At 66.2% G+C, this 57671-nt stretch carries 35 protein-coding genes and 1 riboswitch (1 of these 36 running past the window's edge); of the genes, 19 read left to right on the top strand and 16 right to left on the bottom strand.

The window, feature by feature from the left end; all coding sequences use genetic code 11:
• The 5 genes from NV1_RS29890 to NV1_RS29870 all read right to left on the bottom strand — a co-directional run.
• Positions 1-305, bottom strand: the beginning of a protein-coding gene (locus NV1_RS29890) for a LysR substrate-binding domain-containing protein (RefSeq protein WP_067898861.1). It extends 556 nt beyond the left edge of the window; 305 of the gene's 861 nt are visible here — the first part of the coding sequence; it begins with the start codon at positions 303-305; the stop codon falls past the left edge of the window.
• A gap of 1053 nt (positions 306-1358) precedes the next feature.
• Positions 1359-1916 (bottom strand): hypoxanthine phosphoribosyltransferase, encoded by a 558-nt coding sequence (gene hpt / locus NV1_RS29885; RefSeq protein WP_067898858.1) that lies wholly within the window; start codon positions 1914-1916, stop codon positions 1359-1361.
• 50 nt (positions 1917-1966) lie between these two features.
• Positions 1967-2941 carry a tRNA lysidine(34) synthetase TilS gene (gene tilS / locus NV1_RS29880; protein ID WP_067898886.1) on the bottom strand — a complete coding sequence of 325 codons (975 nt, stop codon included), beginning with the start codon at positions 2939-2941 and terminating at the stop codon, positions 1967-1969.
• 8 nt (positions 2942-2949) lie between these two features.
• On the bottom strand, positions 2950-4053 hold the full coding sequence (locus NV1_RS29875; RefSeq protein WP_084525923.1) for an Rv3626c family coenzyme F420 biosynthesis-associated protein: 1104 nt from the start codon (positions 4051-4053) through the stop codon (positions 2950-2952).
• Positions 4054-4068: 15 nt separating this feature from the next.
• Positions 4069-5568, bottom strand: a complete 1500-nt coding sequence (locus tag NV1_RS29870) for a D-alanyl-D-alanine carboxypeptidase/D-alanyl-D-alanine-endopeptidase (RefSeq protein WP_067898855.1) — start codon at positions 5566-5568, stop codon at positions 4069-4071.
• A 201-nt stretch (positions 5569-5769) separates the two neighbouring features.
• On the opposite strand from NV1_RS29870, the gene ppa reads away from it, so the two are divergent.
• Complete coding sequence (ppa, locus tag NV1_RS29865; protein WP_067898848.1) at positions 5770-6261, top strand: inorganic diphosphatase; 492 nt, start codon at positions 5770-5772, stop codon at positions 6259-6261.
• A 301-nt stretch (positions 6262-6562) separates the two neighbouring features.
• On the opposite strand, the gene NV1_RS29860 is transcribed toward ppa, so the two are convergent.
• Both NV1_RS29860 and NV1_RS29855 read right to left on the bottom strand, forming a co-directional pair.
• Positions 6563-9511 carry an AfsR/SARP family transcriptional regulator gene (locus NV1_RS29860; protein ID WP_067898845.1) on the bottom strand — a complete coding sequence of 983 codons (2949 nt, stop codon included), beginning with the start codon at positions 9509-9511 and terminating at the stop codon, positions 6563-6565.
• Between the two features lie 36 nt (positions 9512-9547).
• Positions 9548-10369: a crotonase/enoyl-CoA hydratase family protein gene (locus tag NV1_RS29855; RefSeq protein WP_067898843.1), complete on the bottom strand. Its 822-nt coding sequence runs from the start codon at positions 10367-10369 to the stop codon at positions 9548-9550.
• A gap of 174 nt (positions 10370-10543) precedes the next feature.
• Here NV1_RS29855 and NV1_RS29850 point away from each other — a divergent pair, with 174 nt between their 5' ends.
• The 4 genes from NV1_RS29850 to NV1_RS29830 all read left to right on the top strand — a co-directional run bounded on the left by NV1_RS29850 (position 10544) and on the right by NV1_RS29830 (position 13855).
• Positions 10544-10876, top strand: a complete 333-nt coding sequence (locus NV1_RS29850; protein WP_245713990.1) for a 2-oxo-4-hydroxy-4-carboxy-5-ureidoimidazoline decarboxylase — start codon at positions 10544-10546, stop codon at positions 10874-10876.
• Between the two features lie 40 nt (positions 10877-10916).
• The gene (locus NV1_RS29845; RefSeq protein ID WP_067898838.1) at positions 10917-11390 is read left to right on the top strand and encodes a YbaK/EbsC family protein; all 474 of its coding nucleotides are present in this window, start codon (positions 10917-10919) and stop codon (positions 11388-11390) included.
• A gap of 128 nt (positions 11391-11518) precedes the next feature.
• The gene (locus NV1_RS29840; RefSeq protein WP_067898877.1) at positions 11519-12082 is read left to right on the top strand and encodes a flavin reductase family protein; all 564 of its coding nucleotides are present in this window, start codon (positions 11519-11521) and stop codon (positions 12080-12082) included.
• 300 nt (positions 12083-12382) lie between these two features.
• A riboswitch (SAM riboswitch) is annotated at positions 12383-12496 on the top strand.
• A 45-nt stretch (positions 12497-12541) separates the two neighbouring features.
• Positions 12542-13855, top strand: a complete 1314-nt coding sequence (locus tag NV1_RS29830) for an aminotransferase class V-fold PLP-dependent enzyme (protein WP_067898833.1) — start codon at positions 12542-12544, stop codon at positions 13853-13855.
• A gap of 8 nt (positions 13856-13863) precedes the next feature.
• Here the strand turns inward: NV1_RS29830 and NV1_RS29825 are convergent, their stop codons facing one another.
• The 3 genes from NV1_RS29825 to NV1_RS29815 all read right to left on the bottom strand — a co-directional run bounded on the left by NV1_RS29825 (position 13864) and on the right by NV1_RS29815 (position 15367).
• Positions 13864-14052 (bottom strand): hypothetical protein, encoded by a 189-nt coding sequence (locus NV1_RS29825; RefSeq protein ID WP_067898874.1) that lies wholly within the window; start codon positions 14050-14052, stop codon positions 13864-13866.
• Positions 14053-14091: 39 nt separating this feature from the next.
• Positions 14092-14535 (bottom strand): DUF2752 domain-containing protein, encoded by a 444-nt coding sequence (locus NV1_RS29820; RefSeq protein ID WP_067898871.1) that lies wholly within the window; start codon positions 14533-14535, stop codon positions 14092-14094.
• Positions 14536-14719: 184 nt separating this feature from the next.
• A complete protein-coding gene (locus tag NV1_RS29815; protein WP_169813442.1) occupies positions 14720-15367 on the bottom strand; it encodes a TetR/AcrR family transcriptional regulator in 648 nt (215 codons plus the stop codon).
• Positions 15368-15541: 174 nt separating this feature from the next.
• Here NV1_RS29815 and NV1_RS29810 point away from each other — a divergent pair, with 174 nt between their 5' ends.
• The 5 genes from NV1_RS29810 (at position 15542) to NV1_RS29795 (ending at position 46256) form a co-directional block, all read left to right on the top strand.
• Positions 15542-16330 carry an SDR family oxidoreductase gene (locus tag NV1_RS29810; RefSeq protein WP_067898868.1) on the top strand — a complete coding sequence of 263 codons (789 nt, stop codon included), beginning with the start codon at positions 15542-15544 and terminating at the stop codon, positions 16328-16330.
• 9 nt (positions 16331-16339) lie between these two features.
• Positions 16340-17404, top strand: coding sequence for an NAD(P)H-dependent amine dehydrogenase family protein (locus NV1_RS29805; RefSeq protein ID WP_067898826.1), 1065 nt, complete (start codon positions 16340-16342; stop codon positions 17402-17404).
• A gap of 908 nt (positions 17405-18312) precedes the next feature.
• The gene (locus NV1_RS29800) at positions 18313-41172 is read left to right on the top strand and encodes a WXG100-like domain-containing protein (RefSeq protein ID WP_067898823.1); all 22860 of its coding nucleotides are present in this window, start codon (positions 18313-18315) and stop codon (positions 41170-41172) included.
• 629 nt (positions 41173-41801) lie between these two features.
• Positions 41802-45659 carry a toxin glutamine deamidase domain-containing protein gene (locus NV1_RS46630; RefSeq protein WP_307630465.1) on the top strand — a complete coding sequence of 1286 codons (3858 nt, stop codon included), beginning with the start codon at positions 41802-41804 and terminating at the stop codon, positions 45657-45659.
• A gap of 66 nt (positions 45660-45725) precedes the next feature.
• Positions 45726-46256, top strand: coding sequence for an SUKH-4 family immunity protein (locus NV1_RS29795; protein ID WP_067898820.1), 531 nt, complete (start codon positions 45726-45728; stop codon positions 46254-46256).
• Positions 46257-46429: 173 nt separating this feature from the next.
• On the opposite strand, the gene NV1_RS29790 is transcribed toward NV1_RS29795, so the two are convergent.
• Positions 46430-47386, bottom strand: a complete 957-nt coding sequence (locus NV1_RS29790; RefSeq protein WP_067898816.1) for an MBL fold metallo-hydrolase — start codon at positions 47384-47386, stop codon at positions 46430-46432.
• Positions 47387-47433: 47 nt separating this feature from the next.
• Here NV1_RS29790 and NV1_RS29785 point away from each other — a divergent pair, with 47 nt between their 5' ends.
• Positions 47434-47874, top strand: coding sequence for a MerR family transcriptional regulator (locus NV1_RS29785; protein ID WP_067898813.1), 441 nt, complete (start codon positions 47434-47436; stop codon positions 47872-47874).
• A gap of 74 nt (positions 47875-47948) precedes the next feature.
• On the opposite strand, the gene NV1_RS43955 is transcribed toward NV1_RS29785, so the two are convergent.
• Entirely contained in the window at positions 47949-48086 is a 138-nt protein-coding gene (locus NV1_RS43955) for a hypothetical protein (RefSeq protein WP_157117450.1), read from the bottom strand.
• Positions 48087-48218: 132 nt separating this feature from the next.
• Positions 48219-48779, bottom strand: coding sequence for a TetR/AcrR family transcriptional regulator (locus NV1_RS29780; RefSeq protein WP_067898810.1), 561 nt, complete (start codon positions 48777-48779; stop codon positions 48219-48221).
• An 88-nt stretch (positions 48780-48867) separates the two neighbouring features.
• On the opposite strand from NV1_RS29780, the gene NV1_RS29775 reads away from it, so the two are divergent.
• Entirely contained in the window at positions 48868-49329 is a 462-nt protein-coding gene (locus NV1_RS29775; RefSeq protein WP_067898807.1) for a nuclear transport factor 2 family protein, read from the top strand.
• Positions 49330-49492: 163 nt separating this feature from the next.
• Positions 49493-49954, top strand: a complete 462-nt coding sequence (locus tag NV1_RS29770) for an SRPBCC family protein (protein WP_067898804.1) — start codon at positions 49493-49495, stop codon at positions 49952-49954.
• Between the two features lie 705 nt (positions 49955-50659).
• Here the strand turns inward: NV1_RS29770 and NV1_RS29765 are convergent.
• Together NV1_RS29765 and NV1_RS29760 are read right to left on the bottom strand one after the other, a co-directional pair.
• A complete protein-coding gene (locus NV1_RS29765; RefSeq protein WP_157117449.1) occupies positions 50660-50863 on the bottom strand; it encodes a hypothetical protein in 204 nt (67 codons plus the stop codon).
• Between the two features lie 684 nt (positions 50864-51547).
• Positions 51548-51754, bottom strand: coding sequence for a hypothetical protein (locus NV1_RS29760; RefSeq protein WP_067898798.1), 207 nt, complete (start codon positions 51752-51754; stop codon positions 51548-51550).
• A gap of 179 nt (positions 51755-51933) precedes the next feature.
• On the opposite strand from NV1_RS29760, the gene NV1_RS29755 reads away from it, so the two are divergent.
• From NV1_RS29755 to NV1_RS44715, 4 genes are read left to right on the top strand one after another with little or no spacing between them, the layout of a single operon-like run.
• The gene (locus NV1_RS29755) at positions 51934-52302 is read left to right on the top strand and encodes a hypothetical protein (protein WP_245713988.1); all 369 of its coding nucleotides are present in this window, start codon (positions 51934-51936) and stop codon (positions 52300-52302) included.
• Entirely contained in the window at positions 52283-52792 is a 510-nt protein-coding gene (locus NV1_RS42585; RefSeq protein ID WP_084525919.1) for a DUF6879 family protein, read from the top strand. Before NV1_RS29755 ends, NV1_RS42585 begins: the two co-directional genes overlap by 20 nt.
• Complete coding sequence (locus NV1_RS29750) at positions 52789-53634, top strand: helix-turn-helix domain-containing protein (RefSeq protein WP_067898795.1); 846 nt, start codon at positions 52789-52791, stop codon at positions 53632-53634. The genes NV1_RS42585 and NV1_RS29750 overlap by 4 nt, the downstream gene beginning before the upstream one ends.
• Positions 53529-54764, top strand: a complete 1236-nt coding sequence (locus NV1_RS44715) for an IS3 family transposase (protein ID WP_218027240.1) — start codon at positions 53529-53531, stop codon at positions 54762-54764. The genes NV1_RS29750 and NV1_RS44715 overlap by 106 nt, the downstream gene beginning before the upstream one ends.
• A gap of 38 nt (positions 54765-54802) precedes the next feature.
• Here the strand turns inward: NV1_RS44715 and NV1_RS29740 are convergent, their stop codons facing one another.
• Positions 54803-56053: a metal-dependent hydrolase family protein gene (locus NV1_RS29740; RefSeq protein WP_067898790.1), complete on the bottom strand. Its 1251-nt coding sequence runs from the start codon at positions 56051-56053 to the stop codon at positions 54803-54805.
• A 117-nt stretch (positions 56054-56170) separates the two neighbouring features.
• On the opposite strand from NV1_RS29740, the gene NV1_RS29735 reads away from it, so the two are divergent.
• On the top strand, positions 56171-57142 hold the full coding sequence (locus NV1_RS29735; protein ID WP_067898787.1) for an Lrp/AsnC family transcriptional regulator: 972 nt from the start codon (positions 56171-56173) through the stop codon (positions 57140-57142).
• A gap of 131 nt (positions 57143-57273) precedes the next feature.
• Positions 57274-57453, top strand: coding sequence for a hypothetical protein (locus NV1_RS29730; protein WP_067898784.1), 180 nt, complete (start codon positions 57274-57276; stop codon positions 57451-57453).
• The last annotated feature ends 218 nt before the right edge of the window (positions 57454-57671 follow it).

Genomic DNA, 57671 nt, shown 5'->3' with positions numbered 1-57671 from the left:
CCGCGGCCGATCGAACTCTCGATGCCGATGCGCAGCACCTCGCCCGCCTCCTGCAGCGCGACGTTGGTGACCTCCCACAGATCGAGGATCTTGCGCGCCCCCTCGAGCAGTTCCTTACCCGCGACGGTGAGCGCCACGCTGCGCTGATTGCGATCGAACAGCACCACGTCGAGCTGGCGTTCGAGCTGGCGGATCTGCCGCGACAAGGTGGGTTGAGCGATGTGCAGCCGCTGAGCGGCATTGGTGAAGTGCAGTTCCTCAGCGACGGCGACGAAATACCGCAGGTCGCGCAAATGCGGGTCCATAGCACCTTGCTATCAGAATCGGTGTTGAAAATCCAGCCGTATCGAGCCCTCGAGTCCGGTTAAAGGGACAGAAACAGCCGATAGGTTTGTTAAGAACAGCATATGGTGTGACGGAACCAAATGCGCACCCGCCTCAGCGAACAGCTGGACAACAGATAAGAGAGCAGATCGCGCCGTCGATGAAACTTGTCGAGCAGCAACGACTCTCACACGACTTGCCGAAAATCCCCGACCCCCGCGGCCGCCACGTCCCATTTCGAACCCCAGCAACCCCACCGGAAAACAGTCCGACAGGTACCGTTACCAAACGGTGATTTTAGTCACATATTCCCAGGTTCACGCCGTTGAACGTCCAACCGGAGACCCGCGACGCACCCGACGAAACGTCACGCGGTGATACCACCCCATTCGGCCGCAACCAACCCCGGAACCAATTGCAACCCCAGAACGGGACTCCCACAAAGCATTCGGGCGACGACTGCGCGCTACCGGACAACTCCTTCATCGCCGATACGAATCACGCACCGGCACAACGGAACAGCACGTGCGATGCGCCCCCCAGCCTGTCCGGAGCGAAACGCGGCCCCGGCGTTCGCAATATCCACCGGGCTCGGCGTCCGCCGTATCCCCGCCCGGCAGGGAGCCACCTCGGAGACCCACGCTCGCAGCGCAACAAGGCCCGAATGACGCACGCCCCCAACAGAAATGTGAGGTACCCGCGCTCACAGCCCAGCGCGAAGCGAACTTTCGAGCGAGGAGTTCACGTTATTCACCAGCACAACGGAATCGAACATGCGATGCGGCTCCCACCCAGTTCCACGAAGCAAACCTCCGAATGCGGAGTTCGCGCCGCATCCTGCTACGCACACCCCTGAACGGAGGAGTCGACGACAAGACGTGAGATGCGCACTCTCCCAGCCCCGACGGAACGAGCCTTCGAGCGAGGAGTTCGCGGCCGGGTCGCCGTTCACCGCTCGAAGCGCCTGGGCGAAGCCCGGGTCTCGAGCGGTGAACCGCAGTCCTCGGGGACCGCGAACACGCCGACGCGAGGCGTCAGACAGGGGTGTAGACCTTCGGAGCCAGAGTGCCGATGTAGGGCAGGTCGCGATAGCGCTCTGCGTAGTCGAGGCCGTAGCCGACGACGAATTCGTTCGGGATGTCGAAGCCGACGTGGGCCACCTCGACGTGGGTGCGCAACGCGTCGGGCTTGCGCAGGAGGGTGACGACCTCGAGCGAGGCCGGGTTGCGGCTGGACAGATTGCGCTTGAGCCAGGACAGGGTGAGGCCCGAGTCGATGATGTCCTCGACGATGAGCACATTGCGGCCCGCGATGTCCTTGTCCAGGTCCTTGAGGATCCGCACCACGCCCGAGGAGGAGGTGGACGAACCGTACGAGGACACGGCCATGAATTCCATCTGAGTGGGAATCTGCAGTGCCTGTGCCAGGTCGGTCATGAAGAAGATCGCACCCTTGAGCACCCCGACCAGGAGGAGATCGCCCTCCGGCGCGTCCGGGGGATACCTCTTGGCGATCAGTTCGGCGAGTTCGTCGACCTTCGCCTTGATCTGCTCCTCGGTGATCAATACCGACGCGATGTCGTCCCCATACACGTGCGCGGGTCTCCTTCGATGATGATCCCGGACGACCCCGGTCACCCGGATCAATATGGTGTAAACGCCATCGTCAGCTTCCCATGTTCGCGTCTGGCAACCAACCTCGTCCCCGGTTTCGACCCGCCGACCGCGACCCCGCCCTGACCGCGCCAGTTCGTGACCAAAGCATCGACCGCGCGTAAATGCTTCTCCGTCAACGCTTTTGCTCCACCGGCCAGCAACCACGCGCGGATGACACGTCGCCGAATCGCCGCCGGCGCAGTGGCAATTGTCTCGATCGACAGCGTCCCGCCATCACCGGCGGCAGTCAGCAACTCTTCAGCAATCGCATCGAGTGCGGCGCCGTCCTCACGCAGCTGGGCCGCCGTGCGGGCCAACGCGGGCGCGACCGCACCGCCGAGCACATCCTCCAGCAGCGGCAACACCTCGGTCCGCAGCCGGACCCGGGTGAACGCGGGCGAACTGTTGTGCGGATCCTCGTGTGGCCGCAGCCCGAGATCGGCACACAACTGCCTGGTCTGCGCGCGACGCACCTCCAGCAGCGGCCGACCCCACGGCTCGGCGAATTCGGCCATGCCCTGAATGGACCGCCCGCCGGATCCGCGCGCCAGGCCCAGCAGCACCGTCTCGGCCTGGTCGTCCAAGGTGTGCCCGAGCAGCACCGGCAACCCCGCCCGCGCCTCGTCCAGCGCCTGGTACCGGGCGCGCCGGGCCGCGGCCTCGAGTCCGCCCTCGCCTCGCACCCGAACCGTGAGCACGCGCGCCGACCGCACCCCCAATCCGACCGCCGCCCGCGCGGCCTCCGCGGCCACCGCGGCCGACCCCTCCTGCAGACCGTGATCCACGATCAACGCATCCACCACCGCGGCCTCGGCCACCGCCGCCGCGGTCAGCGCCAACGAATCCGCACCGCCGGACAGCCCTACCGCGACCACACCCGCCGGGGCATACCGACGCAGCCACTCGCGTACCGCGTGACGCAGCGCCAACGCCGCCGGGGTCTCCGGAAACCCTTGCGGCAGTGAGGTATTCAGCCCAGTACCCGATCGATCCAGCGCTGCGGCACCGCGATCTCGTCGGTGCGCGGCAACGTATCGCCGTCGGCCCACACCGTGTTGAACCGCGTCATGCCGACCTTGCCCACCACCTCGTCCACGAACGCCTTCCCGCGCACGTACTGGGCGACCTTCGCGTCCACGCCGAGCAGGGCGCGCATCAGCCGCTGCACCGGATTCGCCGGACGACGCCGGCGCTGATCGAAGGCCCGGCGAATCTGTTCCACCGTCGGCACCACCGCGGGACCGACCGCGTCCATCACATGGTCCGCATGCCCCTCGAGCAGGGTGCCGAGCATCAGCAGCCGATCCAGCGCCTCACGCTGCGGCGGGGCCTGGGTCGCGCGCAGCAGGCCCAGCACACCTCGATCGGCCGGATCGTCGGAATCCCTCGGCGCGCGACGACGCTCGCGCACCTCGTCCAGCAATCGCGTGAGCATCTCGTTGATCGGCTCGTCCCCGACATCGCCGAGCACTTCGACGTTGTGCTTCATATAGTCGGCCAGCCAGGGCGCGGAGGAGAACTGCACCCGGTGGGTCACCTCGTGCAGGCACACCCACAGCCGGAAATCGCGCGGCACCACGCCCAGGGCCCGCTCGACCATCACGATATTGGGCGCGACCAGCAACAAAGTGCCGTCCGCACCGCTGAACGGGTCGTACTGCCCGAGAATCGCGGTGGACAGGAATGCCAGCATGGCCCCCGCCTGCATTCCGGCCGGTTTACCGCTGAACCGGCCCGACTCGACGTCGCCGGTGAGCGAGGCCATCGACTCCGCCGCCGCGTGAATCCAGCCGGGGCGGTCCACGATTCGCGCCGTGGGCACCGCACCGTCGTCGAGGAGTTCGCTGACCTCGCGTACCGGCCCCTCCGCTCGCGCGGACGATTCGGCGAGTTCGGCGACGACCTGTTCGGCCGAATAGCGCGAGGTATGCGGCCCGGCCGGGACCACGGCCGCGCCGGTGCGCGCCGCCAGCCGCCAATCGACCGCACCGGCCAGCGCCGAATGCTTGGACGTGGCCGAGGGTTCGGATGTGCCGGGGGCTTCCCCGACCACGCCGTCACCGGGTCCGGTCATAGCTCACTCCGCCCGTCAGGAGCAACCGCAGTTGCGCAACGTGGCAACGACGGCATCCAGCGCGGGCCGACTCGCCTCCGGCGGCCGGTCGTTCGACATCAGTGCGAATGTCAGCACCCGGCCGTCATTGTCCAGGACATACCCTGCCAACGCACTCGAAACCGACAGAGTTCCGGTCTTGGCCCGCACCCAACCCGCGGCCACGTGGTCCTTGGGCGTGGTGAAGCGGTAGGCAAGCGAGCCGGTGCCCGCCCCGACCGGCAGATAGTCCAGCAGCGGAGCCAGCGGATCGGCGCTCGAATCCGCGGTGCCGGCGACCGAGGCGCTCTGCGTTCCGGTGGTCTGTGCGCCGGTGGTCTGGGTGCTGGTGGTCCGGGCGGCGCCCGGGGATCCGGCCGCCTCGGTGAGGAGCTTGTTCAGCAACCGAGCCGGGACGCGATCGTCGGTGGACAGGCCGCTGTTGTCGTGCAGTACCACCCCTGTGGTGTCGAATCCGGCGGCGTTCAGCGCCGTCAGCGTAGCCTTCGCCGCGCCCGAGAACGACGGCTCGCTACCCGCGGCGACGGCGATCTCGCGACCGATCGTCTCGGCCAGTACGTCGTCGGAGTGGGTCATCATCTGGGTCAGCCGATCGTGCAGCGGAGCCGACTGCACCTTCGCGACCGTGGCCGCACCGGCCGCGGCCCTGCCCGCGCGGACCGAGGCGGGGTCCATTCCCAGCGACAGCGCCAGCCGGCGTCCGGCGTCCAGCGCCGGGGTCGGCGTGCGCGGAGAGTATTCGACCAGCGGGTTCACCCGGCCGCCGTCGAGCATGACCGATTCGATCGGGGCCCAGGAACCGCCCGCGATATCGGCCGGATCCCAGCCGGGGGCCTGCGTCGGGCCCGTGAACGCGGAGTTGTCCACCAGGATGCTGGTGAAGGTGCGACCGGTCGCGCGGATCTGCGAGACCAGATCCGAGAGTTCCGGTCCGTCGGTGTAGTAGCCCTTGCCGTCGGCCTGCGCGGTCAGCGTCGGATCACCGCCGCCCACCAGGACCAGCGTGTTCGAACCGGGTGCGGCGACGATCTTCGTGGTCACCCGGTGATCGGACGGCAGCACCAGCAACGCGGCGGCGGCGGTGAGGATCTTCGCGGTCGAGGCCGGAATGATCGGCTTGTCCGCATCCTTGCTCCAAAGCACGTCCCCGGTCACCGCGTCGGTCACCGAACCACTGAACGAGCCCAGATCCGGACTGGCCGCGACCCCGGCGAGCGCGCTGCTCAAGCCCTGCTTCGACGGGGCGGGCGCGGTCGCCGACGCGGCGGACAACTGCGGCGCGGGGGCCTGCGGCGAGGGCGCGGCCTCGATCTTCAGCCCGCCGTGCCGGAACTCCTCGGTCCACGGCCGCACGGTGAGCACCACCGCCGTGGCCACGGCCACCACAACGACCACGGCCGCGCTCACCCAGATCCAGATGTTGCGTCGCCGCCGAGCGGCCAGACCACCGATGTTCTTGCTACTTCGACCTGCCACCTGACCGTAGTCTCCCTAATAACACTTGCAACACCGCCGTATCGCGCGGACTTTCCGTCCCTGCCGCACCAGTGCGCCCACCGACCACACTATCCTCACCTCGCCGGCGTTCCGCCGACCAAGCTGGCGAGTCGGAGCCCCACCCGGGGCCGCGATGCGAGTCGCGGCCAATCGAATACGAGCAGCAGACAAGGAGATGACGTGGAGTTCGACGTCACCATCGAGATCCCCAAGGGTCAGCGCAACAAGTACGAAGTCGACCACGAGACCGGCCGGGTGCGGCTGGATCGGTACCTGTACACCCCGATGGTCTACCCGGCCGACTACGGCTACGTCGAGAACAGCCTGGGCTCGGACGGCGATCCGCTGGACTGCCTGGTGTTGCTGCCCGAATCGGTGTTCCCGGGCGTGCTGGTCGAGTCCCGTCCGGTCGGTGTGCTGCTGATGAGCGACGAGGCGGGCGGCGACGAGAAGGTCGTCGCGGTTCCGGCGGGCGACAAGCGCTGGGAGCACATCCAGGACGTCGCGGACATCCCGGAGTTCGACCGCAAGGCCATCGAGCACTTCTTCGAGCACTACAAGGACCTCGAGCCCGGCAAGTGGGTCAAGGTCGACGGCTGGGGCGACAAGGCCAAGGCCGAGACGCTGGTCGAGGAGGCGTTCGCGCGGCTGAAGGAGCAGGGCGGGCACTGAGCCCGAACCTGAACCGCTCCAGCGGTTTGCGGCGCCCGACGATGAGCCTTGGAGCGCCGCAAACCTGCCGGAGCGGAGCGGAGGCCGAGGATTCGGCCGTCACCGCCGACCCCCCGTGCGACGATGTCGGCCTCGGTACACGGCCGCAACGGAATTCACGGGCTCTCGACCGAATTCCGCTGCCTGGAACGCTAACCCGCGGCACCCGGCGGCCGCATCTCGCGGGATACGGGATTTTCCCAGATCAGCGTGTTGATGAGACGGAAATGATCGAAAAATGATGTGACAACCGATCGTCCGGCTAACGTCCGGCCGGTGCGGTGTCCGCCAGACGTGCGCGCAGAATCGCCACGACGGGAGCCTCGAGTTCGGTGTCCACGCGCTCGTGGACCAGATGGGTGTCCTCGAGTTCCGACACGATCTCCGCGGTGGCGCGCAACACCCGCTGTTCGTCCTCGGCGCGGCCCAGCGCGCCCAGAACCATCGCGTGCAGCAGCATGATCCGGGCGCGATGCAGCGGTCCGGCCGCGCGGGTCACGGTGTCCACCGCCTCGGCCGCGATCGACTCGGCCCGATCCAGCGCGCCCGCGAGCAGAAATACCTGGGCATGGCGGGCCAGCGCGAACCCCACCCGCAGCTGTGATCCGCTGCGGCGGGCCGATGCCACTGCCCGCGTACACATTTCGGCGCCATGCTCGAATTCGCCCTGGAAGGCCAGCGCCGCGCCCCATTCGTGCAGGGCCATGCCGGCGACCGCGACGTTGCCGATCTGCTCGGCCAATTCCCATCCGGCCCTTGCCTGTTCGGCCGATTCGCGATAGCGCCCGGCATCGGACAACGTCTTGGCGGCGTGCACCAGCGCGGCGCATTCGATGGCCGGATCGCCGACCCGGCGCGCGATCCTCCGCGCGCGCTCGGCATGCGCGAGCGAGGCCGCGGATTCATGGCCCTGCCGGGTCGATCCGGCCAACAGCTGAGCGGCGAAGGCGGTGAGCCGGGCGTCGCCCGGATCGTCGTTCCCCAGGGACAGGGCGATGCGCTCGTGATCGCGGCCGATGCGCATCCGGGCCAGCGAATAGGTGAGCACCGAGCCCAGCGCGACCCGCACGCGACATTCCAGTCTGCGATCCCCCGCCCGCAACGCGGCGTCGAGTAGTTCCTCGAGGGCGCGGGCGAGCTCCTGCGCATTCGGGCCGCCGTCGATCAATTCCGCCATGGCCCAGGCCAGATCGGCGCACAACGCCAATTCCGCGCAGACACCGGGCGAGTCCGGCACCGCGCTGCGCCGCGCGACCTGCCCGAACAGCCGGACCAGATTCGGCCGCTCGGCGTTGACCCACGCCTGTGCGCCGATACCGTCACCGAACGAAAGCCCCCGCACCCGGGTAGGAGTCAGGTGCTCGGGCAGTCTGGTTCCCGGATTACACACGGCCACAACATTTTTCATCGTGGCCAGATAGAATTCCAGCAGCCTGCGCAATGCGGCGGGTTCATCGGCGGGATCCACCAGTTCCCTGGCGAACAGTCGCAGCAGATCATGATGGGTGTACCGGCCGGGCGCGGGCGCATCGAGCAGGCTCAGATCGACCAGCGTCTCACACAGCAGTTCGGCCTCGTCACGGCTCATATCCAGCACCGCGGCCGCACCGGGCAGCGACAGATCCTCCACCTCCGGCACCGACAACATCCGCACGGCCTCGGCCTGCGACGGCTCGAGCTGGTCGTAGTCGACCCGGAACACCGAACCGACCGCCAGATCGCCGGTCCGCAGCACCGCCAGCCGCTGCTGCTCGTCGGCGAGCCGCTCGGCGATCGAGGCGATACTCCAGCGCGGCCGGGTGGCCAGGCGCGCGCCGATGATCCGCACCGCCAACGGCAGCCGACCACACGCCCGCACCACCGCCTCGGCGGAATCCGGTTCCGCGGCAACACGTTCGGCCCCGACGACACCGCCGAGCAGGGCCAGCGCCTCGGGTTCGCTCATCTCGTCGAGCCGCACGCTCGACGCACCGGACAGTTCGGGCATCGCCGCGCGACTGGTGATCAGCACCGCCGACCCGGCGGTACCGGGAATCAGCGGGATCACCTGATCGGCGTCGCGGGCGTTGTCCAGCAGCACCAGCACCCGCCGGCCATCCAGCAGGCTGCGGAACTGCGCGGCGCGCTGATCCGGCGTCGCGGCGATCTTGCCCTCGGGCACGCCCAGCGCACGCAGGAAATCACCCAGGATGTCCCCGGGCTGCGCGGCGCCGTGCAGATCGGTGTGCAGCTGACCGTCCGGAAAGTGCTCGCGCACCCGATGCGCGACGTGCACCGCGAGGGTGCTCTTGCCGACCCCGCCCATCCCCGCGATCGCGCAGACGGCCACCGCGCCCGTCGCATCGGTGAGCCGCTCGGTCAGCCGCCGCACCTGCTCGTCGCGACCGGTGAAGTCGGCGATATCGGCGGGCAACTGCGCGACCCGGGACACCGGCTCGGCCACCGCGACGGGCGAGCGAACCGGCGCCAGATCCGCGCGCAGGATCCGCTCGTGCAGATCGGTCAGCAGCGGACCCGGCTCGATGCCCAGCGAATCGATCAGGGTGCGACGGGTGTCGGCGAACACCTCGAGCGCCTCCGCCTGCCTGCCCGCGTGGTACAGCGCGGCCATCAGGAGTTCCCGAATCTTCTCGCGCAGTGGATGTTCCGACGACAACGGGCGCAGCTCACCGATCGCCGCGGCGAAGCGGCCCAGCCGCAGATCGGTCTCCAGACGACGCTCGAGCAGACTCAGGCGGCGTTCGGACAACTGCGTGCGCAGCCGTTCGGCCAGCGGGCCGGGAATTCCCGCCAGCGGCGGTCCCGACCACAGCGCTAGCGCGGCCTGCAGGCGCTCGCGGGCCTGTTCGGCGTCGACGGCCCGTTCGGCCTCGGCGGCGTACCGATCGGCCAGTTCGGCGTCGACCGCGCCGGGCGGCAACCGCAGGGCATAACCGCCGTCGAAACCGACCAGCACCGTGGGCGGGCGCCCGGCCGCGCGGTCGGGTTCGAGCGCCTTGCGCAGATGCAGCACGTGATTGCGCAGGGCGCCGACCGCGCTGGCCGTGGCCTGCTCACCCCAGATGTCCGCGACCAGATCCCGCACCGTCGCCGAGCGCCCGCACCGTAGCAGCAGCGCGGCCAGTACGGCCCGGCGCTGCTTGGGACCGAGGTCCAGCGGATGATCGCCGCGCCACGCGCGGACCTCACCCAGCACGGCGAAGGTGAGCATCGTATGTTCTCCTCGCAGCGGCCTCGCCCGGCCGCCTTATCGGCCCTTGAACTCGGGCGGACGCTTCTCGAACACCGCCTGCATGGCCTCGGTGAGATCCTCCGAGGGCAGGAAGGCCGAATTCCACGCCGAAACGTAACGCAACCCGTCGGCGACGCGGCCGGCTCGCGGCTGATCGAGCACATCCTTGACGCCCTGTACGACCAGCGGCGGATTGGCGGCGATCTCGCGGGCCAGCGCGTGCGCCGCCTCCAGCACCGCCTCCTGATCCGGATAGACGTCGTTGACCAGGCCGATCTTCTCCGCACGGGCGGCGTCGATATCCTTGCCGGTCAGCGCGAGTTCGCGCAGATGCCCGTCCCCGATGACGCCGGGCAGGCGCTGCAGCGAGCCGACGTCCGCGACGATGGCGACCTTCGCCTCGCGCAGGCTGAACTTCGCCTCGGCGCTGGCCAGCCGGATGTCGACCGCGGCGATCAGATCCAGGCCGCCGCCGATGCACCAGCCGCTGACCGCCGCGATGACGGGCTTGCGGCAATCGGCGACCGCGGTGACCGCGGCCTGCATGCGCCGGACCTCGTTCAGGAAGTCGGTGCGCGGTGCGGCCAGGGCGCGGTCGGCCAGCAACGTACCGAATGTCGGGGCCATCGCGCGCAGGTCCAGCCCATAGGAGAAATGCTTGCCCGCGCCGGTCACCACCACCGCACGCACGTCGGGGTCGGTGTCGAGTTCGGCGAAGATCTGCGGTAGCTCACGCCAGAAGTCCGGGCCCATGGCATTACCCTTGCCGGGGCCGGTCAACGTAACCGTGGCGACGTTGTCCGCGCGCTCGACTGTGAAAGCCTTCCAATCGGTCATCCGCCCAGCGTAGCGGCCGTGTCAGCAACCCCGGCGAGGTGTGTGAAACCTGCGCTGAATATGGTGGGGCGCAGTGTCTCCCCAGCTCGGCACGGTGAAGTATGGGGCAGATCACAATCGACGACCGACTCCGGCTTCGTTCCGGCGAATCCGGGGGCCGGCTGAGGCGAACAGGTGAGGCCCCGCACAGTGATGCACACCGGCATCGGCTTGGACCGATTCAACGAACTCCCGCGTGCGCGAGCCGTGCACGCGCTCTTCGAATGTTGCTCGAACGTCACCTGGGCGGAGAAGCTCGCCGATCTACGCCCGTACGCGGATCATCCGGCGCTGTTCACCGCGGCCGAGGCCGAACTGTCGGCGCTGTCCGCAGCGGATCTGGAACGCGCCTTCGAACCGCTTGCGCCCGAGCCGTTCTCCGAGCGGACCCTCGCGGAGCTGCGCCGGATCACCAGGGAGCGGATCGACCGCATGCTCGGCCCCGCAGCGGGATTCCCCGAATACTGAACGCCCGGCGGCGCGCCGGTTTCGGTTCTACTCTGGTGCCATGTCCAGGTCGTTGCCCACCGTCGCTTCGCGGGTATCGGACACGCTCATCGCTCGTGGTCATCACGGCGTCATCGTCACCCAGGCCCAACCCACCCACACCGCCGCCGAGGCCGCGCAGGCGCTCGGCGTCGACGTGGGCGCCATCACCAAATCACTGCTTTTCATGCTCGACGACGAGCCGGTGCTACTGCTCGTTTCCGGTGCGCACCAAGTCGATCTCGCGCGTACCGGCGAGCGATTACAGGGCACGCTGACCCCGGCGCCCGCCCGAATGGTACGCAAATTCACAGGTCAGCCGATCGGCGGAGTCGCACCCGTCGGACATCCGGCGAATCTGTCCACATATGTGGACAACGCGCTGTCCCGACATCGCGAATTGTGGGCGGCGGGCGGGCATCCCAATACGGTGTTCCGGACGTCGTTCACCGAATTGGTGCGCATCACCGCGGGGCTGGCGATCGACGTGGACTGAGACGCCGAGTCGGACACACCGGACCACTCGCCGCCCCGCGCGACGTAGGTTGGAAGTGTGAGCGAGCCAGTGAGAAGCATCCGTCCCGGCTGCGAGGCGGTGTGATGAGCAATTCCCGGCAGTCGGAGATGTCCGAGGTCGATCGCGTGCAATCGACCGGATCGTCCGCACCGGTGCAGCCTCGGGACGAGATCGGCGGGATCACGGCGGCGCAATTCCGCGGCGCGATGCGACACTATCCGGCCGGAGTGACCATTGTCACACTCGATGACGGCGGTCGTCCGGTGGGCTTCACCGCGACCTCGTTCGCCTCGCTGTCCGCCGATCCGCCGCTGATCTCGTTCAACATCGCGGAGACCTCCTCGAGTATCGAGGCCGTGCTCGCGGCCGAATCCGTGGTCGTGCATTTCCTCGGGGATCATCAGCTCCATCTGGCCCAACGGTTTTCGCGCGCCGCCGAGGAGCGGTTCGCCGACAATTCGCTGTGGACGTCACTGGACACCGGCGAGCCGGTTCTGCACGACACCCCGATCTGGGTGCGCGCCACCGTCCATCAGCTCATTCCGATCGGCGATCACACGCTGGTCATCGGCCTGGTCACCCGGGTGCAGGACACCACCGACGACGAACCGATCGCAGCGCCGCTGCTGTATTACAACGGCTCCTATCACCGCCCGCGCGGATTGGGGTGAGTCTCAGCGGCGAGAAACACTGCGAGACAAGGTTTTTCGATCGACAACACTCGGGCCGCGGAGGCGATGGCCCCGATTCCCGGCGCGTGCGGCCACGGCGGGCCGTCGCCCGGCGATCGCGTAGCGCAGCACCAGGAACGTACCGGGGCCCGGCGTGAGGGCCGGCAGAACGCACAGGCCGAGGAAACCGAGCAGCAACGAAACACTCGCCGGATCACACGAGCGCAGTTCAGAACCGAAATCAAACGGATTGTGCGGCACGGTTGACAAGATCGGGCGGCTTCTGCCAACCTCGACTCAGGTCATGAGTACCAGCGTCAAGCCCCGGCTGGCTGGTCGGCAACCCTCCACCGCGGCGGGGTGCTCCGGGTGACGACCGGGCCGTAGCCCGAACGGGTGCGGCAAGCGCGGGCTCCCGTTCATCATTCTTGGGGTCCCCTGTTCCGAAGGGATCGTGTGATGACTGCCGTACTCGACCAGACCTACGCTCCGATCGCTCGTGTTTCCGGATGCGATCTGCGAGTTCCGTTGGTACAGGGCGGAACTCGTACGTACGCCAATTTCGACTACGCGGCCGGCGCCCCGGCCCTGGCACAGGTCTGCGACCGGGTGAACGAGCTGCTGCCCTACTACGCCAGCGTGCACCGCGGCGCGGGTTACGCCTCGCGCATCTCCACCGATTGTTACGAGAACGCCCGGACATCGGTTTCCCGCTTCCTGAATTGCGCCGAGGACCAGGTGGTCGTGTTCACCCGCAACACCACCGATTCGCTGAATCTACTGGCGAGCTGCGTTCCCGGGGAGACCGTCGTTCTCGATATCGAACATCATGCCAACTTCCTGCCCTGGACCCGGCACGGCCGCCGCGTGGTGACCGCCGCCGATACGATCGAGGAGACCATCCGCCGCCTGGTGGCTGAGTTGTGCACCAAACCGGCTGCGCTGCTTGCGATTACCGGGGCATCGAATGTGACCGGCGAGGTGCTGCCGCTGCGGCGGCTGGCCGAGATCGCCCATCAGTGCGGCGCCCGCATTCTCGTGGATGCCGCGCAGCTGGCCCCGCATCGGCGAATCGACCTGTGCGACATCGGAATCGATTATCTGGCGCTGTCCGGCCACAAGCTCTACGCGCCGTTCGGCGCGGGCGTGCTGGCCGGCCGCCGCGACTGGCTGGACGCGGCCGAACCGTACCTGGCCGGGGGCGGGGCGGTCCGCCAGGTCAGCAAGACGGCCGCCGAATGGGCTCCCGCCCCGCAACGTCACGAGGCCGGATCCCCGAATGTTCTGGGTGCGGCCGCGGTGGCCGCCGCCTGCGACACCCTCGGATCGATCGATGCTCGGGCCGCGGCCGAACATGAGCGCGCACTCACCGAACGACTGCGCGACGGCCTGAAAGCCATTGCGGGAGTGAACTTCCTGCGCATCTGGCCGGACAGCGCGGACAGCGTGGGCATCCTCGCCTTCACGCTCGACGGCTTTCCCTCGGGCCGGGTCGCGGCGTATCTGTCCGCCGAGCACGGCATCGGCGTCCGCGACGGCCGATTCTGCGCCCATCCCCTGCTCGCCCGCCTCGGTGTCGACGGCGCGATCCGCGCGAGCATCGGCCTGGGCACGCGTGTCGCGGACGTGGACCGCCTGATCGAGGCCGTCGCCACCCTCACCGCCCACGGTCCGACCTGGAACTACACCTGCACCGACGGCCAGTGGAATCCGAGCCCCGAAACCCGGCCCGGCCTGTCCGGAACGTCGGGCGCCGCACCCTGCACCGGGTGAACGCCCGTTCAGGGCACGAGATAGCGAGCGGCCAGCACTTCAAGTAGCGGATCGTCCTCGGCAACCGCGTCGAGCGCCTCGAGGTCGGCCTCCACCGCGATCTGCCGGGGATCGTCGTGCTCGCTGTCGGGCACGCCGTCCTCGTTCAGCTGACGCATGAGCTTGTCCCGGATGCGTGCCTTCAGAGAATCAGCCATGCCACCCAGCATGCCGAACGCACCACGACGCCGCCACGACTACACCGGCGCGAGCCAGCTACCCCAGGGCGTATTGCGCACGACGGTGAACACCGTGAGCAGGATCAGAAGTATGCACAGGGTGGTCCGGCTCATCGCCCACGACCGGCCCGGCACCCCGCGCCAACGCCGCACAGCCCACTCACACCACCACACCGAAAAGCCGACGATCAGCGGCGACAAGAACAGATTGCTGTGCACGGCGTCCAGCACATGCCCCTCGGTCAGGTCGTGCATTCCCCGCAATCCCCCGCAACCCGGACACCACCACCCGGTCAGGGCATAGAACGGGCAAATCCCGTACGAACCGGCCACGTGCGGATCGTAGAAATGCACCAGCGCGGCCGCGGCCACCGCCGCACCCCCGATCATCGCCGGAGTACCCAGCCCCCGCCACCCGGAGGGAACCGCGATCGGCAGCACACGCGCGTTATCCACAACCATGCACGGTAATCGCCCTCCATCCACATCCGCCAGATTCTCCGATCCGGCCGATCCCCACCCCCGCACGCGATCCGAGGCCGCCCCGATCTGTCCTCCGGCGGGCCGGGCGGGCGTAGCGTCGAGGGACTGCGCCGCGGTCATTCACCGCGCCGGCGAAGCTGATCGGGTCGGCCATGCGCCGATCCTAGGGTCGCCGACCGTGCTGCGCGGTGATTCGTTCGCTGACCGGCGCGGTCAGCACACCTGCCAGCATATCGATGATTTCGGCCCAGGCCGCGGTGTCGTCGGCGGCGACGACACCATCCTGGACGGCGCGTTCATGATCGGCCAGCAGGGCGAACAGGACCGTGGGCAGGGCCCGCAGCCGACGCCTACGCAGGGGGGCGGGTAGTTCCGGTAGACCGCGGTCGAGGCGGTGCATGATCACCCGGACCGAGGTGCGGCGCGTGCCGTGCAGATTGGCCTCGTCGGTTACCGCGGGGTGGGTGCGGATCTGTTCGAGAAACCTTGCGTAATAACCGATTCCGTGTCGCGAACCCAATTCGAACATGGGCACGACCAGCACCTCGAGCAGTTCGTGCACCCCGTCCTGCTCGTCCGCGGCGGCGCGTTCGGCGAGCAGCTCCAGGCGGCGCACCTCCAGGGTGGCCATCCGCTGCGCGACGACGGCCTCGATCAGCCCGTCCCGGGAACCGAAGTGGTACTGCACCGCGGAGTTGTTCCGCTGTCCGGCCGCCGCCGCGATATCGCGCAGCGGCACCAGCTGTCCACGTTCGGCAATCAGCCTCTCTGCCGCGAGCAGGATTCGCTCGCGCGCTGTTATCTCTACCACAGGCAGCAGAATAACGACTCACCAGGCCGAACGGAACGATCGCTTGACAATTAAGCAACTTATCTTAAAGACTTTGTGACCGGAGCCACACTATCCATATCGCGCCGCGTAGCCGGCGCGGCATCCCACCACGCCGGATACGCCGCACGGCGATCCACAAAGGAGGAGAACTCGATGATTCTGGACACCTTCCGCCTCGACGGCCGCGTCGCGGTCGTCACCGGCGCCGGCCGCGGCATCGGCGCGGCGACCGCGCTCGCCCTCGCCGAGGCCGGCGCCGATGTCGCGATCGCGGCACGCACCGCCAGCCAACTCGACGACGTGGCGGGCAAGATCCGCGCGCTGGGCCGCAAGGCGATCACCGTCCCCTGCGATCTGTCCGACCTCACGGCGGTCGCCGCTCTGGCCGAAACCGCCGCGGCGGAGCTGGGCCGGATCGATATCGTGGTCAACAATGTCGGCGGCACCATGCCGAACACCTTCATGACCACCACGCCGGAATTCCTCGAGGAGGCGTTCCGCTTCAACGTCAGCACCGCACACGTGCTCACCCAGGCCGCGGTGCCGCACATGCTGCGCGGCGACGGCGGTTCGGTGGTCAACATCAGCTCGATGATGGGCCGTTCCCCGGGCCGCGGCTTCCTCGCCTACGGAACCGCGAAAGCCGCACTGGCACACTGGACTCGGCTGGCCGCGACCGACCTGTCGCCCCGGATCCGGGTCAACGCCATCGCGGTCGGTTCGGTGCTCACCTCCGCGCTGGAGGTCGTCGCCCAGCAGCCGGAAGTCAAGAAGACCATGGAGGACGCCACGCCGCTGGGCCGGTTGGGCGAGCCGTGGGAGATCGCCGCGGCGATCGTCTATCTGAGTTCTCGCGCGGGCGGTTACGTCACCGGCAAGGTGCTCGAGGTCGACGGCGGTATCGAGGCCCCGAATCTCGCACTGGGCCTTCCGGATCTGTGAGGAGTTGCGATGACCTATCGCGTAGTGCAGTGGAGCACGGGCAATGTCGGACATTGGGCGCTGCGGTCCATCATCGCCCGGCCCGAGCTGGAACTGGTCGGCGTCTGGGTGTCGAGCGAGGCCAAAAATGGTAAAGACGCCGCCGAACTCGCCGGACTCGACACCCCGACCGGCATCACGGCCAGCACCGACGCCGCGGCGCTGCTCGCGCTGAAACCCGATTGCATCGTGCATACCGCCATGGCCGACGACCGGCTGATGGAGGCGGTCGAGGATCTGAAGACCTTCCTGCGGGCCGGGATCAACGTCGTGTCGAGCAGTCCGGTATTCCTGCAATTCCCCTACGGCACACTGCCTCCGGAGGTGATCGATCCGATCGTCGCGGCGGCCGAGGAAGGCGGGGTGTCGCTGTGGGTCAACGGGATCGATCCGGGCTGGGCCAACGACTGGCTGCCGCTACTGCTGACCAGCGGCAGTGAACGCATCGACCGCGTCGTGTGCTCGGAACTCATGGACTACTCCACCTACGACAATCCCAAAGTGCTGTTCGAGATCATGGGTTTCGGCAGCGCGCTGGACGATCTGCCGCTGCTGTTACAGCCCGGGGTGCTGACCCTGGCCTGGGGCAGTGTAATGCGTCAGCTCGCCGACGCGCTGGATGTGGAATTGGACGAGGTGACACAGGATTTCGAGCGGATCGCCACACCGGATCCGATCGAGGTGGCCGGGCGCACCGTCGCGGCCGGGACCGCCGCGGCCCTGCGCTTCCGGGTCAGCGGAATCCGCTCGGGACGTGAGGTTTTCGCCCTCGAGCACATCACCAGGCTGCATCCCGATCTCGCACCGCAGTGGCCGCAGCCCGCCGGAAAGGGTTGTTACCGAGTCGAGGTCGAGGGCGAGCCCGACTACCGACTGGACCTGCAGCTCTACAGCGACGGTGACCATGCCCGCGCTGGGCTGGTCGGCACGGCCGCCCGCTTGGTGAGTGCGGTCCCCGCGGTCGTCGCGGCCCGTCCGGGCCTGCTCACCGCCATCGACATCCCGTTGACCACCGGTCGCGGGTTGGTTTCCTGACCCGTCTCGACGGGCCCGAATCCGGACGCCGGTGGTTGTCAGCGGCTCATTGCGTTCATCCACCGGCGCCGGGTGTATCCGAGACAGTGCGCGCTGGCCTCGAACTGCGCGGCGTTGCGTGCACCATCCCTTATTCGGAGCCGCCGGCGTTGTGTATGGGGCTTTACACCAGATGTGAGCGGCAACACATTCCGCGTGCGCATCGCGGAGCAGCTCCGCCGTGAATCGCTCCCCCGCCGAACCATCGGCTCGAGTCATCGATCAGCTATCGATGCAGTCGGTATAGACCAAACCCCCAGCTAGGCCGCGATGGCGCCGAGAACCCCCGCCGCGGACAGTGATTCACAGCCCCGCCGAGGGGTGCCGTGACGCCTGTCGGCGCAACTCCGAGTTCATACCCGCGTAACCTCACAAGCGGCATCCGGCGAATCACAGCCATCACACAGACATCCCGCACTGTAGGCCGGATCACACCGACCACGGCCTCGGAGCCGACCCGTCCGTCCGATCGACCTGCCCTGTTCACCGGCCTCACCCCGCGAATTACCACCACCCACGGGCAAATCGGACGTTTCGACCAGCTTCGTTGAGCCGCAATGTTTTTCGGCTCTCATCACAGCATCCGTCCGGCTCACGCACTCGGATGCCCCGCATTCCCACCGAATTGCGGTACCGTTTACCGAGAGTCCATGTACGGATTCGGGCCGGTCAGGAGTACGCATCGTGGATGAGGGAGCAGGGTTCGACCCCACCGACTTACCCAGTTCGACGCGTGCGCGGCGGTGCTCGACCACCGAAGCGCGTCGAACCGAGTTTGCTGTTGCATCGCCCGCCGGGCTGCGCTCAGCACGGTGTTCGGCGCCTTTCGGGCGCTGAGACCATGTGGCGCGCACGAGGTCTGCTGAGCGATGAGTCTGGAAATCCCGCCCGGGTTGCAGTGGTTGTCGTACCTCGCCGGTTCGTCGTGGCCGAAGGGGGATGAGGACGCTCTCTTCGCGTTGAGCCACGACTGGACCGACGCGGCCGAGGCGTTGCACGGGATTTTGGCGCCTTTGCAGGCGGCGTGTGATACGGCGTCGGCGAATTACAGTGGTAGCGGCGCGGATCAGATGAAGTCGCAGTTCGATCAGTTCTTCTCCGGGGACAATTCGGTGGAGAAGATCGTCGAGGGGCTCGAGCAGCTGGCGGATTCGGTGTTCGACTGTGGGCAGCAGACCGAGTACGCGAAGCTCCAGATCATCATCACCCTGGCCGTGATGGCCGCCGAAATCGCTTATGCCCTGGCGACTTTGTGGGGAGCATGGGCGGTCTCGCTGATCGAGGCCGAAGGCGCGGGCATCATGCGGTTGATCGCCTCGCGACTGGCCACCGCACTGGCCGCGCGCGCCTCGCGACTGGCCGCGACGCCGTTGTGGAAGCTGACCGCGATCCAGGTGCTCAAACAGGGCGCGATCGGACTCGGCACCGACGCCCTCGCCCAGGGCATCGAACTGAGCCAGGGACACAGCAAGGGCTTCAACGTCAAACAGATGTTCATCACCGGCGCGGTGGGGGCGATCTCCGGTGGCGTGGCCACGCCGATCGGTCATTTCGGCGGTAAGTACCTGGGGAACATTGTTGCGAAGAACGGCGGAATGACCTGGTGGAAAGCAGGTTTGGTCGCCGTCGGCTCCGGCATCCCGGCAGGTGTGGTCGGCGCGGGTGCGGGCATCGTGGCCTACGGCGCGATGACCGGCAACTGGGAGTTCGACCCCGCCGCGCTGCTCGGCGGTGTCGGTGGTGGTCTCGTCGGTGGCGTCCACGGCGTGATGGGACACTTCCAAGGCAAATTCACCGCGGGCATGGGCGGATTCGAAGAGCTGCCGCCCTACACCTCGGAAGACAAACCACCTTCGTACAGCGACGGCAGCTCATCGTTGTCCGATACGAAATCCTGGGGATCGGACGTCAAGTCCGACAACCCCACCGCCTTCGATTCGACACCGGTCAACGGCAATTCGCAACGTCCAGCGGGCGGCAGCAACAACCCGCCGATAGTGAGCGAGACCTCGCGCAACGGCGGCAGCATTCCGGCGAACGGCGCCAACCGCAACGGCGGCAGTGTCGACGAAGGCACTCGAAACAGCAGCAATATCAACGGCAACCGTGGCAACGTCAACGCGAATTCGACGAACGGCAATTCCCACGAGACCGTCACATCCAACGGCGGCGACCGCAACGGTCCGGCCGCCGGATTCGACCAGACAAGCCGAAACATCAACGGCGACAGCAATACTCATTTGGCCGCGAACAGCAGAGCCGACCGGACGCCGCAGCGCGAGACGTCGATCGGAAACGGAACTTCCAACGGGCGGTCTTTCGAGGATGCGCCGGCTTCGCGGTGGTCCCCCATCCGAGAGTCCACCGGTTCGGAGGTCAACGGGAATTCCGACGCCATCACCACCAACGGCAGTCGGAACGGCTCCTCGCAGACCAACCCCTTCACACAGAGCTCCGACCGGTCCGCGAACCCGGCATCCACACAAAGTTCCCCGATTCGTTCGTCGGGGATCTCCCGCGACACCAGCTCGCCTGTGCGACAGGCGATGTCGTCCAACCTCGAAGGCGCATCGACAAGACCGGCCCAGCCGCCCCGCAGCTACTCCACGGCCACGAAGGTCGCGGACGGTTCCACCCAGACCAATCCGTTCCGCACCGGCACCCAGGACCAGCCACGCCCCACCGCCACGCTGGGCAACGGCAAGAATCCCTTCCGCACCACCGGCACCAAGCTCACCGCCAACGGCACCGACCAGCTCCGCGCCACCCCCAGCACCGAGCCCTCCCGCAACCCATTCGGCACCACTGTCGAGGACAACCCGGACCGCAACCGGTACCGCGCCACCGTCGAAGACGTTCCGGACGAGTCGGAGACGCCGCGCCCAGCACCCACGGATCCCCAGCGCCGCAACCCGTTCCGGACCACGGTGGAAGAAGTCCCCAACGAATCCGATACGCGGTTCAGCACTACCCAGGACACCCGCAACGGCAGCAGCTCATTGCGTCCCGCCGACCAGACGCAGAGCACCCCGCTCAGCAGAACCGGACCCGACAACCGGACTGGCAACACGAATCCGTTCCGGCCCGCTCAGCAGAGCAACGAGCGGAATCCCGGCGGCAGCAGCCCATTGCGTCGCGACGAGACCGAAACGCGCTCTCAGGCAATCAAATCCGGCGACGATCCGCTCTCGCGCATCAGCACTGAACGGCGCGATCCGACCGAGACCTCGACCGAGGACAGGGCCGAACGCCCGACCGTCACGGACCGATCCGGCGACCTCCCCGGTCCCACCCACGAGCACAGCCTCACCGACTACCTCACCGGTGCGCGTGTCGTCAACGACTGCAGCCGACAAGTGTTGCAGCGCTTGGCTTCCGACTTCCCGGGCAACCGCAGAATCCTGGCGCCCAAGGAGCCGGTGGGCCTGCGGGGCATGGACGCGCTCGAGTTCGAGATGCGCTCCACCGGAACACTGCAGAGTTTCCCCAACCACGAAGCGGTCGGCGAGGCGCTGCGCGAATTCGGTCCCGGGGCGAAGGCGGCGGTCATCGAAACCTACCGCGGCCCCGCCGATCAGCACGGCATCGGCGCGCACGCCGTGGTGATGACCGTCCGGAACAAGAACGACTGGGTCTGGGACCCGGCCACCAACCGCGAAACCCCGCTGATATTCCACGATCGCGGCGATGTCGCCGGCGTCACCGCGGTGCTCTACAGCGCCGACGGCAGTCCGACCCACGCTCCCGGCCGTGCTCTCGATGGCGCCCGCGCCACCGGCAACGTCCGCATCGGCTCGTCCACCGCGACCGAACCACACCTCACCGAGACTTCGTCACGTGATGAGCCCGCGCCGCCGGACGACATCCCCGCCGCCGCAACCGATCACGAGTTCGACGGCCCGCCCGGCAGGGGCTGGGACGAGGTCACCGAACTGGGATCCCAACCGCAGCAGCTGACCAAGGCCGCATTCGGCAAGAGCGCCTCGGGCACACACGACCTCGTGGCGTTCGGCGACGAGTCCGGCGCACGGTACATCTGGTCCCGCTCCGGCGGATTGACCGATGCCGAGGGGCGTGCGGTGCCGAGATCGACGACCCTGGATACGGTTCTGTCGGATTCGAGAATCACCGATATCCGCGTTCCCGGCAATTCCGACCACCCGGCGACGAGGCAGACCGGGCCGGAAGATCCCCAGTCACACAACGACTTTCCCGCCGAATCGACGACACCGAAGCACGACGCCGAGGTGTACCAGCGCCTCGTCGCCGCGCAGGAGCGTGCAGAGCAGCACCAGCAGCAGGTGAAGGAGGCCATCCAACGCTCCGGCAGCAGTGTCGAGGAGGCCCGGCGCGCACTCGCGGCGGCCGAGGCATCCCACGACGACGCACGCATTTCCGAGGCGCGGGCGGTCTACGAGCAGGCGGCCGAAGATCACCGGCAGACCGTCGAGACGGCCGTGGACAAACTCATGGCCGATGCCGATAAGGCGGGCACGGATGCCTGGAAAGCGTTCCAGGACGGGCATATCGGCCAGGACGACGCCTTCCCGCTGGTGCGCAGGCAACGGGTGTCGGCCGCGAAGGCGGCGGCCGAAGCGCTGCTGGAACATTACGACATCCAGGCCGGAAAGGACCGGTCGGGACCGCTGGGCAGGCTCAGCACCGAGGAGTTGGAGCAGCGAATTCTCACCGGTTCGGAAAAGGACTCCCGTGCGGCGCAGATCGAACTGTTCCGCCGCGGTACCGGTGGCGAGATCGGCGGTCCGGGCGGCAAGGTGCTGCGGTGGACGCAGCTCACCTCCGAAATTCTGATGCGTCACGGCCCGGTCGAAATGGACACCGGCGAGGGCAAGGAATTGACCGCCATTTCGCGGGCCACTCGCACCGTCCTGGACAAGGGCATCGCCCATGTGATGACGAGTAGCGATCCGCTCGTGGTGCATATGCAGCACGAATTCGAGAGTCTCGTCGCGGGCGACCACGGCCTGGGAATCGATGTGTACCACCTGGATTCGGATCAGCCGTTCCCGGAGCGGGTGGAGGGGCGCAAGCTTATCGTCCTGGGCACTGCCCAGGATTACGGCTTCCGCGCGGTCAAAGAGGCGCAGGCGGTGGTCGACAAACTGAAGGACAGCGGTATGTCGACCGAGGAACTGACGCAGCTGCGCGCGGACCTGGAGCAGGCGCCCTCGATGAAGGAGTACAAGCAAATTCTCGACGCCGCTGCCGAAAGCCGGGGCTTGCCCGACCGTTTCGAGCCGTTCCCCGGCGGCGATCTGATCATCGACGAGATCGACGCGCAGCTGATCGATGAGCAGACCCACTACGTGCTCTCGCCCGGAAAGTCCGGCCCCGCCGACGAGTCGTTCGCGAACCGCGTTCACGACATCTGGAACACGCTGCAGGAGGCCAAGGAACGTGGCGTACTCGGCCCGGCGGATTTCGGCAAGGATCCGGACAAGCGCGGAGTCTTCGATTCGAAGATGACCCGTTTCGGCCGGGCCAAGCTGGCGATCATGCTGCGCAATGGCCAGCGGGACATCAGCGACGCGGACGCCGAGGAGTTGGCGCATGCGGCACAGGCGGAATGGGGTCCCGAGCGGAATTCGGACTACCACGTCAGCGAGGACGGGAAGATCAAGATCATCTCCTCGCAGACCAACGACCAGGTCATGGACGATCCGGAGAAGCAGAGCTCGAGCCGGTGGAACGGGTTCGCCAAATATCTCGAGGCGAAGAACGGCCTGTCGATCACGGCGGATTCGGAGCATTCGCTGAGCATCACCGGAAAGCAGATCTTCAGCGGCGGTCATTTCGATCACATCACCGGAATGTCGGGCACCCTGCTCACGCCCACCGAGGGCAATCCGCGCGGCGTCGAGGACGTCATGCACGAGGAGTACGGCACCGGGCCGATCTCGAAGGTGGACAGATTCTTCAAATCGCAGCTGCAAACCCCGGACGCACGGCACTTCACCTCCGGTGCGGAGAAATTCCAGGCGATGGCGAACGATATCCTCGACACCGCGTTCGTGCGGAATACCGACACCGGGGAATGGGAGCAGAAGGGTTCGCCGCAGCTGGCCATCGCCATGGACAACGCGGATGTCGCTCGGCTGTCCGATGCGCTCGACCACGCCGCGTCCGAACGGGGACTCGAGGTGAAATACGACAAACTCGATGTCGCATGGGTCGATTCGCACGGGAGTAAGGACCGAGCGAACGACGAACTGCAGAAGGTCATCGCCAACGGCGGCGAGATGGGCCGAATCATCCTCGGCAACAAGATGATGGGCCGGGGCGTGGACATCACCCCGTCCAAGGATGCCATCGCGAACGGTGGCCTGAAGGTCAAAATCAGTGGCGGCCCGGCATATTCGGAACGCGTGAACCATCAGGCCGAGACCCGTGCCGCGCGCAGCGGTAACCCGAACGGAGACTGGGCGACCGGCGGAACTCCCGGTGAAGCCGTGCACTACATCTCGCCCGAGGATTACCGCAGCGCCGCGCCCAACGCCCGTGTCAAGACCTTCATCACGCGTTATCAGGAGGCGGCGAACGAATATCGAGAGGCCACGGCGGCACACCAGAACGGTGGGAACGAGCACACCGAGGCGAACCTGGAACAGACCAGGACCGCACTGGATTCGGCCGAGAAAGATCTGCGCGATCTCGCCACGCCCATGCAGAAGGCCGCCGTCGAACAGCAGCTGCTGAATTCGCGTCGCACGGATTCGGACCCCTCGCGCGCACCTCCGCTCGCGGACGGCACCGACTCGCAGAGCCCCGTCACTCCGCCACCCAGATCGACCGAAGGCACCAGCACATCTACCCGTCCGGCCCCGAATACCGACGGCAGCAACAATATGCACGCGGTACTCCCCCCGGATCGACTGCCGCACGGATCATCCGAACAACCGGGCGCATACCGCGCTCCCGGCTCACGTCCCTTCGCATTCCAGCCGCGGCAAGACTTCCCGACGATCGAAACCCTGCTGGGCGACCCGGAATTCGGGTCGACCACCTCCGATTCGGAACAGCCCGGCACCCCGCACTCGAACACCTCGCACAACCTCGGCGACGACGGTAACCGCACCAGCACGGCCACCCCGCCCCCCGGCTTCCGCCCGGAGGACCTGCCCGGACCGACCGTTTCCCGACCCGCCTCCTCGACTTACTTTCCATCGAATTCGCCTGCGGCCCAGCATAATGCCGGGTTCCCGCAGACCACACAGACCCAAGCGGGCCCCTCGGCGCCGGCGAGATACCAGTTCGGCACCCCGACGTTCGACGGTTCGGCCGCACCGGCGAAACTGCCGCCGCCGGACACACAGGAACAGCCGCGGACCGAACCGCCGCGCGAATTCCCCGCCTCCCTCGCCCCCTACGAACGTCAGCAACCCGCTCGGTCGAGATTCGGGCTCGGTCGGCTGTTCCAGGGATTCTCTCGCCGGATTCCGACCGCACTGGTCGACGGCCGCCGGACGAACGTGCAGGAAGAGCCCTGGCATCCGCCCGCCACCATGCGCAATCCGTATCTGCATCTGAGCGGCGATTCGAACGACCGGAGACTGGCGGTCCTTCCCGAACTCCGGACCCGGGCCCTGCCCGGCCATACGGTCGGCCGGTTCGGCGGCTGGCTGGCGATGCACTGGCTGCAGCACGATTCCAGCGGCGCCAACCAATTCGATTACACGACACTCACATCCACGCAGCGCCAGGACGCGATCAACGTGATCGCCGGTCTGCGCGCGAACAGCGACGAACGCACCCTCGCGCAGTGGCTCCGTTGGGCGGAGCTGAGTCTGGGCGACGACGCCCGGCACGAACTCCGCGATTCGGTCCAACTGCGGGATCTGCCGGCCGATACCCGCGTGTGGATGCTGAACCCGTACGAGTCCCGCGCGCTGGCCGTGCAACGCATCGGCGACAGCGACGAGTTCCGCGTGTACGACCCGCAAACCGGTCGGCAAGGGCAATCGCATGTCTCGGTGCTGGAAAATCTGATGCGGCAGCACGGCATCAGCGATCTGGTGATCGCCGGACCCGCCGACCGATCCGTGGCTCCCACCGAAGTTTCCGCGACTCAGGCCGTGACTTCCGCCCATGAGGTATTGCCGACCTATGGGAACGTGGGTGAAGGTCCGCCCGCCTACCCGGCACTGCCGGACTACACGGCTCCGGAGGACCTAGCGGCGGTATGGGGCGGGGCCAACTGCGCCGTCGTTGCGCTGGAACAGCTTTCCGCGTTCACCGGACGCCCGCGCCCCCAGGTGCCCGAATCACTCGCCGGTATCACCGGTATGCCCGCGAATGTTTTGTCGGACCGCGCCGGTGCGCCGCTGACCCGGTTCGACAACCACGACCACATCGCCACGCAGCTGACCCGAATCGGCCCGGGTGCGGTGGCCCTGGTGGTGGACGAGTACCGGGGGTACACCGACGCCAACGGCGTTGGCGCGCATGCGTATCTGTTGCGCGTCAACGATGACGGCAGTGTCGCGGTCCACGACGCGTCCGATCCCGATACCCGGTCGTTCCCGCCGCACGTGCCGCGGGAGCTGGCGGGTACGCACGCGGTGCTCTACTCCGCCGACGGCGTCCCGATGACCGTGGATCCCGCGATGTCGGATCAGCTGCCCGCGACGACCATGATCGGCGCACGGTCCACGGATGACTCGGAATCGAGTGACCCCCCGTCCGGCTCGAATCTGAGTAGAACGGTCTGGAATTTCGGCAAGCATTTCAAAGGCGCCGAGGATTTCGTTTACGTCGCGCCGATTCCGGAGAACACGATCAAGTGGCTTCGCCAACAGGCCATCCACATGGTGGAGACCGAAGCTGCCAAACAACCGGTCGCCACCGTGAGCAGCACCAAGCCAGCGGACACCGAAGGTACCGAACAACCGGCCGCCGCCGACAACAGCAAGAAGGCGGCGACCCCGACAGACGACAAGAAGACAGACGACAAGAAGCCGACGGACAGTGCGAAGCCGGCCTATACCGGTCCCGACGCCAAGCGAAAGACCGCACTGACCAAAGCGCTGGACGGCCCCGAGACCCCGAAGGACCCGTTCCACGCCGCCGTCAAACAGAAGCTGACCCCACGCCTGACCACGGCGGAGATGTACCGCCTGCTCAGCAAATCCGGTATGCCGCTGGCCGCGGAATACAAGGGCAACCCGTTCCCGGTATTCCTGCGCCTGAAATTGACGCCGCGCGAGAACTCGCGACCGAACAACGGGCCGCCGGTGAGCCTCCAGCGCTGGACCTACGGAAACGTCGACCTCGGTAGTTCCGCGAGCGAGCACAGCCAACGATCGTTCAGTTTCCCGTACACGCACCTGTTCGACGTGGAAAAAGGCAAGCTGGTCAACTGGGGTCTGACCCCGCAGATCAATTTCACGCACAATCAGCTGTCCTCCGCCATGGCCGTGATCGGATCGGTGCAGTCGGTCATCAAGAAGCGCAGCACGGACTCCGACGCGATACCACACGACTTCGATATGCACTGGGAGATGCGGTACAACCCCGAGGGGCTTGCCGGCGTGCTGTCACCGGATATCCGCGATCATGAAGACGACTGGGTGAAAATCGATCACGAAGCCGCCCCCGACCTCCTGACCGCCTGGTTCCCCAACCATCTGCACGACAACAAGATAAAAATTCCGGAGGCAGGTAAGGACGACAAGCACACCCCGCCTCCGTTCCATCGCGCCGCCGATTATTCGGAATCCGACGGCAAGACGAAGCCGTACATCTCCATCGAGCAGATGCCTTTCTACGGTGCGCTCGATTTTCCGGCTCACGACGAACTGTTCGCCGACGTGATGAAGGGGTTCCCCGACCAGATCAAGAATATTTCGAAGGCATCGGCGGTCCAGCTGCGGACATTCTTCGGCGACAACTTGCGCGGCAATATCCCCATGATGCACGGCGGATCTGTGCAATCACCGACGATGTACACCTCATCCGGTAAACCACTCGGATTCTTCGATGTGGAGATCGTCGATTTCCACGGCGGGGACACACTCACCGGCCCCGTCACCGCGGAAGGCAACTCACGGCTCGAATACAACGTGGTGCGCGGCCTGCGCACCCAGGCTCGATCCGCGATCTCCAACCGGCTCGGCGCGGCGATAGCGTTTTCCCTGGGTCTGGCGCAGGGAAAATCGGACAAGGCGACCGGCTATGCGACACGCGGCGGCAATATCACCCCCTTCAAGGGCGGGATCACGCATCAGAACAGCCATGCGCTGACCTACGGTGGCCGCGGCTACATATCCCGCGCGCTGCGCCTGGTCGCGCGCCTGCTGCACACCACACCCGAGATGGAAATCCGGGTCAAATTCGTCCGCCCCGACGGAGCGGCCATTCCGCCGAAGTCGGGCACGCCCCTGAACAACCCCGGAAAAACGACGTCCACGAAGGACGTCGTCTCGGCGGCAGACGCCACGAGTCCGGCAAAAGACGGCACGAACCCGGTCAAGGACACGACCGACACCACGCCGACCGCCGCCACCGGGAAGCGGTATCCGATCAACATGCTGGTGCCGTCGAAGGCTTCCCTCGGCCGCAAACCCCAGGCAGGTGAACAACGATTCCTCCCGCCGCACCTGCTGCATCTGCAAAATCTCGACCTGCTGACCACCCCGCTCCAGGTCGACATACCGGACAATATCCTCGACGGTGTCGAGAAATTCGTCTCCGATATGGATTTCCTCCCCTCGGCGAGCAAGGCGAACGACCTCCTCGACCTGAGTTCCACCGCGGAGGAACGCCTGGAGAACTCTCGCAAACTCTCGCAGATGAAAGCCCGGCTGACCAAGCTCGCGACGTTCGATGAAATGCTCCAGAACGGTTTCCGCACCGAATTCAACGGGACCACCGCCGCCGGTCTGGATCCCGCGCGCATCACCGTCACCATCAAGGCCGTCCGGGAGTACGACACCCCGGACGGCAAGTACGACCCGAAGGCCGATCCGAACCAGGGTGTCACCCACGACTGGCGGACACCCATCCTCCAGACGATGAACTACAGCGGCATCATCCTGTCCTCCGGTGAGGAATCCGAAAGTACCCCGCTCGCCGTGGATGCCGGCGCCAGCGCATCGTTCACCAATCCACTCAACATATTCGGCACCCAGCGGCTGTCGAGCCTCACCGCCTCCTACGACTTCTCCTACGGCAAGCCCAAGGGCAGCGGCGCCGCCCAGTACCACGCCGAGGAGAACTACACCTTCAGCCCGAAGAATTCCGGGGAGCAGGACTACGAAGGCAATGCCGGCCTCGAGATCTTCGGCGTGCGCACTCGCTATATCGCGGAGATCTCCTACAGCCACGGCCACGGGCCGGCTCCGATCGAAGGCAAGGGCAAGGTCAGCCTGGCCGTCCCGCACTACCTGACCACCGGAACACCGAACACCGACCCGGTGGCCCTACCGAGGATCCGCGCGGATCACGGCGCGAAGGACGCGCTCCCCGCCGATATCACCAAGGGACTCGGCCTGGCCTCGAAGAAATCCATCGAGGACGGCGTCGGCAGGATCCCGCTGTCCGCCGTCGTGGCCAACCACCCGGTCGGCGAGATACTCCACGAGGCAACCCGTGGTCTCATCGACGACATCGAACTCGAGGCGGCGGCCGAGGCCCGCGACTTCGACCCCAGCACACTGGATATACCTGGCAAATTCCCCGAGGACCGCGGCCCGATACTCCCGATCGCCGAACCACGCTCGCGGCGGACCGAAGATCCGTCCTCCTGGTGGAGCAACCATCGCGCGGGCTTCCACTCCTGGGTTCCGGACCTGAGCGGATGGCGGCCGAGCCTGGGTCCGTGGTTCCGCAAGCAGGATCACGAGCCGGAATCGATCGATCTCCCCGAGCACGGCACCACCTCGACCTCCCGCGCGGATGTTCCCGAGACGACCATCACCATCCCGAAGAAGGCCGTCACCACCGGTACCGAAGCCGAGGAGGCCCCGAAGCCCCTGAAGGAACTCGAGCCGCTCCCGAATCCACTCGAGCCGGGCGAGAAGAAGCCGAAGATCCCCGGCGACTGGCCCGACGAGAACGAGAAGGGCGACGACACCGGGACGACCACACCCGAGGACGGCGAGAGCTGGGGCCACTGGGCGTGGAGCAAGGCCACGGGCGTCGGAAAGTGGATTTGGCGCACCGCATTCGGCGATCCCGCCACCGACCCGGCGTCCCAGGCCAGCTCGGTCCTGCACGCCTCGATGTCCCCGCAGCACATGATCATGTACGCGCCGCTGATCTTCCGCGACTCGTACAAGTTCGAGACCGAGATCCCCGGCAAGGTGACGGGCACCGATTACAGCGTCGACATCCGCGGCTTCTTCGACAACATCAGGGCGCTGGAACCGACCGCGGTCGACACCGAGCACTGGTTGGAGGCCAACAACGCGACGACCCGGACCACAGGCGTGAACAGCGGCCACAAGGGAGCGTTCATCGTCGGCGGAACCTACGGCGAGGAATCCGATCACAGCTTGCGGCCCAGCGGCGGGTGGCAGGGCAGCAACTCCACCAACACCCATGTCACCAAGGGTGATGCCACCGACACCATGCGCGTGACCTCCGACTACGGCGGCAAGGTGTACCGGTTCGTCGCGGACGGCCACTATGCCGTCACTGTCAAGGCGGGCTGGCGCAACTTCCTGTCCGGCCTCGCGCACGGCAAGCCATACGGCACCCGCACCCGTATCGTCGACGCCCCCAACCGGCTCGAGTTCTTCCTGACCGACAACGACCTGCACGACTATCCCGAATACAAGGCTCTGCTCGTGAAGACGGCCGGAGAGCAGGGTTGGAAGCTCGACATCATCCCGGAGGGGCAGGAGAAGCAGTCCGTCACCGTGCCCCAGGACGACGGCACCGAGAAAAAGGTCGACAAATACGTACCGGTCGAGCCCCGCCTGTTGTCGGACGCCTACGTCGGAAAGCGCCCCGACGCTCCCGACACGGCCAAGGCCCTGCCCGCCTTCGGCGGCGCGACCGAGGTCATCTTCGACGATGGTCGCGGAGCGCTCGAGAACGCCGCCACGACTCTGCTGGAGAAGATCTCCCCCGGTGCGACCGTCGTCGGCCACAACAACTACCACCCCGGCGTCGCACCGCTGATCAACGCGCACACCACCAGCTACGGCGTGCGCAACCTCGCCAATGCCGGATCCGAGGGCAAACACTCGTTCCATTTCGTCGACCGGTCCGGCGGCATCCCGCGCATGGTCGGCGTCACGTTCACCCAACGCCCCCAATCGGACAAGGACATGCCGGACGGCCGAACCCTGGCCACCATCGAGGGCAAGATGGTCCCCCGGACCGCCGCCCTGGACAACGTCCACCGGCACATCCGCGCCGACGGCAACGCCCTGGTGGAGCCCGGCGCGACCAACGTCGGCAGCAGCCACAGTCAGAGCAACCAGCTCAGTGTCGGCATCGGCGGGCAGAGCAATCAGCAGCGTCCCGGGGCGACGCTCGCGATCCAGCGCACGGGCACGCACAGCGAGGTACAGAACTCGACCCGCGACCTGAGCGCATGGCAGCGCAGCGCCGCGCGGCAGTACGAGTTCAAGATCCCCACCGAATGGACCGTCACGGTCGACTGGCGGACGATGGACGAGACGTTGTCGGGGTACCTGTACGACAAGCTCGGCGACTTCCTCGTCACGGGCGGCACCGCGATCGCCGAGGGACAGGCGCTCATCACGACCGGCGAGTGGCGGGGCGTCGCGGAGGGCCTGGATCCCGACGAGATTCCGACACCGAGTCAGTCCGAATCCGACTCCGTCAAGGCCACCACCTTCATGCGCGTGCACGAGGGTGACACGAAGCCGAAGCCGAAGCCGATAGCGAAGGACGGCGAGACACCCGCGGCCGAGGTCGCGCGCACCGAGCCGCAGGTGTTCGGATTCGATCCGACCAAGAGCAAGCTCGAACCGGCCAAGGCCATCGGGACTCCCGAGACCGTCGACCTCGAGGCGGCCACCGCCGTCAAGCCGGCCGAGAAGGTGCCCGACAACGTGCGCGAGCTGCTGTCCGTGCCCTCTTGGAAGCCCGAGCTGGCATTCGACATCCGTGAGTTCGACGCGTCACAGCAGTTCGCCGAGGCGCTGTTGCGCGTCGACCCGTCGCTGCGCACCAACGACAACACCCGGGTCGCCGAGGGCATGTACAACCGCCTGGTCACGCTGGTCGCGAAGGGTGACTTCGTCCAGCTGGGACCGCAGTCCACCGCGCCGTTCCTGAATGTCGAGCAGACCGGCACCGTGCCGACCCCGCAGCAGCATGCGACGGGTGTCAAGATCGGCGACACCGTCGTCAAGATGAGCCTGTACTCGCCGCGCGAGGAGGACGGCAACGACCAGATCGCGTTCGACGTCTTCGAATTCTCCGTCGACAATATGGGGTCCTCGTCGAGCAGAAACACCAGCACCGCACTGAGTTTCGGCTACAGCGGGGCCAAGCAGACCAACGACCGCGGCGGACCCAGCAGCATCCCGCTCGGCGGCGACGTCTCGGGTAAGGGCGGCACCGTCGCGATCGGCAGCGTGTTGCGAAACCTGTTCCGTACCAACGTGAAAGGCGGAAAGCCGGAAGGCAAGCGACTGCGTTCGGTGGCCGTGGTCGAGGTCATCGGACCCAAGGGGACGCTCTGGGTCACCGGTGATCTCATCCTGCGTTCCAACGAGAAGCCGCCGGACAGCGCGAACCTTCCGAAATTCATTGCGCCCAAGGATGATTCGGCTCCATTCGTCCCGCCGAAGGAGAGCAAGCCGAAGGCCGACGAGACGGACGAGACCGATCCCGCGAAGAAGGCGGCAGACGACAAAGCCGCCGCGGACAAGGCAGCCGCGGAAAAGAAGGCGGCAGAGGACAAGGCCGCGGCGGAAAAGAAAACCGCAGAAGACAAAGCCGCAGCGGAAAAGAAAGCCGCGGCAGACAAGGCCGCAGCAGACAAGGCCGCAGCAGACAAGGCCGCAGCAGACAAGGCCGCAGCAGAGAAGGCCGAGGCAGAAAAGAAGGCCGAGGAAGAAGCCGAGGCGAAGGCCAACAAGGACGCCGAAGCGAAGAAGGCCGCGACCGAGAAGAAGTCCGAGCCCAAGAAGAAGCAGTCGGACAGCGACACCGAGGGCGAGGGCAGCACGACCAAGGACCCCGACAAGACGGAAGACGACGCCGCTACCGAGAAGGCCGAGGCCGAGGCGGCAGCGAAGAAACTCGCAGCCGAAAAAGCCGAGGCCGAGGCCGAGGAACTCGCAGCCGAGAAACTCGCAGCTGAGAAGGCCGAGGCCGAGAAGGCCGCGAACGGACCGGATACGAAGTCTTCGAACGCGACCACCCCGAAAACCGAGAAGTTCGATCCGACCGGTGCCGAGAAACTCGATCCTGACGAGATCAAGGCGCAGGCCGCGGCGGCCGACAAGCTCGCTGCCGAACTGAAGGCGGCCAAGGCCGGGACCGAGGCGGAGGCGAGTGCCGAGTCGTCCAAGCCGAAGACCAAGTCCAAAGGATTCATCTCGACCCTGTTCGGCGGCAGCAGTGTGTCGCCGACGGTCGGACGCAAGACGGGCCCCCGATCGCACGTCGTGGACGGGATCGCGGCACCGCGGGGATATGTGTGGGAATCGATGCCGCCGGACGGCGACTGCTTCTTCCACGCCCTCGAACGCATCATGTACAGCACTCCGTACACCTCGGCGGCCGAACTCGACCGCCGGATCCGCGAGCTGCGCCTCATGACCGCCGCCGAACTGGTCGGGCCCAGGATGAACGAGTACCTGCTGGCCTTCACGACCATCAGGAACGCGGACCGGAACCTCGGCAGACAACTCACCGCCGCCGAGGAGCAGAACCCGATCTCGGCCGCGGACCAGATCGCCCACTTCGCGGAATACATCCGTCAGGTCAGACAGCTGACACAGCGCGGCGTCTGGCGAACCGACGTCTTCCATGTGGTCCCCCAGGCCGCCGCAGCCGCACTCGCCCGCCTCAGCAACAACAGCCGCAACGTGCGCGTATACGGCCAGGACATGCGGAGGGGACAGACCTTCGGCCCGAATGCCACGGCACCGGCCGATGCCGCGACCCTGGTCGCCTTCAACCACTACCACCTCGCCGTGCCGACCGGCGATCACGCCCCCACGCTCGCCCTGCCGACCAGGCCCTGGGACGATTTCGCGAGCCTGCTCACCTTCGAATTCGACGAATACAACCCGCAGGACAACACCCAGACCGCACCCGGTCCGGGCCGGATCACGATATTCGGCGACGCCGAGGCCGCCCGCTACCTCTGGTTCCCGTCGGCCGGTTCCAAGCCCGGCGAAATGCTCGACGCCAACAGCCAACCCGTGGATCTCACCTTCGACGAGGCGATCGCCGACCCCGCCGTCACCGTCGTGCGCACACCCGCCGTGGCGGAGGAAGCCACCGGGCCGGACCTGAAGCAGACCGACCCGGAGCTCGCCGCCGCCATCGACGAATCGGTGGCCGAGTTCCACGCGGCCGCCGCCAAGGCCAAGGTCGAGGCCGAGGAGAAGGACCCCGACCTCGCCGCTGCCATCGCCCTGTCGCTGGAGGGGCTCGAAAAGCCCGGCACCATCAGCCAGAGCACCCAGTCCGTGGCCGAAGCAGCCACCGCCGCAACCGAATTCGAGGAAGGCAGCACCGAGCCGACGGCGACGGCCGTCTTCGACAGCGGGCTCGACAAGAGTTTCGACAAGGGGCTCTACGACGCGGAGGGCAAACTCATCCTTCCGCCCGCATCGCCCACGGGTACGATCATCCACGATCCCTCGGCCGAGGACAGCAAAGCGGCCCTGTCCGAGGGCGAATCGATGGGCGACACAACACCATCCGTCGCGAAGAAGCTCGACCCGGACATCCCCTTCGGCCCGCTTCCCTCGTCGCTCGAACCGGTTTCGACGCAGCAGAAGACGTCATCGATCAAACCCGTCGAACACTACGACGACTCCTCGGACGATGGGCATCTCTCGCCCAAGACCACGAACTTCGAACAGCTCGACTCGGACGAGGAGTTCGGTCCCCTCGACACCGAGCTGGGCGATCATTCCTTCACTCTGCACCCGCCCGAATCCCTCACGCAGACCGGCATCCGACCGATACCACAGCTCGACGAGTCGCACCCGGCGATCACCTCGGACGGCAAGCCGCTCGAGTCCGCCGAACTCGTCGAGGAGACGATCACTGACGCAGAGCCGATCGAAGTCGCCGAATCCACTCTGCCGCAGAAGAAGACAGACCTTGCCCACGACGACGCCTCGGAAGACGAACCTCTCCGGCCGAAGACGAGCACACCACCAGCATCGGAAAGCAGCGATTCCGCTCGGCCGCAGCGTGAGCTCGCCCAGCCGACGGAAGTAGAGCCCGACCTGACCGCCGACTCGTCGAAGCAACAGCACGACGAGAAAGCCACGACCCTCGAGACCCCGCCACTGGAGCAACAGCGCGACGACCAGCAAGTGGGAGCCCCGCTCTCCGCGGCCGGCATCGCGAAACTGTCTTCTGCGGCGGTCGAATTCGACGAGCACAGCGCGGTGGACCTCACGCTCGACGAGAGTTCCGAAGCAATCGGTCAGTACTTCCCCGCCGAATCCTTCGACCAGCGAATTGTTCCGCAGGGCAACACCGCGGCTCGCCCGACCGGACTCGACGAGTCCACCCGGGAAGAACCGATTCGCGAAGTGGTGGAAGAGGATTCGACGGACGACATGTCGAATCAGCAGCACGACGAAGAGCACAGCGGCACGATTCCCCCGAGGATCCGCATCATGCGGTCCACCGAGACGATGCGGTACGCACCCCTGGGCGAAGGGACGCAAGAGGATCCGGCCCTGGTCGGCGACGATCACGAGGGACATGAATCGGAGCCCGATCACGAGGGCGACGACGCCGAAATGCCCGCGGTCATCGGCTCGATGATCCGCCCGCCCAGACTGAGCGACATCCAATTCGAACTCCGCACGGACGACGAGGAATCGGACGACTTCTTCCAACCCGATGATCAGGAACCCCGAACCCCCGCGCACGAAACGGCATTCGAACCGACCACACCCCAGCTCCGTTCGAGCTCTCTGCCACGCGAGGGCGCCGCGGTCTCCGAGGCACGGGCCCGACAGCCGGTCGACCGGACGGGCCTGGAAAGACCGGACGAACCCGGGGAGCAGGAGTCCGAATACGAGGACGACGCGACACCGCAGGCATCCCTGCTGAACACGGACGGTGTGATCTCCGAAGCCGCGCCGCTCATGAGCCCGACCATCCACCCGACGGGCCGTCCGTTCAGACTGACCGATATCCGCGCCGCGATCCGCATCCACGACGACGAGGACGAATCGGTACACGGCACCGACAACACGAACCTGCCGCCGCACACCGAATCGATCACCGCCACGGACTCTTCGGAGACCTCGCCGCTCGAGATCCGGCCCGAGGACCGAACCAACGCCTCGGATCGACGCGATCAGCCATCGCAATCACGACCCTTCAGGCCGGACCGGACCGTACGCTGGTGGGACGACGATTCCGAAGATGCTGTCACGCAACGACCTTCCTTCCGTCCGGTCCAGCACGAAGCATTCCGGGACACCGGGCAAAGCCGATTCCCGCTGGTCCCCCCGCGCAGGACGTTCCGGGATCCCGACACGGGACAACGCGTCTTCCCGCTGGTCCCCCCAAGGGAGTTCGCGGATTCGGCAACGAGGCCCTTCCCCTCGCTGTCCGGCGAACAGCCGCAGGGCGTCGATCCACGCTTGAACATCACAACCACGAGGCGTGGGCCCGCGCGTTCTCTGGAAAATATTTCGCCGCAAGAGACTTCCGATCTCACCACTCCCCAGGACAGCACGTCTTCGAAGAAGGTGACCACCGCCGAGGAGATCACACCGCTCGAAGGCGTCACCTCCCCCGAGGACCTCACGCCGCCCGAGGACGTCACCAAGAAGGTCGATCCGGCCGAGGCGATCACCTCGGCCGAAGACCCCCCACTGCCCAAGTCGGTCGAGGAATCCACCGAAGACGCCCCGTCATCGCAGGGCCGCACGATCCCCCTGTCCGACGGTAGCGCCCCGACACGCATCGGCGACACGCCCACAACCGCCCGAGAGGGCCGTAACCCCTGGAACCGGCTGCGGCGCTGGGCTTCCCGAATCGGCACCCCATCGGATCGGACGACCAATGCCGCGACGCCCCTTCCGACCGCGGACACTCCGCGCCGCCACTTCCGCGACCTGTTCCGCCGTCCCCTGGACCGATTGCGCCGCGAGACGACCACGCCCACCCCGGTCCCGAGCTCGAGGACCGCCCGTGGCGACGGCGCCACCGCCCACACGATGGTGACGAACCGCCGAACCACGACATTGCGCGACTCGCTGACGAATACGGACTGCGTCGTGGGAACCCTCACTGCCCTCCGAAATACTCCGAGTGGCAACAGAATTCGCATACCGCAGGGCTCCACTCCGCTGCCCGGCCGGACGCGGCGGGACCTCGAATGGGGCGCACGCGGCAGACTGCGCGGATTCCCCGACCAGAGCGCGATCGTCCGGAACCTCCAGATCCACGGCCCCGGCGCACATGCCATCGTCGTCGCCGAGCACGCCACACCCATGACAAACGGCATCGGCGCACATGCCTACCTGATGTTCAACGACCGCGGCCTCGTCCGTGTCCACGACGTCGCCGACCCCACCCACACGCTGCCCGGGCAACACCACCCGGCCGCCGTGCACGCCATTCTGTACACCCCCGAGGGGAATACGGTCCGCCCGCTGCTCCCACGCGGCGCAACGGTCCCCCGATTCCCGTCCGACATCCGCATCGGCGCACCCGAGTACCGGTCGGGCGGCAACCGAACCTCGTCCACCGTCCCCGACCGGACCGGTAGCTCATCGGTAAATCCACACGGCGACACGGCATCCAGCCAGGCCGGTCACCGAAATACCGGTCCGGGGATCGACGGCACCGCTCGCACCAACGACACGGCACCGGGCTCCGTACGCAGACGCGGATTGCAACGACTCCAGGGCTTCGTATCCCGCCTGCGTGGCCGGAACGCGGCCGTCGCGTCGTCCTCGACACCGTCGACATCCTCTGCAGCACGGGATAACAGAACCCGGCCTGCTGCGGAATCACCCTTCCGCAGCATCCGCACCTTGTTCGGACGCAACCGCGTATCGGGCGTCGGCACATCGGACATCACCGTCACCGGGACCGCACAGCGCTTCGGCGACACCACCGTTCCGGGCGACGGAGCCACCTCGCGCACAACACAACTCACCAGCCCTGCGCCGACCTCACTCGATCGACTGAACCCGGGACAGCGTTCGGCGATCCTCGCCCACACCGGCAAACCCGCTGTGGTGGACGAGTTCCTGGCCGATCCGGACGGTTTCGTACGCGACTGGGACGCCGCGGAGGGGGCGCCGACGGGCATCGAAATCCTCTGGCCGGGCCAGCGGCCGCCCGCGTTCGACGACCTACGCCCGCAACTCGAGGAGATGCAGCGAATTCCGGAGGAGGACCTCGAGTACGCCAAGCTGGAAATGATCGATCGGCTGCACGAACTCCTGGCCGCCGACGATCCGCGCCGCGAGTGGCAGAACGTGGCGGACGACTTCGATCGCTACCACGAATTCAACGACCACTTCGGCGCAAACCTGAACGCGCCGTTCAGCATCGACGAACTCCGCAAGCAGATCCGGCTACTGGACGAGGCCACATCCGCACAGCTGCCGATCACCACACCGATGCGCCTGGTGAGCGACGACCGCACGCTCGCCGATCTGCTATCGACGAGCGGCGTGGATTCGGAAGTCCTGCACCGCACCTTCACCGCCGCCGCGGAAACGTCGTCGAGTCCGCTGGTCGAGCTGACCGTGCCGCCCGGCGCGCGCGGTGTTCTGTCCGGCGATCCCGCGCAGCCGCAGCTGCTGCTTCCTCGCGACACCGTATTCCGCTTCACCGGCCTCTCCGACAGTGGCCGCATCACGGCCGAGGTCGTCCCACCCGCGCCCGGCAGCACCGGCACGGGGTACCTGCCGACCGGCGAACCCCGTCGCTCGTCGATCGATTCGTTTGATTCGCAAGATAATTCGCGCCCGGATTCGGGGCGTGTCGTCGGCGGCGTGCGCTACTTCGCCGACGACGCCGCCCGCCAGACTTTCGCGCACAACGTCCTGCGCACCTGGGACGAGCTCTCCGCGGAGGTACGACACGCCCTGCGCCGGTACGAAGAGGGCGCTCTTATCAATATCGCGATGCGCCGGGGCACAGCGTCCGGCATCGACCAGTGGGTCGCCCATCTGGTCGAGAGTGCCGATCTGTGGCAGGCCCGCGAGGACGAACTCCACCGCGCAGGAGTGTCCCCCTGGGGGCCGGACGAGGAGCAACTGGCGGTGCCGAGCACCCTCCTGGATGCCCGCCCGGCGGCGCGCTGGGAGCAGATCCGGTCCGACGCCCGGATGTACGAGCTGGTCCGCGACCATTTCGGCTCCCGGGATGCCTCCGCGCCACTCGACGCCGCCACGCTGCACGACCACATGCGAGTGCTCGACGAGGCGACCGGCGCACCGCTGCGGCTGGACGGCACGGTCCACGTCACCCGCAGTCTCGCCACGATCGATTTCCTGACCGCCGCGGACGGGCAGCCGCTCGGCGATCGCAACCCCGACCTTCTGATCGGCGCCGTCCAGCAGGAGCCCGGCTACCTGTCCACCTCGTTCGCATCCCGCGTCCTGCACATGCCCGACAAGATGAAATACCGTGTCGCACTGGCTGTTCCGCCGGGCGCACGCGGGGTTTACATCGGCAGCGATGCCCGCGACCCCTACAAACTCGAACTCATCCTGCCGCGCGACACCCGTTACCGGATCACCCGTGTCGAACGCCCCAATCGCGGCCTGCCCGTCCTGCACGCCGAACTGCTACTGCCGCCACAACCCGGCCGCACGTCCGGCCGCGAGCCGGAACCGGGCCCGTCCGCACATGACCAGGACGGCCGCACGCCCAGCGACCCGAAAGGCAAGGGGCGCAGCGAGGCAGAGGTGCTGCCCGTCGGTCCTTCCGGGCCCGGCACGGCTTCGTCGCATGCTCCGCGGGCCGCCGGGATCTTCGAACCCGCTGCCGGGGACACCTACCTCGGCGACAACTTGCGGCAGCAATTGCAAATCGAGCTCGACGGCGAAACCCACATCACGCGGCCACAACTGGACCGCCCCGACCCGGGCCCACAGCAACTGCACAGCGACCAGCAGCTACCGCAGCTGACCCTCACCCAGCGCGAGCAACTGCTGCCGATGCCCGCGGTTCCGACCAGGATCGCCCGCCCCGCCGGTGACACCGACATCCTCACTCTCGTCGACAACAACGGCCGCGTCGAACGACTGGCGGCAGTCGGCGCGAAAGTACCGGCACGACTCGTCCAACAGCCCGGCCTGCCCGCTCACTATCAGTTCAGCGGAGCCGACGGACAAGTGCACAACGTCCTGCGAGATCTGGCGCAGAACTTCACCTTCGAGCAGACCTCGGGCACGGACACCGGGACACTGAGCTGGAATGTGGCGGGCGGAGGCATTCGATTCCTCGCCTTCGACCAACACGGCCAGTGGCAACCGGCGCATATGCCGTACGACGCCCCACTCGTGGCACGGGACGGCCACGAGCCCTGGCGATGGGTGAAATACGCCGGGAACTTCCCGTGGATTCGCGTCAACACCTCCGGCGGTGCGCTCCCGGCGCTGCCCGAGATACGCGGACGACACAACGACCCGCTCTTCGGGCCGAGCGGACTACCCGCACCCGAGGAGGTACGCCAAGGCTCGGCCGGGGACTGCTCACTGCTGGCCGATCTGAGATCCCTCGCCCAATACGATCCCCACGCGATCGCCGAGATACTGCACGACCACGGCGACGGCACCGTCAGCGTCCGCTTCCTCGCCGAACAGCCGGACGGTTCCGAAGCTCTCGAATGGGTACGGGTCGAGAAGACGATCTATGTCGTCCCGGGCACCGAGACCGGTTACTTCGTCCGTCACGAGCCCGGAGAACCCCTCTGGGCCACCATGATCGAAAAGGCGTTCGCGCACCGGTTCGGCAACGGCGACGGGTACCGAGCGATCGAAGGACTACCGATGACCACCGCGGCCGCGCGCCTCGGCAAGGGCTTCCACCGGGCCGAAGGCGACTGGTTCGCACAACCCGTCGCCCGGTTCAGGAATGTGGACATCCTGCATCCACTCCGGTTCGACATCGACACACTGCACGAGCTGGTGAGCGACTACATACGCTCGGACACGGCGAACGACCGGCCCCCCCCCCCGCAGCCGATCCGGAATTCTCCCGCCGGCTCGCCGAAACCTTTCAGGACGAGCAAGTCGGGCAATTGGCGCTGTTCAATTCCACGCGGGCGCGACTGGCCATGCGCCACCACAACGACCCGGACGCCTTCGCCGTCGCCTGGCAGGAGTTCTTGCGCACGCAGAACTCCATGCCTTCCGACGATTTCCGCGCGTATCTGGATCAGCTCCATCCGCAGCAGTGGGAACGCGAAAAGCAAGCTCTCACAGACTATTTCAGCGAGATATACGACAGGCGGACGCAGGACCGCGTGCTGTCGAGCAGGTCCGCGACCGTGGCCCGGGCGATCGGCAGCCGAATCGAATGGGCGCTGCGCCGCGGGACGACGGTAACCGTCGGAACCGATACCTTCGGAGGCTCGGGCGCGGTACCGGGCCTGACCCAGAATCACGTCTACACCGTCCTGGCGATCGAACACGAGGACACCGGCACCCCGGTGCGTCTCCTGCTGGACGACCCGTACGGCGACCACGGCCAGTTCCCCGTCCCGGGTGCTGGTATCGAGTATCGACTCGACCCCCGCGGAAGCGACCACATCGGCGAACCGAGCACCCCGCCTCGCCAGAGCCCCAGAGGCACCGAATACGGCACCTATACCAGCGGCACCCGCTACCGGCGCGAACCGGACGGCACCGAATACGGCACCGAACCCGACGGCCTGCGCTACCGCCGCGACCCCGACGGCACCGAATACGGCACCGAATCCGACGGCACCCGCTACCACCGCGAACCCGGCGGCGCGATCCAGTACACCTACCCGGATGGCGGCAGACTCCGCATATCCTCCGACGGCACCCGGTACTCGACCGAGCCCAACGGCGTCAAGGAACGCAGAGCGCCGGGTACCTCCGACTGGGTCCCCGACCCCGACCGCGAAGACCCACCCGACACCACAGTCCCACGCCGCGGCGGCATTCTCGCGGTCGACCTCACTCACTTACCGAAATTCCTGGCGATCGGCATGAGCGGCCCCGGAGCCCACGGCCTCTCGTCAGCCCGGCATCCGAACCTTCAGGCCCCCGACAACCAGAACATTGTGCTGGGCACGCGGTCCGGCGAACCCACCGGCCACAGCACCACATTGCGATCCCGGACCGACGCGATTCTCCCAACGACCGAGACCGCGCCCGCGGCGTTCGCATCCGAGACCGAATCCGTGCCCGAGCATCCGTACGCACGTGCCCTGGGCGCGGCGCTGACAGGCGACCGACCGATCGACTTCGCCCGAGTGCTGACCATCCTGAACAGCGCTCACTCCGCACCGGAGGTGCTCGACAACGCGTTCGCCGCCACATCCGGCCGCCCGCTGAGAGACGTTGTCCGCGAAGCGGTTCAGCAGGGACGACTGTCCGCATCCCAGGAACGCCGGATGGCTCGCCTGATGGGCTGGCAACCGAAGCAGGACCTGCCCGCCGGGGTGAGCGTGCCGCGCACCGCGGCGCGTCCGGGCCAGTCGCCCGCCGACCTACCCGCGGTGCGCGAGTACGTGAAATCGCTTCTGTCGGTTGATGATACCGACGGCGCCCTGGCCTTCATCGAAAATCTGAACCGCAACCCGCGCAAACTTTGGGCCGTCCAGGACGCCTATCGGAACGAGACCGGGGGGCGCGATCTGGTTACGGATCTACGCAACGGCCTGCCGGAGGAGAAGGAGTATCTCGACCACGTCTTCGCCGAATCCCCGCAGCGGCACTCGCTTTGGGGCTCGGACGACGAGCGGGTGCCGGTGGAGTGGGATACCGCCCGGGAATGGTTCGCACACATCGACACCATGACCTTCGAGCACTGGTCCGGCGACCACCCGATGCCGCACGGCTATCTCGACACCGGATGCGTCCAGTTGGCGCATCACGTTGCGCTGGAACTGATTTCGCTCGGCACCCAACCGCGCAAGATTCTCGTCAACGGCGAGGACCTGCGGATGAACCAGATCCTGCCGGACGGTACGGCCAAGCTGCTGGACTCGCACGCGATGGCCCTGGCCCCGGGGCGCTTGCTCCCGCCGCGCACCGAGAACGAAGTGCACCGACCCGAATCGTTGCGAGAACTCGACCGGGCCCTGGCGGACGCCGACACCGACGAGCGTCTGTTGCAGAGCCTGAACATCATGGCGCGCCGGAAGCTCGGCGGACAGATCCGCGACGCGGTGCAGGACTATCTGCGCACACATCAGGCCGAGGGCGCACCAGCGGTCGAGAGCGACATCCTCGCCATCATCGATGCCCGTTTGGCAGGCAATCCGGCACGAGTCGGACTGATCGACGACAACCCCGCACTCGCGAGATTCCTGCAATCCCACCTGCCCACCGAGTTCCACAGCTTCATCGTGGGCAATCGGGATACGGACTCCGATCACGAATATGCCGCCCAGCTCGCCACCGCCTTGCAGGGCGACGGTCCGATCGCCTTCCCCGCGATGCTGGACACGCTGCGGCATGCGGCGGTGCAACGCGATCCCGCCTTCCTCGAGGGCGCTTACCAGATCGCCCACCACATCCCGTTGGCCGCCGCGGTGCGGCAGGCGCACGAGACGGGCCGGTTGTCCGACGGGCAGGCATCCCGGGTGCGGCACCTGATGGGCTGGGAACCGGCGACGATTCCCGCATCCGCGCTCCCGGCGTCCGTGTCCCGGGAGAACACGCCAGCGGTGCGCGCGTACACCGATGCGATACGAGACCGGATCGATTCCGGACAGCCTCTCGCCGCACTGACAATGATCATGCAGTTGGACCGCGATCCGCACGCACTGTGGCCCGTCCAATCCGCGTACCGGACCGCCACCGGCGGCCGCGAACTGTTCGACGACCTACGCACCGCTCTACCCGACGAACACGACTACATCGACCACGCCTTCGCCCGTCCCCCGGCCGCGATCTCGGCGTCGGATGCGGACCCGGCCCCGGTCCTGGAAGATACGGCCACGGACTGGATCCGGGCACTGGGCGAGCTCCCGTTCACCACCGAGGTCGGGTCCATCGAACGTGCTCACCTGACCGCATCGGCCCTGATCCGGCAGGGCACCTACCCCCGCAAACTCGTCATCACCGCAGAGGGTATGCGGGCGCCCACCACGGTGCCGGATGCCTTGCGCCGCAACGTTTCCAGCCAACAGTCCGTGCCCATCAGCCAGTACACCGCGAACCTCGTGCACACCGTCGAGGGCGGAATAGCCGCCTGGCAGGTCTTCGACCCGGCCCTGAGCAGGTCACCGATGCTGATCCAGGAGGTCCTCACCCACCTGCAGGCGCCACACGACGCCCGAATCCACGAATTCACCGTCCCGGAAACTCTCGCGGAACTCGAACAGCAGGTCACATCGGACTGGGAGACCAAGCGCGACAACGAACTCGGCGGGCAGCCGACCGCAGGTACGGCCCGGCCCGGCCCCGCACGACCGGTCTTCCCGGCCCTCGATACCGACCCCGCGATCGCACCGCCATCGTCCACCGCACCAGGCGCTCCGGCGACGGACACATATATCTCCGAACCACAGGCTTCGGCAACATCTGTGACCGAACAGCAACTCCCACAACCTGTTTCACAATCCGCCAGCGGCAGCAACTCGCCCGCCCACGGCCTGTCCGAGGATCGAGAGGCAGTCCTCGAACAGGCCCGGGAGAGGCGTGCGATGCTCAAGGCGGCGACGCCCGTCGGACCGACCACGCCGGTCGCGGCGAATCCTCGCAGCGCCACGGCCTCGTTCGATCACCTCCGGTACGAGCACGCCGGTGGCGAGGACCTCGTGGCGCCGGTCGCGGTCGCGCGAATCGTCATGCACACCAGCCTCGGTCCGGGCGTCACTCCCGATCAGGCTCTCCAGTTCTGGCAGAGAGCCCATCTGGCAACGGATTCGGAGTTCGGTCGCGGCGAGATTCTGGAGCCGATGCAACTGCTGCACGTGGACCTCGTGCCCACACAGAGCACAGCGGACATCGCTTCGGCGCACCTGAACATCACCATCGGCCACGGCCACGGCCAGTGGCATCCCGATATGTCCGTCGAGTCCTTCACCGAGAATCTGCGCGAGCACCTCGGCCTGCCACGTCCCTCGAACCCCGACGGATTGAGCGCGGACGATCTCCGGCACCTCGGCAACGCGATGGCCCGCGCGCTCACCGCATCACGACTCACCGGCCTCGGCGGCACCCGCCATTTCGGACTCAACTACCTCCAACCGCTGGAAGACCCCGGCTTCCAGCACGAGGTCGAGGACGCCCTGCGCGACGGCGACCGATTCCTGGTCGGCGCGGACCCGCGCGACAACGACTACGGCACGCTCGTCAACGCCGGCGGCACCAGTGAGCCGGGCCGTAACAACAACTGTCTCGACACGTCGCTGGCCGGTCTGGCGAGCTTCATGGGCGACCCGCAGGTCGCACTGCCCCGGTGGCTCGACAATCGCTGGGGTGAGGCGGGCGGCATGCAGCGTGCCCAGAACTTCCTCGGCACCCCGATCCAGAGCTTCAATTCCGCCGGTAGCATGGACAGACAGTTCGCGGCTCTGCACGAATCCATCGAGCAGCAGGGCCCCGGCTCGGCGGCGCTGGTCCACAACATCTGGCAGAAACAGGACCCGATCACGAAGCAACCGCTGTTCTACTCGAACGGGTTCCCGGTCCTCAGCGACATCAGCCATGCCACGGTGGTCGTCTATCCGACGACCGTGGCGCCGAACCGCACACCGGGACCGGTGTGGTGGGACCCCCAGAGCGGCGTCACCTCCGACCACCCGCCCGCCTGGTTGGTCGACAGGTCAGCACATATGGAATACCTGCTCGTGCCCCGGCCGACAACCACACCGGCCGGACCCACCAGCTGACACCCGCACGTTGGCGATCCGGTCCCCGGAGTCGAAATCCCCGCTCGCCCCGACAAGGAGCCGCACATGCCCGACCTCAGTACCCGGGAACACACCCGCGAGTACCTGGCCGAGATATTCCCCACCGACGATCGGGAATGGCGGATCTACCAGTTCCGGCACGGCTGGATCTGCCAGCCGGAACCGACCCCGGAACAGATCGCGGCAGGCCAGGGCCTCGGCCGGACGAACCTGCTGATCGACGCGCAAACAGCGGTCGTGTTCGAGTACCCGAGCTGGTCCGTCGATATGGTCGCGGACGATTACACGACCACCGAACAAGACGGCCGCCGCCCCAACGGCAGACAGATCCATCCACCCCTGTGGCGGCTGACGATTCGCCGGACCGGGGAAACCCCCGGCACGGTCGGATACCACGTCCAGGTGCTGTCCCTGGCAACCCCACCGGCCGAGAACGCCGAGTACAACCTCACCATCGACAAACGGACTTTCCAGCGCGAGGGCAACGGTCCCCTCGCAGGCAACGTGATCGCCTGGGCGGAAGCCCAGAGCAGACAGCACGGTATCTGGCCTGCTCGAGGCGCCTGGAACCCGTAGCCCCCCCTGTCGGGGGAAATGGAGCTGTCCGGGGAATCGGCGGATGTCCGGTCGGCGTTTGCCGCATTCCTTGTGGCACAACGATATACGCGTTGTGCACAGGTCCGCGTCCCGTACTCCCGCACCGCCCCGTGCGGGTTCACCAGTCCCGCGCGAACGACGATCTCACGAGTTCACGGTAGCGCCCGCGCGGGATCGATCCGGTTGGTGGCGAACCGGCTGCTCGCGTCGTGATCGTGCGTCGGCACGATGGTCACCGTGCGACGGGCCAGGTGCAGCCGGTGCAGGGTCCGGAAGGTGGCGTCGCGCTGCACGTCAGCGAAAAGCCCTGGGTAACTGGCCTTCTGGCGAATATCCTCGATCTGCAGGTGGTGCCACGCGGCATCGCCGGCGAGCAGCACCCAACCGCTCGAGGTGTGGCACAGAATCCCGATGCTGCCCGGGGTGTGACCGGCCAGATCGACGAGCACGACACTGCCGTCGCCGAACAGATCGTGGCTGCGGGTGAAGGTGAGCACCGGCGGTCCGTCGAGTTCGAACTGCTCGAGCGGACGGTCGCGCAACGAATCGCGCACACCGCCCACCGGAGCTACCGCACCGCCGGTTATCCACCGGTGCTCGTCGCTGTGCAGGCGAACCGGCAACCCGGGAAAGTCGAGCAGGCCGCAGACATGATCCCAGTGCGCGTGCGTCGGCAACGCGAAATCCGGTGCGGGGAGCTGCTTTTCGCTGTGCAAGGCGGTGACCGTCGCGATGGTGCCGGTGGGCGGCCGGACCGCGACCCGCAGGATCGCGGGCAACTCGGCAATGGCCCGGCGCTCGGCGTCGAGGCAGAAACTCGGATCCACCAGGAAGGTGGCCTCCGGATGCCGAACGACGAACGAGGTGAGCGCATTGCGAATCCGCTTCGGATCGAACCGCCCCTCCACGACCATGGCCGTCGGCACGGGACGCGGCACCTGTTCCAGGGCCGTGATCTCGACCGTGCGCCGTGCGACCGGCAACCCGGCATCGGTGATCGACCGCAGGAAAGTCTCGTCGGGCTTGCGCGGCCGCACCATTCCCAGAACCAGACCTGTTGCTGCGGAACAACATTCGAAAAAATTCGGACTGCGAACTGATTTCGGCATGCCGGAACGCTAATACTTGATGTCGACATGAAGTCAAGGAGGCGATCGTGACCACCGAACCGAACCTGCGCATCGGCGACGCCGCGGCGATCCTCGGCATCGAGGCCCACGTCCTGCGCCACTGGGAATCCGTCGGCCTGCTACACCCGCCCCGCACCCCCGCAGGCCACCGCATCTACACCCAGCAGACTCTCGACATCGCCCGCCTGATCCGCACCCTCCAACGCACAGGCCTCTCCCTGGAACAAATCCGCACCCTGGGCGCCAACACCAGCCCCACCCGCATCACCCTCATCGAAACCAAACGCGCCGAGATCCACGCCCGAATGCGTCTCCTCGAAGCCACCGACACCTTCCTCGCCCACCTCACCACCTGCAGCCACCCCCTGATCGCCGACTGCCCCGAATGCACGAAGTTCAGCCACGTCGAGCCGCCGACCCACCCCAAGAACTCGCCGATACACCGATTGCCAACACTCACACACTGACCATCGCGGAGGCCCCACGCCTGTCGACCCGACAGGCAATGCCGATGGCAGTCCGGGTGACCACCGATATCCCCTCAGGTCTCGGACCGCACCAACCCGCTCATCACTTGCTTCAGCTTCTGCACGTCGGTCGAGTCCGGCAATACATGGTCAGCGCCGACCAGGTGCTCGACCGGAGTTTCGCCCGGCGGCGACGGCAATGACGTGGGCACCGCCCGACACCGCGGTCTCGATACCCCGGACTGTCACCGATCAGAACGGTGTTCTTGCAAGCGGATTCGGACGAGTATCGGTCAGCGGCTCGGGCTGTGCGATCGGCACCAGGGCGGGCTGGGCACCCACGGTCAGCCGATGAGAGCTCGGGTGGCCGCCCGCCCGGCGCGTGCCGCCCGCGCGTCCCCGGTGATGGACGCGGTGACGATTGCGCCCTCGGCCAGTAGGCAAACAGGTTCCGCCGGTGCGTCGGACGCGGCCCGGACCCACGCCGCGATCTGGTCATGGAAGGCCTGCTTGTGCGAACGAACTTCGGCGAGGATCGCGGGTGCGGCGGATCCCAGTTCGCCGTAAGCGTTGATCCAGGCGCAGCCGCGAAAACCGGGCTCGGCAAACCACCGCTCGAGCCAGTCGAAGAGAGACAAGACCCGTTCATGAGGGTCTTCGTGCTGCTCCACGTACTCGGCCAGACTCGCGCGCCACCGGCGGTCCCGGCGTTGCAGCACGGCAACGACGAGATCTTCCTTGGTCGCGAAGAGCGCATAGATGCGCTTCAGCGGCATACCCGCCGAGGCCCGAATGGCGTCCATGCCGACCGCCTGGATGCCGCGGTCATAGAAGAGCGCTTCGGCGGCATCCAGGAGTACGTCGCGATTTCGGAACATCTCTTCTTCGCTGATAGGCGCTGGCACGCCATGCCTCCTTGACGTTGAGAACGGTCGTTCCCTACGGTAGTGGAACACCTAGAGAACGATCGTTCTCCAGAAGGAAAGGTCAGCAATGAGCGAATCCCGCCCGCCGTTCCCGCCGTTCACCGAAGAGACCGCACGCCAAAAGGTGCAAGCAGCCGAGGATGCGTGGAACACCCGCGACCCGCACCGCGTGGCGCTGGCCTACACACCCGATTCGGTGTGGCGTAACCGCGACGTGTTCGTCACGGGTCGCGAGGAGATCGTTCAGTTCCTGACCGGCAAGTGGGAACGCGAACTCGACTACGCCCTGCGCAAGAGCCTGTGGGGGTTCCGGGAGCACCGCATCGCGGTCCGGTTCCAGTACGAGTGGCACGACTCGACCGGCCAGTGGTGGCGCAGCTACGGCAACGAGTTGTGGCAGTTCAACGCAGAAGGACTCATGGAACGACGCGAAGCCAGCATCAACGACGTACAGATCAGCGAAGCCGACCGGCGAATCTTCGGCCCACGATCCGCAGACGATCTCGGTGCCGAGATTCCGCTCCGATAGTCAGGACAGCAACTCACGCACAGCCAAGGCGGGCCCGGTCGCACAAGCGGCCACGCCCACACACCAATTCGCCGCCACCCCTTTCGCGGATGGATTCCGGCCGGAGTGGCGTAACGATGCGACTCATATTGTTACATAGTAACAATACTGATACCGTGTTGGGATGCGCGATGCAGTGAGTCTGACGATGTCCGCCCCACCGGATCGGGTGTGGAAACTGATCAGCGATGTCACCCAGATCGGCCGGTTCAGCCCGGAGACGTTCGAGGCCGAGTGGCTCGACGGCGCCACAGGACCCGCTGTCGGCGTCCGATTCCGGGGACACGTGCGGCGCAATGAGATCGGGCCGGTCTACTGGACGGTATGCCGGATCGTGTCCTGCGAGCCGGGGCGCGAATTCGCCTTCGTTGTACTCGGCCCGGGTGGCCGCGCCCTGAATACCTGGCGATACCGTCTCACCCCCACCGCCGAGGTCACCACGGTCACCGAATCGTTCGAACTCGACGGCATGCTGTTGCTGCGGATCTACTGGAGGCTGCTGGGCTGGGCGCGCGGGCGGCGCAACCGCCGGGGCATGCTCGAGACTCTCCAACGCGTCAAGCGGGCCGCCGAACAGACCGCCTGACCCACTTTTCAAATCATCCGGCGACCGCCCCAGTCACACCACACCCGGGACCTGATCCCGCGGAGGCCCCGAGCGGCGGATAGGCCGTCTATCCGCCTACTGCCTACTCTCCCCCGCCCAAGGCGGCGAAGGCGCGCCGGATCCGGCGCATGATGCTCGCCACACCTGCGGCACGCTGATGCACCTGTCATCACCGCGCGGCTCGGTCACGCCGATAGCGCCTTCTCCATGCGAACCTACGTGCATTCGCAGGACGGGCGTCGGCCTCCGCGGCGGGCATTCCGGAGGGGGTTACGACAAACAGTGACAAGACGGTTTCTGCGCCCGGGGCCGCCACAAACGACGAAAGGCCGGAAAACCGCTGGCTAGGGGTGGTGTGAGGTGGAGCCGCCTGGGGGAATCGAACCCCCGACCTTTTCATTACGAGTTATCACTTCTGAGTTTTACTGGGATTACACAAGATTGATCGACATTCACAAACTACCAGGTAGACAGCGATTTTCAGACCGAGAACATACCTCCAGATACATCGAGATTGAACAGAGAACATCTAATCGTGCGAACCGTGTGCGAACCGCCTAGGCAAGGCTCGACCAGGTGCAGCAACCCCGATATGTGGGGAGACCGGGGCAGCCATACACAGAAAACCCCCGAATACTCTCCGGGGGTTCTCAGTTCAGAGGGATGCGCGGATCGGTAAGCGCGTCAGCGATCCTCCGGGGTGTACTCGGCGTACTGCCAGCGTGGGGGCGTGGCTACGCCCAACTCCTCAGCCGCGTTGATCAGTGCCCTGATGGCGGGGTGTTCCGGTTTCAGGAACCGGCCCGCCTCTTCGGTGATCTGCCCGAGCTGTTCCCGCAACCGCTCGGAAGTCTCCCGGTCAAGCATCCCCGTAGGTTCGGTGGCCATACCAGTAATCTCCTGATCAGAATCGCTTCGGGCATTGCGGGCCGGACACGTCCCGAGTGTTCGACACGTTGTCGAACCGGAACGTGTGTCCCTGGATTGTGCCGCGATCGCTACTGCGATGCGCCATGTACCGGCGTAGCACGCTGCGGACACGTCGTACGAGTGACGAGACGGGTACCGGGGCGGCACGGTCGTATCCGTTTTCTGAGAGGCAACCACCCACCGACCCCGGTCTTCGTACTCCAGTGCCAGCGTGAGGCTGTGGGAATCGGGCGGTACGTCGATGCACGCGGCCCACCCGGAACCGGTGATTTGTGCACCCAACACGGTCGGCACCGACCGCGTGAACTCGAAATCACAATCGTTCGCTGCATGAGCCGGACCCGTGCCGACTGTGAGCGCTGGACTCAATCCGACAAGTGCAGCTACCAGAACCAGCCCTGATCGCGTATTCATCTGTCCCCCTGTATATTTCGGTTGTCAATTACGGACTTGAGTGCGTCACGAAACCGGGTGATCACCTCTACCGGCAACGGCTCAGCCTTCGCCCCGGTAGCCAACTGCGGAACCATGTACGTTCCGGGTTCGCTACGTTGGTCAAGCACGGTTCTCACTCCCGACGCGGCCAGAGCAACAAAGCGAAGAACGCGACCAAGGGCACAGCGAACGCTACGCACAGCCCCATCACGCGGGCTCCGTCTCGTCGTCCACGAACCGGAGCACTTCCGCTTCGCCGGGGCCGAACGGCCGAGCGTCGTTGCAAGACTGCCGGGGCTGGTAGAACTCCAGATACACCCCGGTACCCGGTACGTCGCCGGGGGATTCCTCTACCTCGAACACCCCACCCGGAAACGTGTAAAGCCTTGTGCCCCTGCGTGGTTGGTCTGTCATATCGACCCCTCGTAGATTGGAAGGCTCCCCGGTACCGAGACCTAACGTCAGCCGGTACCGGGGGCTGAGTCCGAAGCTACGAAGCATCCCCGAGCGGGTCTACAAGTTTGCCAAAGTATGCACGGATCGGGCTGATATCTGGCGTGGCATGCCCCTATGAGGGACGATCAACAGGTGTAGTGCATACCTCTGCATACGACTGGACGAAGGACAAGATCATGCCTTTACGATTCCTCGGCAAGGGTGGCTCGGACGGTAACGGGTGCCCTACCTTGCTGGCGAACGACCCGAGCGGATACGTCGTGCAAGGATGGGAGACTAAAACCATTGGGACAGTTGAGATTCCGCATCTGCTACTCGGCTTCGCGGAACCGGATACGTTCATCGGTGCAACCTTGACCGACACCGGCCGGGGAACGTTCCGGCTCACCGGTCGGCCGATCACGGCGCCCGAATTGCTCGCACAGCTCGACCTTGCCGAAGATGAAACCGCTATCGAGGTGCCGAAGCTGAAGAGGAGTTACTACGGTGGAATATCGGACCGGTGACCACTGGGATGCATTGTTCCGCGAATGCCGACACGATGCGTTCCACTTGGAAACCAGGGACTCGTACCGTGAAATCAACGAGTCCGAACGATTGCACCGGTTTCTGAACAACGAACCGCCCCCGGACCCTGCAACGCCGTGGCAGGCGTTGATACGGGAAATCACCGGTAAAGGCGTATCGGTCTCTCGGGTCCGGGTAGTCACAGAACCACACTCGGACTATCAGCAATGGTTGCTGTCAGTCACTGTGCACAATATCAACGCGGGTGAAGACATTCGGTATGTGCCGCGACACCTAGCGGGAGACGTACCGCCGGACGACTGGTGGTTTCTCGATTGGGAACGTGTGGCTTACAACCTGTGGGATGCCGAAGGTAACCCTGTGGGAATCGGGTTAACCATCGACCCTGGAATAGTCCGGCACTGCCGTGAAGTACGCGAACGGCTCTGGGATTTGGCTACGCCGTACGCAGAGTACGCCGGGCAGTGACAGACAATATCCACGATGCACGGGAAGCTCTCGGAGCGCGTCTCCGGGAGCTTCGCCGTACAGCTGGTCTGACCGGCCGTAAGCTCGCCCAACTGTCCGGATGGCACGAAACCAAAGTGTCGAAACTCGAATACGCCCGGATCAACCCATCCGATGCGGATATTCGGGCGTATTGTGAACACACCGGCTCACGAGACCAACTAACAGACCTGTTAGCCACGCTGCACAACATTGATGCCGCGTACCTCGAATGGCGGAAGGTTCTCGGTACCGGACACAAGCGGAGACAGCAGAAATCAGCTCAGCTTGAATCAGAGGCACGGTTCATCCGCGCGTATCAGACGCAGATCGTTCCGGGGCTACTGCAAACCGCCGAATACGCTACCGCGCTACTGCGGAGACTCATAGAGTTCTACCGGATGGCTAACGATTTGGATGCGGGGGTATCCGCACGGATGGAACGGCAACGGGTTCTATACCGGCGTGACCACCGATTCAGCTTCTTATTGTCTGAGCAAGCGTTGTATTCGACGGTCGGAGACGACGACGTGATGATAGGTCAACTGGACCGGCTGACGACTCTTTCCGGTATGCCGCGAATGACTATCGGGATTATCCCCGCTACAGCGGAAGTTCTAACGTTGTCTACGAGTTTCGTCATGTACGACAACCGCATGGTGATGGTTGAAGGCACCGCAGCCGAGTTGACGATTACCCAACCGCGAGAGGTAGCGATATACAGCCGGGCGTTCGACACCCTTGCCGGACAGTCCGTCACCGGGGAAGCTGCCCGGACACTGATCCGCCGGGCGCTGACAGTCCGGACCGAAGCGGCCGAGTAGGGCAGTCCGCCGGACCGGACAGCGGTCCGGCGGGTTATTACGCGTGGCGGGACCGGAAACCGTCGGCCACCGCGCAGCGCCGTGAGATCCTCGAAGCCGAGATCCGATTCTGTTTCGAGCATTCCGACGGCACCTACGGCTATCGCCGTATTCATGCCCAGCTCGCCCGCTGGGGCACGGCGGTGGACCCGGACACGGTCCGTGTGATCATGCGTGAGCTGGGCCCGGTCCCGTGCCAGCCACGTCCGTTGCGTCCGGTGACGACGATCGCCGGCGACTCGGCCGGCCTGCCGGATCTGGTACGTCGCGACTTCACCGCCGAGAAGCCCGCGGCCAAGCTCGTCGATGATATCACTTATATCCGGACCTGGGAGGGATGGCTTTATTTGGCGACCGTGCTGGACTGTTTCTCGAAGAAGGTCGTCGGGTACGCGATGGCCGAGCATATGCGCACCAAATTGGTGACCGACGCCTTGCGGATGGCGGCCCGTAATCTGCCGTTTCAGCGTGGAGAGACGATATTTCATACCGATCGCGGCGTCCAGTACATGTCGGCCGAATTCGCATCCGCGGCCCGGGAATTGGGTGTTCGGCGTTCGGTAGGCCGGACAGGAGTGTGCTGGGATAACAGCTGGGCGGAATCGTTCAACGGTACTCTGAAGAACGAGCGCGTCCACCGCACCGAATACCCGACACAGGAACATGCCCGAAAGGATATCGTCGCCTATATCGAGTTGCGGTACAACCAGATTCGGCTCCATTCCAGCATTGACTATCGGACTCCGAACGAGGTAGAGTCCGAATGGTTCGAACGGAACAAGGCGGCTCGAGGAGACCAACACCTCGCTGTCCGAATACTTTCCAGCCCCTCAGGATCTTCATGGGCACCTTCGACCTGCTCGCCGACGCCATCGCCCAGAAGTGAGGCGTCGCGGACGCTGCCTCGGACCGCACACTCCTGGTCGAGCAACTGCCGGACGAGTTTGCTGCCGATCTGCCCCGTACCGTGTCATGACAACGATCACACAAACTCGATATGCAACGTGAATCCGGGTTACCTCACTGATGAGGAATCATGCTTGCACGGCCCTGCACTGTGTCTCATCTGGATCGTCGGCCTACGGCCGTGAGCGGCGGCGAGCACTGGCGTCGTCCCGCAGCCGACGGCTCATCCGCCGAGTCCGAGCGTCGAATGCAGGAGTTCGCCGCCTTTCCAGACACCGAGGACGTGTTCTTCCTGGCCGAGTTGGTCGAGGTGTTCGAGAGGATCGATGTCGAGTGCGATCAGGTCGGCGTCGTATCCGGGGGCCAGCCGACCCGATCGGGGAGCCTGCGGGCCCAAGGTCAGTGGCCCGTTCGCGGTGGCTGCCTCGATCGCTTCCAATGGTGACAATCCGGCACGGGCCAACAATGCGGCCTCGCCGCCCATATGGGTGAACGACAGATGGCTTGTCGGGCCGGCGGTGACCATATCGGAGCCGGTCGCGAAGGTCACGCCAGCGTCGTGGGCGACCGCCATCGCACGGGCGTGATCGTCGGCGATCTCCTCGAACTTCCGCGCCACGTGCCGGGGAAAGGTATCGAGCTGCCGCAAACCGACGTCGATGATCGTCCGGGTCGGGACCAGAATGATGTCCTTTTCCCGCATCGCCGCCGCGGCTTCCTCGTCCACGTAACTGCCGTGCTCGATAGTGCGCACGCCCGCTTCGATGGCCGCCATGATTCCGCGTTTGCCGTGACAGTGGGCCATCACGGCGCGATCGGCACGGGCCGCCTCTTCGACCATCACACGGAGTTCATCGGACGAGAACTGCTGGTGTTGTGGCTGATCGACCACACTGACGACCCCACCGCTCGCACAGACCTTGATGACCCGGGCGTTGTTGCGCAACTGCGAGCGGACGGCTTTGAGGCACTCGGCTACACCGTCAGCCGTACGGTGGTACTGCTCGCGGAAGTTGGCGGGGTGGACCCAGTGCTCGGGGTAGGAGTGCACGTCGGCGTGGCCACCGGTGGGGCTGATAGCCGCCCCGGCGCCGTAGATGGTCGGTCCGGCGATCGTTCCGTCGTCGACGGCCGACGCGATCCAGATCCCCAGCCCGGCGGCGTCGCGGACGGAGGTGTAGCCGGCACGCAGCATGGCCTCCAGGTCCTTGACCAGCCGTGCCCCGGCCAACGCCGGTGACGTGGTCAGGGCAACCTCGAAGCTGGCCGTGGTGGTCCCGACCAGGTGCACATGCACATCCCACAGGCCGGGCAGTACAGTCGGCACCGTGGCCTGGACCGGGATATCCGGCGCCTCGGCCCGAGACCCGGCGTAACGCACACTCCCCGACTCGACGACGACAGTGCCGTCGCGAACGGGGATACCGCGGCCGGGGATCAGCAAATCAGCGTCGATCCGAAACGGGTCGGTCATCGGAAATCTCCTCGGCAACTTGGCGTTCATCGATGTGATCACGACGAGAATGGCACCCGATGACTGATACAGACAACAATTTTGCAACTGTGACGGAATCAGCCATAAGATTGGCCGATGTGCGCATCGCAGACGGCATTGAGCGATCTGGACCGGAGGATCGTCGGTGCACTCCAGGTGGACGGCCGCGCGTCCTGGCGGCAGATCGCGGCCGCGATCGGTGAACCCGAGCGGACGATCGCCCGACGTGGCGATGCGCTGCTGAGATCCGGTGTGGTCACGGTCATCGCGGCGTCCCCGCAGGGCGAGGGGGTGATCGTCCGGGTCCGATGTGGTCCTGGTATGGCGCGACCGGTCGGCGCGGCTCTGGCACGTCGATCCGACAGCTCCTCGTGCTGTTTGCTGACCGGCGCGGTCGACTGCTTCGCGGAGATCTTCTACCCGCAGGAGCGTCTCGCCTCTCTCGCGCTCGACGAGATCAGCGGCACGCCGGGTGTGGTCGATATCCGGACCGACCCGATCACCCGGTACTACCGCGCAGTACATGGATGGCAGCCCGGACTAATCACGCAGAGCGAGGCCACCGCGATCACCAACTGTTCCCTGCCGGCACGCTTCAGCACCGGCATTTCCGGACTGCCGCCGCTGACTCGGGAGGAACAGACGATCCTGGGCGCGTTAGGTACGGACGGACGGATGCCTTACGAGGCGCTGGCGCGACTCGCGGGCCTGTCGGAACCCACCGCGCGGCGCCGCGTTCAGTCCCTGCGGAGCAGTGGCCGAGCGGTGATCCGGGCGGTCATCGAGCCGCGACTGATCGGCCTGCCGGCGGAGGCAATGCTGTGGATCCGCGCTCGACCGCGCGATGTCGATGCCATCGGAGAGGCACTCGCGGCGTCGCCTTTCATCCGCTACGCCGCCGCCACGATGGGCGAGTACCAACTCGTCGCGCAACTCATCGTCGCGGACATGCGCGCGCTGCACGACTGCGTCACTCGGTCGCCATGGTCATCCCGGGCTGTTTCCGTGGAAACCTCGTTGATAGTCGCGACACCGAAACGCAGCGGTGTGCTGGACACCGAACGTTGATGTACCCCGGCTTTCATCGGGTAGATCGTTCTACCGCAAGCAAACCGCGAAACCGTACGCCGACCAGCAGCAGCTCGCCGGATGGTTGCGGGGGCGTCGGCGGATCGAGAATTCCGTCCATCATGTCTGTGATGTCACCTTCCACGAGGACCGCAGCTGTCCGCACCGGCAACGGACCGCAGGTTCTGGCAACGTTCCGGAACACGATCATCAGCCTGTTCCGGCTGGCCGGTCACCTCAACATCGCCGCCGCATTACGACACCATGCCCGCGATTTCCACCGACCCGCGGAACTACTGCTCACCTGCTGAAGCAGACTTTGCTGGGGCTCTGCCATCAGTGATATCCGCAGATGATGGGCGAGGCGGTCGGGCGGCCGCACTGTTCCGATGATTCACGCGCATGCGAACCGACACGACATGTGTTGGAATCGCTGACCCAGGCGCGGCGGCCCGGCAGCCCGAAGCACCTTCCTGTGTGCTCTATTGCCGCCGCTTCTCAGGGGTACGCTGTTGGTTAACGAAGGGTT

The sequence above is a fragment of the Nocardia vaccinii NBRC 15922 genome (assembly GCF_001613305.1).
Lineage (GTDB): Bacteria > Actinomycetota > Actinomycetes > Mycobacteriales > Mycobacteriaceae > Nocardia > Nocardia vaccinii.
Note: the sequence above shows the minus strand (reverse complement) of the source record. Positions and strands in the feature narration are given on the sequence as shown.

Bases quoted from the DNA above. Each gene is read 5' to 3' on its own strand.
- NV1_RS29810 (WP_067898868.1), top strand. From the start codon at position 15,542: ATGATTCTGGACACCTTCCGCCTCGACGGCCGCGTCGCGGTCGTCACC.
- NV1_RS29830 (WP_067898833.1), top strand. From the start codon at position 12,542: ATGACTGCCGTACTCGACCAGACCTACGCTCCGATCGCTCGTGTTTCC.
- NV1_RS29805 (WP_067898826.1), top strand. From the start codon at position 16,340: ATGACCTATCGCGTAGTGCAGTGGAGCACGGGCAATGTCGGACATTGG.
- NV1_RS29775 (WP_067898807.1), top strand. From the start codon at position 48,868: ATGAGCGAATCCCGCCCGCCGTTCCCGCCGTTCACCGAAGAGACCGCA.
- NV1_RS46630 (WP_307630465.1), top strand. From the start codon at position 41,802: ATGAGCGGCCCCGGAGCCCACGGCCTCTCGTCAGCCCGGCATCCGAAC.
- NV1_RS29740 (WP_067898790.1), bottom strand. From the start codon at position 56,053: ATGACCGACCCGTTTCGGATCGACGCTGATTTGCTGATCCCCGGCCGC.
- NV1_RS29825 (WP_067898874.1), bottom strand. From the start codon at position 14,052: ATGGCTGATTCTCTGAAGGCACGCATCCGGGACAAGCTCATGCGTCAG.
- NV1_RS29875 (WP_084525923.1), bottom strand. From the start codon at position 4,053: ATGACCGGACCCGGTGACGGCGTGGTCGGGGAAGCCCCCGGCACATCC.
- NV1_RS29790 (WP_067898816.1), bottom strand. From the start codon at position 47,386: ATGCCGAAATCAGTTCGCAGTCCGAATTTTTTCGAATGTTGTTCCGCA.
- NV1_RS29730 (WP_067898784.1), top strand. From the start codon at position 57,274: ATGTCACCTTCCACGAGGACCGCAGCTGTCCGCACCGGCAACGGACCG.
- NV1_RS29765 (WP_157117449.1), bottom strand. From the start codon at position 50,863: ATGGCCACCGAACCTACGGGGATGCTTGACCGGGAGACTTCCGAGCGG.
- NV1_RS29840 (WP_067898877.1), top strand. From the start codon at position 11,519: ATGTCCGAGGTCGATCGCGTGCAATCGACCGGATCGTCCGCACCGGTG.
- NV1_RS29800 (WP_067898823.1), top strand. From the start codon at position 18,313: ATGAGTCTGGAAATCCCGCCCGGGTTGCAGTGGTTGTCGTACCTCGCC.
- NV1_RS29855 (WP_067898843.1), bottom strand. From the start codon at position 10,369: ATGACCGATTGGAAGGCTTTCACAGTCGAGCGCGCGGACAACGTCGCC.
- NV1_RS29735 (WP_067898787.1), top strand. From the start codon at position 56,171: ATGTGCGCATCGCAGACGGCATTGAGCGATCTGGACCGGAGGATCGTC.
- NV1_RS29845 (WP_067898838.1), top strand. From the start codon at position 10,917: ATGTCCAGGTCGTTGCCCACCGTCGCTTCGCGGGTATCGGACACGCTC.
- NV1_RS29770 (WP_067898804.1), top strand. From the start codon at position 49,493: ATGCGCGATGCAGTGAGTCTGACGATGTCCGCCCCACCGGATCGGGTG.
- NV1_RS29760 (WP_067898798.1), bottom strand. From the start codon at position 51,754: ATGACAGACCAACCACGCAGGGGCACAAGGCTTTACACGTTTCCGGGT.
- NV1_RS29860 (WP_067898845.1), bottom strand. From the start codon at position 9,511: ATGCTCACCTTCGCCGTGCTGGGTGAGGTCCGCGCGTGGCGCGGCGAT.
- NV1_RS29795 (WP_067898820.1), top strand. From the start codon at position 45,726: ATGCCCGACCTCAGTACCCGGGAACACACCCGCGAGTACCTGGCCGAG.
- NV1_RS29820 (WP_067898871.1), bottom strand. From the start codon at position 14,535: ATGGTTGTGGATAACGCGCGTGTGCTGCCGATCGCGGTTCCCTCCGGG.